Annotated in this window: 61 protein-coding genes, 1 pseudogene and 1 riboswitch (1 of these 63 running past the window's edge); of the genes and pseudogenes, 54 read left to right on the forward strand and 8 right to left on the reverse strand. The window is 31.7% G+C overall.

Annotation, left to right across the window (positions count from 1 at the left end; translation table 11 throughout):
* Positions 1-183: 183 nt before the first annotated feature.
* The 6 genes and pseudogenes from cdaA (at position 184) to HMPREF3046_RS01210 (ending at position 7450) form a co-directional block, all read left to right on the forward strand.
* Positions 184-990 (forward strand): diadenylate cyclase CdaA, encoded by an 807-nt coding sequence (cdaA, locus tag HMPREF3046_RS01185; protein WP_002455035.1) that lies wholly within the window; start codon positions 184-186, stop codon positions 988-990.
* 1 nt (position 991) lies between these two features.
* Positions 992-1924: a CdaR family protein gene (locus tag HMPREF3046_RS01190; RefSeq protein ID WP_070715763.1), complete on the forward strand. Its 933-nt coding sequence runs from the start codon at positions 992-994 to the stop codon at positions 1922-1924.
* Positions 1925-1952: 28 nt separating this feature from the next.
* Positions 1953-3305 carry a phosphoglucosamine mutase gene (glmM, locus tag HMPREF3046_RS01195; protein WP_070715764.1) on the forward strand — a complete coding sequence of 451 codons (1353 nt, stop codon included), beginning with the start codon at positions 1953-1955 and terminating at the stop codon, positions 3303-3305.
* 539 nt (positions 3306-3844) lie between these two features.
* On the forward strand, positions 3845-5650 hold the full coding sequence (gene glmS, locus HMPREF3046_RS01200) for a glutamine--fructose-6-phosphate transaminase (isomerizing) (RefSeq protein ID WP_070715766.1): 1806 nt from the start codon (positions 3845-3847) through the stop codon (positions 5648-5650).
* A gap of 20 nt (positions 5651-5670) precedes the next feature.
* A pseudogene (locus HMPREF3046_RS01205) lies at positions 5671-6516 on the forward strand (ABC transporter ATP-binding protein).
* 73 nt (positions 6517-6589) lie between these two features.
* Entirely contained in the window at positions 6590-7450 is an 861-nt protein-coding gene (locus tag HMPREF3046_RS01210; protein WP_070715768.1) for an HAD family hydrolase, read from the forward strand.
* Between the two features lie 57 nt (positions 7451-7507).
* Here HMPREF3046_RS01210 and HMPREF3046_RS01215 read toward each other — a convergent pair whose 3' ends face one another.
* Complete coding sequence (locus tag HMPREF3046_RS01215) at positions 7508-8569, reverse strand: lytic transglycosylase (RefSeq protein ID WP_070715770.1); 1062 nt, start codon at positions 8567-8569, stop codon at positions 7508-7510.
* A gap of 128 nt (positions 8570-8697) precedes the next feature.
* On the opposite strand from HMPREF3046_RS01215, the gene HMPREF3046_RS01220 reads away from it, so the two are divergent.
* Positions 8698-9432: a metallophosphoesterase family protein gene (locus HMPREF3046_RS01220; protein ID WP_083316352.1), complete on the forward strand. Its 735-nt coding sequence runs from the start codon at positions 8698-8700 to the stop codon at positions 9430-9432.
* An 85-nt stretch (positions 9433-9517) separates the two neighbouring features.
* Here HMPREF3046_RS01220 and czrB read toward each other — a convergent pair whose 3' ends face one another.
* On the reverse strand, positions 9518-10471 hold the full coding sequence (gene czrB / locus HMPREF3046_RS01225) for a CDF family zinc efflux transporter CzrB (protein ID WP_070715771.1): 954 nt from the start codon (positions 10469-10471) through the stop codon (positions 9518-9520).
* Between the two features lie 3 nt (positions 10472-10474).
* Positions 10475-10801 (reverse strand): ArsR/SmtB family transcription factor, encoded by a 327-nt coding sequence (locus HMPREF3046_RS01230; RefSeq protein ID WP_070715773.1) that lies wholly within the window; start codon positions 10799-10801, stop codon positions 10475-10477.
* Between the two features lie 155 nt (positions 10802-10956).
* Between HMPREF3046_RS01230 and HMPREF3046_RS01235 the strand changes: the two genes are divergently transcribed.
* From HMPREF3046_RS01235 to HMPREF3046_RS01255, 5 genes are all read left to right on the forward strand, one after another.
* Positions 10957-11613: an SDR family oxidoreductase gene (locus tag HMPREF3046_RS01235; protein ID WP_070715776.1), complete on the forward strand. Its 657-nt coding sequence runs from the start codon at positions 10957-10959 to the stop codon at positions 11611-11613.
* A gap of 342 nt (positions 11614-11955) precedes the next feature.
* A complete protein-coding gene (locus tag HMPREF3046_RS01240) occupies positions 11956-12888 on the forward strand; it encodes a type I phosphomannose isomerase catalytic subunit (protein WP_070715778.1) in 933 nt (310 codons plus the stop codon).
* 376 nt (positions 12889-13264) lie between these two features.
* Positions 13265-14638: an EVE domain-containing protein gene (locus tag HMPREF3046_RS01245; protein WP_070715779.1), complete on the forward strand. Its 1374-nt coding sequence runs from the start codon at positions 13265-13267 to the stop codon at positions 14636-14638.
* Between the two features lie 150 nt (positions 14639-14788).
* On the forward strand, positions 14789-15184 hold the full coding sequence (locus tag HMPREF3046_RS01250) for a thiol-disulfide oxidoreductase DCC family protein (RefSeq protein ID WP_070715783.1): 396 nt from the start codon (positions 14789-14791) through the stop codon (positions 15182-15184).
* Between the two features lie 202 nt (positions 15185-15386).
* A complete protein-coding gene (locus HMPREF3046_RS01255) occupies positions 15387-15827 on the forward strand; it encodes a Dps family protein (protein ID WP_070715785.1) in 441 nt (146 codons plus the stop codon).
* Between the two features lie 85 nt (positions 15828-15912).
* Here HMPREF3046_RS01255 and deoD read toward each other — a convergent pair whose 3' ends face one another.
* Complete coding sequence (gene deoD / locus HMPREF3046_RS01260) at positions 15913-16623, reverse strand: purine-nucleoside phosphorylase (protein ID WP_070715787.1); 711 nt, start codon at positions 16621-16623, stop codon at positions 15913-15915.
* A 146-nt stretch (positions 16624-16769) separates the two neighbouring features.
* Here deoD and deoC point away from each other — a divergent pair, with 146 nt between their 5' ends.
* From deoC to HMPREF3046_RS01280, 4 genes are read left to right on the forward strand one after another with little or no spacing between them, the layout of a single operon-like run.
* Positions 16770-17432 carry a deoxyribose-phosphate aldolase gene (gene deoC / locus HMPREF3046_RS01265; RefSeq protein WP_070715789.1) on the forward strand — a complete coding sequence of 221 codons (663 nt, stop codon included), beginning with the start codon at positions 16770-16772 and terminating at the stop codon, positions 17430-17432.
* Positions 17433-17488: 56 nt separating this feature from the next.
* Positions 17489-18790 carry a pyrimidine-nucleoside phosphorylase gene (locus HMPREF3046_RS01270; RefSeq protein ID WP_070715790.1) on the forward strand — a complete coding sequence of 434 codons (1302 nt, stop codon included), beginning with the start codon at positions 17489-17491 and terminating at the stop codon, positions 18788-18790.
* 11 nt (positions 18791-18801) lie between these two features.
* Positions 18802-19986, forward strand: a complete 1185-nt coding sequence (gene deoB, locus HMPREF3046_RS01275) for a phosphopentomutase (protein WP_070715792.1) — start codon at positions 18802-18804, stop codon at positions 19984-19986.
* A gap of 2 nt (positions 19987-19988) precedes the next feature.
* Entirely contained in the window at positions 19989-20339 is a 351-nt protein-coding gene (locus HMPREF3046_RS01280) for a DoxX family protein (protein ID WP_070715794.1), read from the forward strand.
* A 66-nt stretch (positions 20340-20405) separates the two neighbouring features.
* Here HMPREF3046_RS01280 and HMPREF3046_RS01285 read toward each other — a convergent pair whose 3' ends face one another.
* Positions 20406-20876, reverse strand: a complete 471-nt coding sequence (locus HMPREF3046_RS01285) for an S-ribosylhomocysteine lyase (RefSeq protein ID WP_070715796.1) — start codon at positions 20874-20876, stop codon at positions 20406-20408.
* Positions 20877-21135: 259 nt separating this feature from the next.
* Here HMPREF3046_RS01285 and HMPREF3046_RS01290 point away from each other — a divergent pair, with 259 nt between their 5' ends.
* The 3 genes from HMPREF3046_RS01290 (at position 21136) to HMPREF3046_RS01300 (ending at position 24281) form a co-directional block, all read left to right on the forward strand.
* The gene (locus HMPREF3046_RS01290; RefSeq protein ID WP_070715799.1) at positions 21136-22311 is read left to right on the forward strand and encodes a M20 family metallopeptidase; all 1176 of its coding nucleotides are present in this window, start codon (positions 21136-21138) and stop codon (positions 22309-22311) included.
* 3 nt (positions 22312-22314) lie between these two features.
* Positions 22315-23511, forward strand: a complete 1197-nt coding sequence (locus HMPREF3046_RS01295) for an L-aspartate--L-methionine ligase LdmS (protein WP_070715801.1) — start codon at positions 22315-22317, stop codon at positions 23509-23511.
* 104 nt (positions 23512-23615) lie between these two features.
* A complete protein-coding gene (locus HMPREF3046_RS01300; RefSeq protein ID WP_070715803.1) occupies positions 23616-24281 on the forward strand; it encodes a DUF2750 domain-containing protein in 666 nt (221 codons plus the stop codon).
* A 68-nt stretch (positions 24282-24349) separates the two neighbouring features.
* On the opposite strand, the gene coaW is transcribed toward HMPREF3046_RS01300, so the two are convergent.
* The gene (coaW, locus tag HMPREF3046_RS01305) at positions 24350-25150 is read right to left on the reverse strand and encodes a type II pantothenate kinase (protein WP_070715805.1); all 801 of its coding nucleotides are present in this window, start codon (positions 25148-25150) and stop codon (positions 24350-24352) included.
* 180 nt (positions 25151-25330) lie between these two features.
* Between coaW and HMPREF3046_RS01310 the strand changes: the two genes are divergently transcribed.
* From HMPREF3046_RS01310 to HMPREF3046_RS01320, 3 genes are all read left to right on the forward strand, one after another.
* A complete protein-coding gene (locus HMPREF3046_RS01310; RefSeq protein ID WP_070715807.1) occupies positions 25331-26191 on the forward strand; it encodes a GNAT family N-acetyltransferase in 861 nt (286 codons plus the stop codon).
* 109 nt (positions 26192-26300) lie between these two features.
* Positions 26301-26831, forward strand: coding sequence for a DNA-directed RNA polymerase subunit delta (gene rpoE / locus HMPREF3046_RS01315; protein WP_070715810.1), 531 nt, complete (start codon positions 26301-26303; stop codon positions 26829-26831).
* A 197-nt stretch (positions 26832-27028) separates the two neighbouring features.
* Positions 27029-28636, forward strand: a complete 1608-nt coding sequence (locus tag HMPREF3046_RS01320) for a CTP synthase (RefSeq protein ID WP_070715812.1) — start codon at positions 27029-27031, stop codon at positions 28634-28636.
* A 117-nt stretch (positions 28637-28753) separates the two neighbouring features.
* On the opposite strand, the gene HMPREF3046_RS01325 is transcribed toward HMPREF3046_RS01320, so the two are convergent.
* Positions 28754-29275, reverse strand: a complete 522-nt coding sequence (locus HMPREF3046_RS01325) for a DUF2529 domain-containing protein (protein ID WP_070715814.1) — start codon at positions 29273-29275, stop codon at positions 28754-28756.
* Between the two features lie 161 nt (positions 29276-29436).
* Between HMPREF3046_RS01325 and fdaB the strand changes: the two genes are divergently transcribed.
* The 27 genes from fdaB (at position 29437) to fabZ (ending at position 53114) form a co-directional block, all read left to right on the forward strand.
* Positions 29437-30294, forward strand: a complete 858-nt coding sequence (gene fdaB, locus HMPREF3046_RS01330; RefSeq protein WP_070715816.1) for a class IIb fructose-bisphosphate aldolase FdaB — start codon at positions 29437-29439, stop codon at positions 30292-30294.
* Between the two features lie 418 nt (positions 30295-30712).
* Complete coding sequence (locus tag HMPREF3046_RS01335; protein ID WP_070715818.1) at positions 30713-31984, forward strand: UDP-N-acetylglucosamine 1-carboxyvinyltransferase; 1272 nt, start codon at positions 30713-30715, stop codon at positions 31982-31984.
* 87 nt (positions 31985-32071) lie between these two features.
* Positions 32072-32407, forward strand: a complete 336-nt coding sequence (locus tag HMPREF3046_RS01340) for a winged helix-turn-helix transcriptional regulator (protein ID WP_070715820.1) — start codon at positions 32072-32074, stop codon at positions 32405-32407.
* A 109-nt stretch (positions 32408-32516) separates the two neighbouring features.
* Positions 32517-33944 carry an aldehyde dehydrogenase family protein gene (locus HMPREF3046_RS01345; protein ID WP_070715821.1) on the forward strand — a complete coding sequence of 476 codons (1428 nt, stop codon included), beginning with the start codon at positions 32517-32519 and terminating at the stop codon, positions 33942-33944.
* Between the two features lie 239 nt (positions 33945-34183).
* Positions 34184-35500: a transcription termination factor Rho gene (rho, locus tag HMPREF3046_RS01350; protein WP_070715823.1), complete on the forward strand. Its 1317-nt coding sequence runs from the start codon at positions 34184-34186 to the stop codon at positions 35498-35500.
* 115 nt (positions 35501-35615) lie between these two features.
* Complete coding sequence (locus HMPREF3046_RS01355; protein ID WP_002448672.1) at positions 35616-35873, forward strand: type B 50S ribosomal protein L31; 258 nt, start codon at positions 35616-35618, stop codon at positions 35871-35873.
* A gap of 174 nt (positions 35874-36047) precedes the next feature.
* The gene (locus tag HMPREF3046_RS01360; RefSeq protein WP_070715825.1) at positions 36048-36647 is read left to right on the forward strand and encodes a thymidine kinase; all 600 of its coding nucleotides are present in this window, start codon (positions 36048-36050) and stop codon (positions 36645-36647) included.
* Positions 36647-37723, forward strand: a complete 1077-nt coding sequence (gene prfA / locus HMPREF3046_RS01365; protein ID WP_070715826.1) for a peptide chain release factor 1 — start codon at positions 36647-36649, stop codon at positions 37721-37723. The genes HMPREF3046_RS01360 and prfA overlap by 1 nt, the downstream gene beginning before the upstream one ends.
* Positions 37710-38546 carry a peptide chain release factor N(5)-glutamine methyltransferase gene (gene prmC / locus HMPREF3046_RS01370; protein ID WP_070715828.1) on the forward strand — a complete coding sequence of 279 codons (837 nt, stop codon included), beginning with the start codon at positions 37710-37712 and terminating at the stop codon, positions 38544-38546. Before prfA ends, prmC begins: the two co-directional genes overlap by 14 nt.
* An 84-nt stretch (positions 38547-38630) precedes the next feature.
* The gene (locus HMPREF3046_RS01375; protein ID WP_070715829.1) at positions 38631-39671 is read left to right on the forward strand and encodes an L-threonylcarbamoyladenylate synthase; all 1041 of its coding nucleotides are present in this window, start codon (positions 38631-38633) and stop codon (positions 39669-39671) included.
* Positions 39668-40084: a low molecular weight protein arginine phosphatase gene (locus HMPREF3046_RS01380; RefSeq protein WP_070715832.1), complete on the forward strand. Its 417-nt coding sequence runs from the start codon at positions 39668-39670 to the stop codon at positions 40082-40084. The genes HMPREF3046_RS01375 and HMPREF3046_RS01380 overlap by 4 nt, the downstream gene beginning before the upstream one ends.
* 109 nt (positions 40085-40193) lie before the next feature.
* Positions 40194-40718 (forward strand): TIGR01440 family protein, encoded by a 525-nt coding sequence (locus HMPREF3046_RS01385; RefSeq protein ID WP_070715834.1) that lies wholly within the window; start codon positions 40194-40196, stop codon positions 40716-40718.
* A 24-nt stretch (positions 40719-40742) separates the two neighbouring features.
* Positions 40743-41981, forward strand: a complete 1239-nt coding sequence (glyA, locus tag HMPREF3046_RS01390) for a serine hydroxymethyltransferase (RefSeq protein WP_070715836.1) — start codon at positions 40743-40745, stop codon at positions 41979-41981.
* 24 nt (positions 41982-42005) lie between these two features.
* Positions 42006-42635, forward strand: a complete 630-nt coding sequence (gene upp / locus HMPREF3046_RS01395) for a uracil phosphoribosyltransferase (protein WP_054105567.1) — start codon at positions 42006-42008, stop codon at positions 42633-42635.
* Between the two features lie 19 nt (positions 42636-42654).
* Positions 42655-43800 carry a non-hydrolyzing UDP-N-acetylglucosamine 2-epimerase gene (gene wecB / locus HMPREF3046_RS01400; RefSeq protein ID WP_070715838.1) on the forward strand — a complete coding sequence of 382 codons (1146 nt, stop codon included), beginning with the start codon at positions 42655-42657 and terminating at the stop codon, positions 43798-43800.
* A gap of 147 nt (positions 43801-43947) precedes the next feature.
* Complete coding sequence (locus HMPREF3046_RS01405; protein ID WP_049335534.1) at positions 43948-44295, forward strand: ATP synthase subunit I; 348 nt, start codon at positions 43948-43950, stop codon at positions 44293-44295.
* Positions 44296-44323: 28 nt separating this feature from the next.
* Positions 44324-45049 carry a F0F1 ATP synthase subunit A gene (gene atpB / locus HMPREF3046_RS01410; protein ID WP_002448665.1) on the forward strand — a complete coding sequence of 242 codons (726 nt, stop codon included), beginning with the start codon at positions 44324-44326 and terminating at the stop codon, positions 45047-45049.
* A 32-nt stretch (positions 45050-45081) separates the two neighbouring features.
* Positions 45082-45294: a F0F1 ATP synthase subunit C gene (gene atpE / locus HMPREF3046_RS01415; RefSeq protein ID WP_002448651.1), complete on the forward strand. Its 213-nt coding sequence runs from the start codon at positions 45082-45084 to the stop codon at positions 45292-45294.
* 86 nt (positions 45295-45380) lie between these two features.
* A complete protein-coding gene (locus HMPREF3046_RS01420; protein ID WP_070715839.1) occupies positions 45381-45911 on the forward strand; it encodes a F0F1 ATP synthase subunit B in 531 nt (176 codons plus the stop codon).
* Entirely contained in the window at positions 45911-46450 is a 540-nt protein-coding gene (locus tag HMPREF3046_RS01425) for a F0F1 ATP synthase subunit delta (protein ID WP_070715840.1), read from the forward strand. Before HMPREF3046_RS01420 ends, HMPREF3046_RS01425 begins: the two co-directional genes overlap by 1 nt.
* A gap of 18 nt (positions 46451-46468) precedes the next feature.
* Positions 46469-47977, forward strand: coding sequence for a F0F1 ATP synthase subunit alpha (gene atpA / locus HMPREF3046_RS01430; RefSeq protein WP_070715843.1), 1509 nt, complete (start codon positions 46469-46471; stop codon positions 47975-47977).
* A 31-nt stretch (positions 47978-48008) separates the two neighbouring features.
* Positions 48009-48875 (forward strand): ATP synthase F1 subunit gamma, encoded by an 867-nt coding sequence (gene atpG, locus HMPREF3046_RS01435; RefSeq protein ID WP_070715844.1) that lies wholly within the window; start codon positions 48009-48011, stop codon positions 48873-48875.
* A 21-nt stretch (positions 48876-48896) separates the two neighbouring features.
* The gene (atpD, locus tag HMPREF3046_RS01440; protein WP_070715846.1) at positions 48897-50309 is read left to right on the forward strand and encodes a F0F1 ATP synthase subunit beta; all 1413 of its coding nucleotides are present in this window, start codon (positions 48897-48899) and stop codon (positions 50307-50309) included.
* A gap of 21 nt (positions 50310-50330) precedes the next feature.
* Positions 50331-50732, forward strand: a complete 402-nt coding sequence (locus HMPREF3046_RS01445) for a F0F1 ATP synthase subunit epsilon (protein ID WP_002448708.1) — start codon at positions 50331-50333, stop codon at positions 50730-50732.
* A 314-nt stretch (positions 50733-51046) separates the two neighbouring features.
* A complete protein-coding gene (locus HMPREF3046_RS01450) occupies positions 51047-51277 on the forward strand; it encodes a DUF1146 family protein (RefSeq protein WP_070715848.1) in 231 nt (76 codons plus the stop codon).
* Between the two features lie 106 nt (positions 51278-51383).
* Positions 51384-52649 (forward strand): UDP-N-acetylglucosamine 1-carboxyvinyltransferase, encoded by a 1266-nt coding sequence (murA, locus tag HMPREF3046_RS01455; RefSeq protein ID WP_070715850.1) that lies wholly within the window; start codon positions 51384-51386, stop codon positions 52647-52649.
* 27 nt (positions 52650-52676) lie between these two features.
* Positions 52677-53114: a 3-hydroxyacyl-ACP dehydratase FabZ gene (gene fabZ, locus HMPREF3046_RS01460; RefSeq protein WP_002448673.1), complete on the forward strand. Its 438-nt coding sequence runs from the start codon at positions 52677-52679 to the stop codon at positions 53112-53114.
* A gap of 49 nt (positions 53115-53163) precedes the next feature.
* On the opposite strand, the gene HMPREF3046_RS01465 is transcribed toward fabZ, so the two are convergent.
* Positions 53164-53604 carry a YwpF-like family protein gene (locus tag HMPREF3046_RS01465; protein ID WP_002448687.1) on the reverse strand — a complete coding sequence of 147 codons (441 nt, stop codon included), beginning with the start codon at positions 53602-53604 and terminating at the stop codon, positions 53164-53166.
* A gap of 193 nt (positions 53605-53797) precedes the next feature.
* Here HMPREF3046_RS01465 and HMPREF3046_RS01470 point away from each other — a divergent pair, with 193 nt between their 5' ends.
* The 5 genes from HMPREF3046_RS01470 to thiM form a co-directional block, all read left to right on the forward strand.
* Positions 53798-54193, forward strand: a complete 396-nt coding sequence (locus HMPREF3046_RS01470) for a single-stranded DNA-binding protein (RefSeq protein ID WP_070715851.1) — start codon at positions 53798-53800, stop codon at positions 54191-54193.
* A gap of 394 nt (positions 54194-54587) precedes the next feature.
* The gene (locus tag HMPREF3046_RS01475) at positions 54588-55334 is read left to right on the forward strand and encodes a transglycosylase family protein (protein WP_070715853.1); all 747 of its coding nucleotides are present in this window, start codon (positions 54588-54590) and stop codon (positions 55332-55334) included.
* Between the two features lie 210 nt (positions 55335-55544).
* Positions 55545-55647, forward strand: a riboswitch (TPP riboswitch).
* A 75-nt stretch (positions 55648-55722) separates the two neighbouring features.
* Positions 55723-56412, forward strand: a complete 690-nt coding sequence (gene tenA / locus HMPREF3046_RS01480) for a thiaminase II (RefSeq protein WP_070715854.1) — start codon at positions 55723-55725, stop codon at positions 56410-56412.
* Positions 56405-57226 (forward strand): bifunctional hydroxymethylpyrimidine kinase/phosphomethylpyrimidine kinase, encoded by an 822-nt coding sequence (thiD, locus tag HMPREF3046_RS01485; RefSeq protein ID WP_002455065.1) that lies wholly within the window; start codon positions 56405-56407, stop codon positions 57224-57226. Before tenA ends, thiD begins: the two co-directional genes overlap by 8 nt.
* A protein-coding gene (thiM, locus tag HMPREF3046_RS01490; protein ID WP_070715856.1) for a hydroxyethylthiazole kinase crosses the window boundary here: on the forward strand, positions 57219-57671 show its 5' portion. 336 nt of this gene lie beyond the right edge of the window; the window shows 453 of its 789 coding nt (coding positions 1-453); its start codon is at positions 57219-57221; the stop codon falls past the right edge of the window. The genes thiD and thiM overlap by 8 nt, the downstream gene beginning before the upstream one ends.

Consider the following 57671-nt stretch of genomic DNA (forward strand, 5'->3'; position numbering starts at 1 on the left):
AGGGTCAGAGGTTCGAATCCTCTATGGCTCACTTTAAGCACTCCTTAATGGAGTGCTTTTTTATTACCCATTTTTAGTAGTGATGTTCATGAAAAAATTTATAAGTATGACTTTCATAGTATGACAGTTACACCTTTCATTGGTATAATTATGAGTATGAAAGTTATAGACGGAGGAGAGATTATGGATTTTTCCAACTTTTTTAATAATCTTAGTACTTTGAAGATTATTACAAGTATATTAGATATACTTATTGTCTGGTATGTCCTTTATCTTCTCATTACTGTATTTAAAGGAACTAAAGCAATTCAATTGCTTAAAGGTATATTATTTATAGTTATTGGACAACAAGTAAGTAAACTTCTTAATTTAACTGCTACCTCAAAGTTATTTGATATTGTGATTCAATGGGGCGTTTTAGCTTTAATTGTGATATTTCAACCAGAAATTAGACGAGCACTTGAGCAATTAGGGCGAGGGAGCCTATTTAAACGTTATACCAATACTTACAGTCATGATGAAGAAAAATTAATCCAATCTGTATCAAAGGCTGTTCAGTATATGGCTAAAAGACGAATTGGAGCATTAATTGTTTTTGAAAAGGAAACTGGATTACAAGACTATATTGAAACTGGTATATCAATGAATTCTGCAATATCTCAAGAATTATTGATAAATGTTTTTATACCTAATACACCATTACATGATGGGGCTATGATTATTCAAAATACTAAAATTGCTAGTGCTGCGTGCTATTTACCACTTTCAGATAGTAATAAAATTTCTAAAAGTTTAGGTACAAGACATAGGGCAGCCGTAGGAATTTCTGAAGTTTCGGACTCATTTACTGTGGTAGTATCTGAAGAAACCGGTTCAATATCAGTTACTTTCGATGGTAAATTAAGACGTGATGTTTCTGACGAAGTATTCGAAGAGTTATTAGCTGAACATTGGTTTGGAGCTCGCGCTCAAAAGAAGGGTGTGAAATAACATGTTAGAAAGTAAATGGGGATTAAGATTTTTTGCCTTAATATTAGCGATCTTTTTTTATCTTTCTGTTAATAATGTGTTTGGCAATATTTTTAACAATGATAATCTATCTCAGAATTCTTCTAAAACAATTGAAGATGTACCTGTAGAAATTCTTTATAATACCAAAAATTTACATGTTACTAAATCACCAGAAACTGTTGATGTTACTATTTCAGGACCACAATCAAAGTTATTGAAAATAGAAAGTTCAGACGATATCAAGGTCACGGTTAATTTATCTAATGCTAACTCTGGAAATTATAAAAAAGATTATATTGTTAAGGGATTAAGTAACGATATTAGTTATAATGTTAAACCTAAACATGCGTATATCACTTTGGAAGATAAAGACACTAAAACAATGCATGTTCACCCTGATATTGCACAAAACAATATAGATTCAAATTATAAAGTAAGTGAAGCTTCTTTAAATGAAAATACTGTTCAAGTTACTGGTGGTAAAAAGCAATTAGACAAAATTGCATATTTAAAAGCTACATTTAAAAATGCGACTAATATCAGTGAGGATACTACTGATGTAGCTGAAATTACTGCATTTGACAAGCAATTAAATAAATTAAACGTTCAAATCAAGCCTAACAATGTTAAAATGTCAGTGAAACTTGAACCTTACAGTAAAAAAGTAAAAATTAAAACCGTTAAAAAAGGTTCATTACCTGACGATGAGAGTTTAGATAATATTAAACTAAATGAGAATAAAGTAGAAATTTATGGTAATAAAGATGATTTGAAGGATATTAATGATATAGAAGCTGATGTAAATTTAGATGATATCACTGAGTCGACTGATAAAACACTTCAACTCAAAATACCTAAACAGGTTAAGAAATCTGAATTCAATGAAGTCACAGCACATGTCAATTTAAAATAGTAAACTAGATAATAAAGGAGTAATTAAAATGGGAAAATATTTTGGAACTGATGGTGTAAGGGGAGTAGCTAATAAAGAATTAACACCTGAATTAGCGTTTAAGCTAGGTCGCTATGGTGGTTATGTATTAGCACATAATGAGGGAGAGAAACATCCTAGAGTTTTAGTTGGTAGAGATACTCGTGTGTCTGGTGAAATGTTAGAATCTGCTTTAATTGCTGGATTAGCATCAATAGGTGCAGAAGTAATGAGATTAGGTGTTATTTCTACTCCAGGTGTTGCATATTTAACGCGTGAAATAGGAGCACAATTAGGGATAATGATTTCTGCCTCTCATAATCCTGTAGCTGACAATGGTATTAAGTTCTTTGGTGCTGATGGTTTTAAACTTTCAGATAAACAGGAAGAAGAAATTGAACAATTATTAGACCAAGAACAACCTGACTTACCACGTCCAGCAGGTAAAGACATTATGCATTTTTCGGATTATTATGAAGGTGCACAAAAATATTTAAGTTATCTTAAATCTACCATTGATATAAATTTAGATGGACTTAAAATTACTTTAGATGGGGCGAATGGATCAACTTCTTCACTTGCGCCTTTCTTATTTGGTGATTTAGAGGCAACGACAGTTACAATTGGTTGTAATCCAGATGGATACAATATTAATGATGAATGTGGATCTACTCATCCTGAACATTTAGCTGAAAAAGTTGTAGAAACTGAAAGTGATTTTGGTTTAGCTTTTGATGGAGATGGAGATCGTTTAATTGCTGTTGATGAAAAGGGTAACATCATTGATGGTGACCAAATTATGTTTATTATTGGTCAAGAAATGCATAAAAATCATGAATTAAATAATAATATGATTGTATCTACTGTAATGAGTAATTTAGGATTTTATAAAGCTCTTGAAACAGAAGGCATTCAATCAAATAAAACAAAAGTTGGAGATAGATATGTCGTTGAAGAAATGAGACGAGGCCATTATAATTTAGGCGGAGAACAATCTGGACATATAGTAATGATGGACTATAACACGACTGGTGATGGACTACTAACTGGCGTACAACTTGCAGCTATTATTAAATCAAGTGGTAAAACTTTAAGTGAGTTAGCAGCCCAAATGAAAAAGTATCCACAATCATTAATCAATGTAAAAGTAACAGATAAACATCATGTGTCTGAAAATGAAGACGTTAAAGCTGTTATGGATGAAGTTGAGAATGAAATGAACGGTGAAGGAAGAATATTAGTTAGACCTTCAGGCACTGAACCATTAGTAAGAGTAATGGTTGAGGCAGCTACAAATGAAGATGCTGAACATTACGCTCAAACAATTGCTAATAAAGTAAAAGAAAAAATGGGATTAAATTAATAGTACCATTAAAAAATAAGAATACACTCTCTTTAAAGTTAAAGTTGTAGAACTGAAAATTTTAAAGAGAGTATTTTTTATCAAAAAATATAAATTAAATATCAAATTATGACTATAAGTTTATGAATTAAATATAATAATATTTGCAAAAGATTAATAAAAAAAGGTAGAATAAATAGTATTGGAAGAAAGGAGGATAGATGTAATAAAAATAAAACAAAGCGCCTGGACAAGTAATTAGAATGTTAATCATTTAGTATTAATTAGGAGAATACTCATAGACATACTAATTATATTGTAGACGAGGAGAATAGTTATCGATATAATCGGCGGATGCTATTCCGGATGTGGCACATTCGTTAGCTTATTATTTAAAACATGTAGGTGACTAGATGTACAAATATAATAAGAACGCCAAATAGAAAACATAGAAATATGATGTTTAGAATCCAATACAATAAATCGAACAATGTCTAATTAAAAAATTTTATATAGCAAATAAAATTATCATATGACTATGTAATGGAGGAAAAAGAAATATGTGCGGAATTGTTGGATATATTGGCTTTGATAATGCCAAAGAATTATTATTATCTGGTTTAGAAAAATTAGAGTATAGAGGATATGATTCAGCAGGAATTGCTGTTGTCAATGATGAGGGTACTACTGTATTTAAGGAAAAAGGACGTATTGCAGAATTAAGAAAAGTAGCAGATAGCAATGACATTGATGGTCACATTGGAATTGGTCATACTCGTTGGGCTACTCATGGGGTACCTAGTACTGTTAATTCACATCCTCATCAATCAAATAATGGACGTTTTACTTTAGTACATAATGGTGTCATTGAAAATTATGAAGAACTAAAAAGCGAATACTTATCAGATGTAACGTTTAAATCAGAAACTGATACAGAAGTTATCGTTCAATTAGTAGAATATTTTTCAAATAAAGGGTTAGAAACTGAAGATGCATTCACTAAAGCAGTATCTTTATTAGATGGATCATATGCTTTAGGTATGTTAGATTCTGAGGATGAAGACACTATTTATGTAGCTAAAAATAAATCACCTTTACTTGTTGGTATTGGTGACGACTTTAATGTTATTGCTTCAGATGCATTAGCAATGATTAAAGTTACAAATCAATATAAAGAAATTCATGATCATGAAATTGTTATTGTTAAAAAAGAAAGTGTAACAATTAAAGATAAAGATGGAAATATTCAAGATCGTCCAACGTATACTGCTCAAATAGATGCCTCAGATGCTGAAAAAGGTATTTATGATCACTATATGTTAAAAGAAATTAATGAACAACCAGCAGTAATGCGTCGTATTATTCAAGAATACGAAGATGAAAATGGAGATTTAAATATTGATTCTGAGATTATTAAAGATGTGTCGAATGCAGATCGTATTTATATCATTGCTGCAGGGACAAGTTATCATGCTGGTTTAGTTGGTAAAGAATATCTTGAAAAACTATCTGGAGTGCCAACTGAAGTTCATGTGGCATCAGAATTTGTTTATAACATGCCATTATTATCTGAAAAACCTTTATTTATTTATATCTCTCAATCAGGAGAAACAGCTGATAGCCGTGCAGTATTGGTTGAAACAAATAAATTAGGCCATAAGTCTTTAACAATTACAAATGTAGCAGGTTCAACGTTATCTCGTGAAGCTGATCATACGTTGTTATTACACGCAGGACCTGAAATTGCTGTTGCATCAACTAAAGCTTATACAGCTCAAATTGCTGTATTATCAATTCTTTCTCAAGTTGTAGCTAAAGCGTATGGACGCGATAACGGTATTGACTTATTAAGAGAATTAGCAAAAGTAACAACTGCAATTGAAACGATTGTAGATGATGCGCCAGTAATGGAAAAAATTACTAAAGAATTCTTAGAAACGACTAGAAATGCTTTCTTTATTGGTCGTGGAATGGATTACAATGTAAGTTTAGAAGGAGCATTAAAACTTAAAGAAATTTCATATATTCAAGCTGAAGGATTTGCTGGTGGAGAGTTAAAACACGGTACTATTGCATTAATCGAAGATGATACGCCAGTCATTGCGTTAGCTACTCAAGAAAATGTGAACTTATCCATTCGTGGTAATGTTAAAGAAGTAGTAGCACGTGGCGCTAAACCTTGTATTATTTCAATGGAAGGTTTAGAAAAAGATGGAGACACATATGTGATGCCTCATGTACACGAATTATTAACACCTTTAGTATCAGTAGTAGCGCTACAATTAATCGCATATTATGCAGCTTTACACAGAGGATTAGATGTTGATAAACCTCGTAACTTAGCTAAATCAGTTACAGTTGAATAATTCAAAAAGCTGGGACATGGATGACATGTCTCAGTTTTTTATTTAATTTGTTATATAATCAGAATCATCATACACTTATTTTAAGTAGAGGTGATTATTTGATAAATTTAAAGCATATCTATAAAAAGAAACACGGAAAAACAATTATTAATGGTTTAAATTAGCATATTGAAGCGGGAGATAATTGGATTCTTTATGGGTTGAATGATGCAGTAAAAACAAAACTATTAAATATCGTGAATTCTTATAAAAGTGTATCACAGGGTGAAATAGCATTGTTTGAAATGAAATCAGGTAAAAAAGGATATTCTGTAGAAAACGTTCGTCAACATATTGGATTTGCTTCGCATTGTTTATTAGAAAAATTTCAAGACGGTGAGAAAGTGATTGATGTCATATCAAGTGGCATATTTAAACCTATCGGTCTATATAAAGAGTATTCTGATGAACATACAAAAGAAGCAGAAAAATCATTAAATTTAGTAGGAATGTTATCATATAAAGATTAATATTTAGGAAATCTCTCAACTGGGCAAAAACAAAAAGTAATAATTGCTCGCGCGCTTATACACCAATCTGATGTGCTTATTCTTGATGAAGCAGCATCAGGATGCGACTTTTTGGCTAGAGAACAGTTATTATATTTATTAGAAAATTTAAATAGGACATACGCTTATTTGACGATGATTTACATTACTCATGTCATAGAGGAAATTATTTCTTTATTTAGTAAGATATTTTTATTAAAAGAGGGTAGTTGTTTTAATAAAGGAAAAACAAAAGATATTTTAACTGATTCAATTATGTCTAAATTTTTTAATAATCAAATTGAAGTTATTCGATATAGAAATCGATATTTTGTATAAAAGATAATTGAGTTTGCACTTTGGTTGAATAAATGTCACAATTTTAAGAAAGAATTAGATGGAGGGTATAACGATGGCATTTGAAAATATTAAAGCAATATTCTTAGATATGGATGGAACAATATTGCATGAAGATAATAAAGCGACTGTAAAAACAAAAGAAGTAATTGATCAATTAAGAGAAAAAAATTATAAGGTATTTCTAGCAACAGGACGTTCTTATTCTGAAATTCATAGTTTAGTACCAAAAGGTTTTAAAGTAGATGGTATTATTAGTTCTAATGGGACAAGAGGCGATATTGAAGATAAAATTTTATTTAAACATAGTTTGACCATAGATAATGTAAAAAAAATCGTACAACTGGCTCAACAACAACACATTTATTATGAAGTTTTTCCTTTTGAAGGAGATAGAATTTCATTAATTGAAGATCAATCATGGATGGAAGATATGATTGATAGTGAACATCCACAAAATGATGTGAGTGAAAGTGAATGGAAGTCACGTCGAGATGCTATGAATGGTAAAATTAATTGGAAAAAAGATATTCCAAATGACGCCTATTCTAAAATTTATTTATTTAACAAAAAATTAAATAAAATTAAAACATTTAGAGATGAGTTAATACAAAATAAAGTGTTATTAAATATTAGCGTATCTAATTCTTCAAGATTTAATGCTGAGACGATGGCTTATCAAGTGGATAAAGGCACTGGAATTAAAGAAATAATAGATCATTTCGGTATTAAACAAGAAGAAACACTTGTTATTGGTGATAGCGATAATGACAGAGCAATGTTTGAATTTGGAGGATACACTGTTTCAATGAAAAATGCACGTCCAGAAATTCAGTCTATCACTGATGATACTACACAATATACAAATGAAGAGGATGGCGCGGCTTTATATTTAGAACAACATCTTTTAAATTAAAATAAGGTAAGAAAGTAGGTGAAACCTGCTTTCTTACCTTTTGTGTTGAATAGTGGTTTATTTATCGTTATTCAAATTTTTTTGATGATTTAAGTCTTCTTTAACATGATTTTTTGTATCATTAAAAGATGAAGGGTCATTTGTTAACTCTTCTTTTTTATGGTTTATTTCTTTTTTTTCTTTTCGTTTACTTTTTTTCTTCTCTTTTACAGGTCTATTCACATTCTCACCGCGACGTAAGAAATATTGAACAATCCCCATTATAATTACAAAATATAGAATTAAACGTACAATAATAATAAGTGTTTGAGCAATAATTAAAATCACTTGTGCTACATTTTGGGACATGTTTCCGGTTAATACAGTTAATATTGTACCAAGTGGTTGTGTAATGATAATAATGAGTAGGTTAATTAATAAGATAGCTAAAAAGAATTTGAACCAAGTTTTACGTCCATTTTTAATTCCTTTAAAACCGTCTTTAAAATGACCTATAGCACTTACGTCATTGTTACGTGCAAATGATACAGTATAATTAATCATTAATATAAAGAAGAGCCAATATACGATTGAAATAATGAATCCCATAATGATAATTAAGATAATTTGTACAGTAAGTAAAATACCCATAGCGTGATCAGATGTACTTACTGACTGTTGAATAGATGTGAATAATGGTGTTAAAGCTTTATTAAATAAAAAGTTTAATCCTAATGTGATTAAATATAATACAACATAAACAATAATAGTAATTAAAGCTAAAAGAAGACTTTTAATATATTTTCCTTTTTTAAAAGCAAAAAACAAATCAGAAAATTGAATATTTTCTTTTTCAACGGCTTTAGCCATAATATTAAAAGCCCCTGCAAGTAATTGATAACCTGCAAGTATAAAGAATAGTAATCCTAAGACTAGGACGAGTATCATCATAAATAATGACGCGCTTGCTGACTGTTGAAATTGTGCTGCTAGTTGCATCTGCATAAAGTTTTGAACGAAGAAAGTTCTAGCAATCACAAATGCCACAAATACAATAATAAAACTTACTAAACTAAATAGTATTGTTTTTATGAGTTGTGACTTAGCATTTTTAAATGCTAAACTATGAAATTTAAACAAAATAAGCACTCCTTTACGTTAATATAATACACAATATCAGAATTTGTGCTTTTTTTAAATTAATATCTAACAATATTATGTTTTAAGTGTTAAAATATGCTAATGATTTAATAATGAAAGGAGACTTTATGGTGAAATTTGCAATTTTAACAGACGTTCATGGTAATTTTGATGCCTTACAAACTGTTTTAGATGATATTGATAATAGAGAAGATATCGATCAAATCTTTAACTTAGGTGATAATATTGGAATTGGCCATGAGACCAATAAAGTATTAGATACGATTTTTGATCGAGATGATATGGACATCATTGCTGGGAATCACGATGAAGCAATTATGTCAATTGTTAATGGTACACCGTATCCAGAAGATTTAAAAAACAAATTTTATGAACACCATCAATGGATTGAAAGTCGAATGGATGAAGATTACTATGATGTATTAAATACATTACCAAGATATTTAGAAAAAACAATTTGTGGGAAAAAATGTTTATTTATACATTATGAAATTGAAAATCAAAGATTAGAAGTGGACATTGATAAACAACCATTTGAACCTATTGTAAATAATAAAAAAGAAGAAATAGTTAAATTATTTGAAGATAAGGATGCGGATTTTATAGCTTTTGGACATAATCATCAATTACACTTGTATGATGATAATAACAAAACATATTTCAATCCTGGTTCAGTAGGACTTAATAATGGGAAATATGCTGTATATGGAATCGTCACAATTAACGAAAATGAGTTTAGCGTTGAAAGAGTAAAGTTACCGTATGATAATGAAGAATTTCTTCAAGGATTTGATGAAAAACATGTACCAGGCAAACAATTTATTTTCGATCATTTTATATAAGTAAAAAAAGTCGAACAGAAACTAATATGAATTCTGTTCGACTTTTTTACTTATATTGTAAACTGTGGGTATTGTTTGTGTAGTTTTAATGATGAGTATGCGCTTTATGTAATCCAGAGCATAGTACTGAAGTATCATGATCATGTTGTGGTGTTTCTAATTGAATCGTCATATGTTGTATATTTAATTGAAGTAATTCATGTTCTATTTTTTTAAGAAGTCCTTCACAGTCCTGAACAGACATAGTTTCAGAGACTACTGCATGACAACTTAACGCATTCATATCATTTGAAATAGTCCAAACATGATAATCATGGACATTATAAATTTCATTGTGATTTGTAATTGTACTAATGATTTTATCTAAATAGACGTCACTTGGTGTACCTTCCATTAAAATATTAAGTGACGAACGTGAAATACCGATTGCACTTTTTAATATAATAATGGAAACTAGAATGCTTGCGATAGGATCAGCAATTGTAAAGTTAAATACGTATATAAGAATAGATGCTATAATAGCACCTAATGAACCAAGTAAGTCTCCTAAAACATGAATAAAAGCACCGCGCATATTTAAGTTATGTGACGTATCACCACTTTTAAACATGATTATTGCAACGATAATATTCACTATAAGTCCAATCACACTAATAACAAACATTTCGATGGATTGTACTTTAATAGGATCGAAAAATCTTCTGATCGCTTCGATAATAATGATGCCACTAATAATTAATAAAGTTATACCATTAAATAAGGCAGCTAAGACTTCAAAACGCTTGTAACCGAATGTTTTAGTTGAAGTAGCGTTTTTCTCTGCATAAATAAATGCGATTAAAGCAACTCCTAGTGAAACAGTATCGCTAAACATATGAAGTCCATCTGATAATAGTGCAAGACTATTAGCAATAAATCCTCCTAAAATTTCAACAATCATAAATAAGCCTATAATAATAAAAGAAATTGCTAATATCTTTTTGTTATTGGTATGAACATGATTATGAGTATGGTTATGATGGTGTGTGTGATTAGACATTTATTATTCACCTCTTTGATGATTAGCATGTTGAATGGCTTGTTTTAATAAAATAGAAACATGTTGATCGTCTATAGAATAAATCATAGATTGACCGTGACGTGATGACTTAACGAGGCCTGCTTGTTTTAAATTCTTTAATTGATGCGATACATTTGATTGAGTTAATTTTAATGTATGCGTAATATGCCCAACACTAGCTTCACCTTTATATAACAATTCTAAAATACGTAAACGGTTATAATCGCTTAACGCTTTAAATGTATCAGTTAAACGGTTCAGCAAGTATTCATCTATAAATATATCTCTATCTTTATTTATATTAGACATCACATGAGACCTCCTCTTTAATACATGAATATATATTCATGTATTAATATATAGTGTCCTTGTCTAAGTGTCAATGGTGTATAGTAAACAAGTTTAAAAATGATACTAAGTGGTATGAATAGACTATGAAATGAATTGAAGGAGGAAATAAATTTATGAGTATATTAGTTATTGGCGCTAATGGCGGTGTAGGTTCTAAATTGGTTAACCAATTAAAAGAAGATCAAGTTGATTTTACAGCTAGTGTTCGTAAAGAAGAACAAGAAAGTGCGTTAAAAGAGCAAGGCATTAATGCCATTTTAATAGATGTAGAAAAAGATAGTATTGATGATTTAACTGAGAAATTTAAAGGTTTTGATAAAGTTATTTTCTCAGTTGGTTCAGGAGGTAGCACAGGTGCTGATAAAACAATTATTGTTGATTTAGATGGTGCAGTGAAAACAATTGAAGCAAGTAAAAAAGCAAACGTTAAACATTATGTGATGGTTTCTACTTACGATTCACGTCGTGAAGCATTTGATGCAAGTGGAGATTTAAAACCTTATACAATTGCAAAACACTATGCAGATAATCATTTAAGAAATTCTGGACTAACTTATACAATCGTTCATCCAGGTGGTTTAGAAGATAAATCCGGTACGGGTGAAATTAAAGCTGACTTGTATTTTGATGAAGGAAGTACAATTCCACGCGAAGATGTGGCTTCTGTATTAAAACACGTAGCGACTGCTGAAGATAAATTTGAAAATAAAGAATTTCAAATTCTTTCAGGCCATCAATCTATTCAAGAAGCATTATCTCGTTTTGAGTAGTTAAGTTAGATAATTAATTACAAAGGAAAAGTTCTGTGTTAGAGTAGGACAGTAAGTTTTAAAACTTGCTGTTCTATTCTTTTTTTATTAATATATATAATTTCTATTAAATTAATAATGAAATTGATATAATAAACATATGAGTGAAAATTTTTGTTTAACTATAGAAACGAAATAGCGTTCATATAGAATTAGTTGTCTGATATATTAAAAGCTTAAATAGATAGTAATTTAAAGATAAAGTGAGTCATTAATAGTTCTAATTATACATACTCATTTAAATACGATATGTCATTTTAAAATAAAGAGAGAAGCAATAACCCTGTTTTAGGAGGTGCAATCATGCCATTATTTTTAAAGCCTATTTTTTTTGAAAAAATATGGGGCGGTAATAAGTTAGATCAATTTAATTACGACATACCAAGTGAACAAACTGGGGAATGCTGGGGTATTTCTGCACATCCGAATGGAAAAAATATGATTGAAAATGGTCAGTATGCTGGTCAAACATTAGATCAAGTATGGAATGAGCATAGAGAATTATTTGGAGACTTTCCAAGTAAAGATTTCCCTTTATTATGTAAAATAGTGGATGCAAGAAACCCTCTATCTATTCACGTTCATCCTGATGACTCGTATGCATATGAATTTGAAAATGGTCAATATGGCAAGTCAGAATGTTGGTATATTATTGATGCAGAAGAGGATGCTGAAATTATACTCGGTACCTCTGCTGATTCAAAAGAAATATTTGAGAATAAGATAAAAGAAGAAGCAGTGTTGGACGCAGTAGAAAGAATCAAAGTTAAACCAGGTGAGTTTTATTTTATACCAGCTGGAATGCTCCATTCTATAGGTTCTGGCGTTTTAGTATATGAAACAATGCAATCATCTGATATTTCATATAGAGTATATGATTATGAACGTAATCGAACTGATGGATCATCATTAGAAGTTAGCAAAGCATTAGACGTGATTCAATTTACTGCAAATGCACCTGCTATAGTACCTGAAACTACAATTGTAGAAAATCATAAACGTAGCCAAATTGTATCTAATGACTTTTTTACAATGGTTAAATGGGAAATCAGTGGAACGCTTAATTATATGAAGCCTCGTGAATTTTGTCTTATTTCTGTATTAGAAGGTCATGGACAAGTGATTACAGATGGTGAAATCTTTAAGCTAGAAAAGGGGTCTAATTTTATTTTAACTTCTGAAGATTTAGATAGCGTATTTGAAGGAGAGTTCATTCTAATTATAAGTTATATTTAATTAATCAATTTAATTTACAAGCAGAAGTATATGGTTTTCTAGTATGATAGCTGAATCTAGAAGTTTTTTATCTTCCTTTTCTTGTTAATCGGAAAGCTAATAATGTTTAAATAATAAGGTAGTATATTTTAAAAGTGAAATGGAATTTTGTGATGATTCATATGATTCTATTTCACTTTTTTGAATTTAAAAAGTGATTTAATAATACGTCAACTCTATTAAAAAAATATGATAAAATAAAAAAAACGAAATCTTATAGACTATTCATATATTTAAATTAAGCTATCTAAAAATGACTAATAGGTGCTAAAATTAAATATTAATATATACATGAATAAAGATACTAAATTTAAAATAAGTAAGAAGGAGATTCTAGATGGCAGAAGAAGTAAATTACTTTTGGTTAAATTGTGGATATACAAGATGGAACCATAATGAACCATTAGTTGGACAAACAACTTTATTTGAGTCTGGAGCACAGTTCAATCCTACTCAGGGTTTTCGAGCGTTCAAAAAAGCTAAAATTGGCGATCAAGTGATTTTTTATCAAGTACAAACAGATACTGGATTATTAGGAATTGGGGAAATTATTAGTGTTCAAACTGGAGCACAAAATAAAATCAGAGTTGAATTTAAATTTAATGAAGAGTTAAAGCCTTTAACTACTGACTATTTAAAACGTAGTGAAGTGCTAGATTACCGAATGAATAATATGCGAGAAACGTTAATAAATCAGCTCACAAAAGAGGAGTTTCAATTAATCGTTGAGTTAGGAAAATGTAACATTCAATTACCTCGATATTTCTTCTTATCTGAAACTGAAAAATTTGAACCTGATACACATTATACGATTTTTACACATACTTATAATGGAATTAAGCGAAATGGTTATCATTTTTATAACCAATTAGAAGTAGGGGACAATTTAATAATTTATGATAAGAATAGCAATCAATCGGTCGTAGGAATTGGTGAAGTATCTCGTCATATTCATGAAAAACCTCCAATTCCTGGTCGTACTAATAGTACTGCGATAGAGATTTATTATGAAAAGAATATCACTCCTGTTACATTAGGAGCACTAAATAAACATCCTAAATTAAAAAACTTATACTTTTTACAAGAAAATGCTAAGCAAGCAATAGCAAGTATGAGTCAAGCACAATACGATGCTATTATAGAAATGAGTGAAAATGATGGGATTAGAACGCCGTTTGAGACTATTAAAAAACCAGAGTTCAATACGGATCATGATGAGACAATTAAACCTTTTATTTTACTCGTTGTAGATAAACGTGAAGAAGGTTTGAAAGCAGCCAATCATCTTTTACAAAAAACGAATTCTAATCCAGTTATTACTAGTGGTCATCCTGACTTTAGTGAAGATATGTTATATGGCAAATATTTACCTAATGAGACAGGTGCCTTATATTATAGAGAAGGTTTTATTACACAACTTATGCCTAAAAATGACAAAAGTTACTTAGTGATTGATAACTTTAATAGACTCGATCCAGATATATTTCAAACTTATATTAATGTTTTAGAAGGGTACGAAGTTACATTACCTAGATATAATAAAGACAGTAACATGATTACTTGGTCTCGTGAAAAAGATTCTTTTTATCATTTTAATCCTAATTGGCATATTATTGGCGTAACATACGAAAAGTTAGAAGATATAAAAAATAAATATTCACAACAATTTTTAAAATATACACGTATTGTAAAAGTGAACCATGATGCATAATCGCAAACAGGTTAGATAAAAAATATCATAACGTATAATGAGCTAAAGTGGATATAGAATTTGAAATAAATTCTATATCCACTTTTTTTTGTTTAATGAGTCCTTGTAAAAGGAATATATTAAATAAGTTAAAAAGGAAGGTGACAGAACATGCCAATCGTTTATTATGATGGAAAGTGTGTGTATTGTTATAATTATTGTATTTGGCTAATACAACATGGTTTACCTAAAAATTATGAGTTTGCGACTTTAAAAGGAGAAGCGGGACAACATTTATTTGAACAACATCCCGAAGCTAAAAATAAAAATAGTGTGATACTACAAGAAGGAGATCATTTATATTACGAGTCTACTGCAGTAGCAAAATTAATCACAACATTAAGTAGTGAAAAATGGTTAGGTATACTACTTAGAGTAACACCATTGCCAATAAGAAATTTAGGTTATCGACTATTTGCTAATAATAGAGATAAAATGTGGAAAACACATTGGCATAAACCAAATGCATATGAAAAATCATTCTTTATTGATGATGATAGACAATAAATGAGAAAATGATTTCTTAATTGATAATATCTATAATTTTTAATTATATATTATAAAGTTTTTGATAAAGATTCTATATATTTATTCATAAGTATTAGTGTTTTTAAGTTGCGTGTGTAAAATAACTTTACAGATTATAATTATTATAATATAATTATGATTGTAAAAGAGAGACATGACTGTATAAAAAAGGAGAGATTCGATGACTCAACAAGATGTAGTAAAAGAATTAAATCAACAAGTAGCAAATTGGACAGTAGCATATACAAAATTACACAACTTCCATTGGTATGTTAAAGGCCCTAATTTCTTCTCATTACATGAAAAATTTGAAGAATTATACAATGAAGCTAGTCAATATGTAGACGATTTAGCAGAACGTATTCTAGCAATTGGAGGTAATCCAGTAGCAACATTAAAAGAAAGTTTAGAACTTTCAATTGTAAAAGAAGCAGATACAAATTACACTGCTGAAGAAATGGTTAAAGCTTTCTCTGAAGATTTAACTCAAATTTCTAAACAACTTGAAAAAGCAATTGAAGTTGCAGGAAAAGCAGGAGACGATGTTTCAGAAGATATGTTTATTGGTATGCAAACATCAGTAGATAAACATAATTGGATGTTTAAATCTTATTTAGTTTAAAAATTCTATTTTAAAAAGAGCCATTGTGGACGATAAAACGTCTACAATGGCTCTTTCAACTTTTAATATTAACAATGATAAGTGATTATTCAGCGATTTCTAAAGCAATTTCCATCATTTGAGTAAATGATGTTTGACGTTCTTTAGCTGATGTAGCTTCATCTCTTAAGATATGATCACTTACAGTAAAAATACCCAATGCTTTTTTACCAGCATGAATTGCATTTAAATATAAGCCAGCTGATTCCATTTCAATACCTAAGATACCCATGTTCTTCCAACTATCGTTGAAATGTTTGTCGGCATTATAAAACGTATCTGATGATAAAATATTTCCAACATGTGTAACTGCCCCGATATCATCAGCAACTTGTTTAGCTTTAGTAATTAACTCAAAATCCGCAATTGGAGCAAAGTGACCAGGAATATTAAATTGATCTACATAATTTGAATTAGTTGAAGCAGCTTGAGCAATAATGACATCATATAAATTCACATTCTCTTGTAATGCACCACATGAACCAACTCGAATAATGGTATCAACATCAAAGAAATTATAAAGTTCATACGAATAAATTCCAATACTTGGAATACCCATACCTGAACCCATTACTGAGATTTCTTTACCTTTATATGTGCCAGTGTATCCAAACATATTACGTACTTCATTAAATTGTTCAACATTTTCTAAAAAGTTATCAGCAATATATTTTGCACGTAATGGATCCCCAGGCATTAATACTGTTTTAGCAATTTTAGTTCCATTAGGTTGAATATGAGGTGTACCGTTTGTCATGAATATCTTCTCCTTAACATTTTTATTCAAAATAAAGATAACATTTGTTTAAAATTTTTGCGAATTTTTGTACTATATAAATGAGAGAAACATATAAATTATGTTAATATAGTTGGCTTTCGAGCAATACATTGGAGGAAATTGTTATGGAATATTCAAAATATATTGATCATACACTTTTAAAACCGGAATCAACACGTCAACAGATTGATAAAATTATTTCTGAAGCTAAGGCGTATCATTTTAAATCAATTTGCGTCAATCCGACCCACGTTAAGTATGCTTCTGAACAACTTGGGAATTCTGATGTACTCGTATGTACAGTGATTGGGTTTCCACTTGGAGCTACAACAACCGCTACAAAGATTTTTGAAACAGAAGATGCGATTAAAAATGGAGCGTCAGAAATTGATATGGTCATTAATATTGGAGCGCTTAAAGATGGTAGATATGATGAAGTGAAAAAAGATATCGAAGGCGTTGTAGGTGCAGCAAATGGACATACTGTGAAAGTGATTATTGAAACTGTGCTTCTTACAGAAGATGAAAAAGTGAAAGCTTGTGAAATTTCGAGGGAAGCAGGCGCTAATTTTGTTAAAACATCAACTGGTTTCGCTGGCGGAGGCGCAACTCCAGAAGATGTGAAATTAATGAAAGACATTGTGGGAGACGAATTAGAGGTTAAAGCTTCAGGTGGCGTGCGTAATCTTGAAGATTTCCACAAAATGCTTAATGCAGGTGCTACACGTATTGGAGCAAGTGCTGGTGTTCAAATTATCAAAGGTTTAGAATCAAATTCTGATTATTAATAATATGTTTTATAACATCATTTAGAAATGCAACAACCAAGAAAGGGGATAGCACAATGAGAATGGTAGACATCATTGAAAAAAAGCGTGATGGACAGACATTAACTAAAGAAGAAATCGAATTTTTCATAGAAGGATATACCAATGGAGATATCCCAGATTATCAAGCTTCTAGTTTAGCGATGGCAATCTTTTTCCAAGATATGAATGAAGAAGAACGTGCAGCTTTAACTATGGCAATGGTTAATTCAGGGGATGTTATTGATTTATCAAAAATCAATGGTATTAAAGTAGATAAACACTCAACTGGTGGCGTTGGAGATACGACGACATTAGTGTTGGCACCATTAGTAGCTGCAGTGGGAGTGCCAGTTGCCAAAATGAGTGGCCGTGGTTTAGGACATACGGGTGGTACGATTGATAAATTAGAATCTATTGATGGGTTCCATGTTGAAATCTCTGAAGCGGACTTCATTAAACTTGTTAATGAAGATCAAGTTGCAGTGATTGGACAAACGGGCAATTTAACACCTGCAGATAAGAAACTATACGCATTAAGAGATGTTACAGGAACAGTTAACTCTATTCCTCTAATCGCATCATCTATCATGAGTAAGAAAATTGCCGCGGGTGCTGATGCAATCGTCTTAGATGTTAAAACTGGAAATGGTGCATTCATGAAAACATTAGAAGACGCCGAGGCTTTAGCACATGCTATGGTTAGCATAGGAAATAATGTTGGTAGAAATACAATGGCTATTATTTCAGATATGAGTCAACCACTTGGTCGTGCGATTGGGAATGCTTTAGAATTAAAAGAAGCGATTGATACATTAAATGGTCAGGGACCTAAAGATTTAACTGAACTAGTATTAACGCTTGGTTCACAAATGGTCGTACTTGCTGAAAGAGCAAATACACTTGAAGAGGCGCGTCAATTGCTCAATGAAGCCATTGAAAATGGTTCAGCATTAGATAAATTCAAAACATTTTTAGAAAATCAAGGTGGAGATGCTTCAGTTGTCGATTCACCGGAGTTATTACCGACTGCCGAATATCAAATTGATTATAAAGCAAAATCAAGTGGCGTAGTTTCAGAGCTTATTGCTAATGAAATTGGAGTTGCTTCAATGATGTTAGGTGCGGGAAGACAAGCAAAAGAAGATGACATAGATTTAAGTGTTGGCATTGTGTTGAATAAGAAAGTAGGAGACAAAGTCAATGCAGGAGAGTCTTTATTAACGATTCACAGTAATCGTGAAAATGTTGATGATGTAATTAAGAAACTTGACGAAAGTATCGAAATTAAAACGCAAGCAAAAACACCAACATTAATTCATAAAATAATTACAGAGTAGGAGTGTTAAATATGACGACACCATTTAAAAGAGTGCATTTAATTGTCATGGATTCAGTAGGTATTGGTGAAGCACCTGACGCTGCAGCTTTTAAAGATGAAGGTTCACATACATTAAAACACACGTTAGAAGGTTTTAACCAATCATTACCTAATTTAGAAAAATTAGGATTAGGTAATATTGAAGATTTGCCAGTGGTCAATAAAGTCGAACAACCAGGTGCGTTTTATACTAAATTAAGTGAAGCATCTGTAGGAAAAGATACGATGACAGGCCACTGGGAAATTATGGGGCTCAATATTATGCAACCGTTTAAAGTATATCCAAATGGTTTTCCAGATGAACTGATTCATCAAATTGAAGAAATAACTGGACGAAGAGTTGTTGCAAATAAACCAGCATCTGGAACAGCAATTATAGATGAATTGGGCGAACATCAAATGAAAACAGGTGATTTAATTGTATATACAAGTGCAGATCCTGTATTACAAATTGCTGCACATGAAGATATTATCCCACTTGAAGAATTGTATGATATTTGCGAAAAGGTTCGTGAATTAACTAAAGATCCTAAGTACTTAATTGGCCGTGTTATTGCACGTCCATATGTTGGTGAACCAGGACACTTTACGCGTACATCTAATCGTCATGATTATGCTTTAAAACCATTTGGTAAAACTGTTATGAATACATTAAAAGATAATGATTATGATGTTATTGCTATTGGTAAAATCAATGACATCTATGATGGCGAAGGTGTAACTGAAGCCATTCGTACAAAAAATAATATGGATGGAATGGATAAGTTAATAGAAGTTGTCAAAAAAGACTTTAATGGATTAAGTTTTTTAAATCTTGTTGATTTTGATGCTTTATATGGTCATCGTCGTGATAAAGAAGGTTATGCACAAGCCATTAAAGATTTTGATTCACGTTTGCCTGAGTTAATCGACAACCTTCAAGAAGACGATTTAGTAATTATTACTGCTGATCATGGTAATGATCCAATTGCAGAGGGAACAGATCATACTAGAGAATATATTCCTGTATTGATGTTTAGTCCTAAAATTAATAATTATCATAGATTATCAGGTGATACAACATTTAGTTCTATTGGTGCAACAATAGCAGATAATTTCAATGTTGAATTACCAAAATACGGAAAAAGTTATTTAAAAGAAATGGGAGTTGAATAATTATGAAAATAATGAGATATTTGCTAGGTTTGGCATTTGGATCAGCAGGAATACTACATTTTACAAATGAACGTCAATTTAGATCGATTGTACCGGAGTATTTACCATTACGAAAAACAGCGGTTTTAGTGACAGGCGTATTTGAAATGTTCTTTGGAGTCATGCTATTAGCTAAAAGACCTGCAGATTGGTTGAAAAAAGGTATTAATGCATTTTTACTTGCAGTTTTTCCAGCAAACATTTACATGGCAAGAAAGCAATTACCAGTAGGAGATAAACCTGTTCCTAAATGGGCATTATACTTAAGATTACCTCTTCAATTCATTTTAATAGCTATCGTAAAAAAATTATAATAAAACATAAATAAACAATACCCTACCTAAAGCATTTAGATAGGGTATTGTTTATTTAAGTATAAATTATTTGCCTTCACCGAAAATGTCGTCCCATTGATTACGTTTATCTAAGAATTCTTTTGCGAGTGCTTTAGCACCTTCAAGAGAATGACTAGCAGCCCAACCACATTGAACTTCATTGCAAGCAGGAACTTCTGTAGCTTCTAACACATCATTTAAAGTTTTTTCAACAATATTTAATACATCTTCATAATTATCATGATCAATAAATGAAACATAAAAACCAGTTTGACAACCCATAGGACTTAAATCGACAACTTTATCGGAATGGTTTCTGATATTTTCAGCCATTAAATGTTCTAATGAATGTAGCGCTGGCATATCCATATGCGCTTTATTAGGTTGTTTAAAACGTAAATCATATTTTTTGATAACGTCTCCATTAATCCCTTCCATTGTGCCTGCTAAACGAATATATGGTGCAACTACTTTTGTATGGTCAAGATTAAAACTTTCAACGTTCATTTTAGTCATTTTTATTTCCTCCTATAAATACATTGCTTGAATAATATGATTGTAACAAGAGTACCAATCATTTACAATTTTCTTAATTAAGTGATTTAAATAATTATTGTAAGAAAATTTTGTAAATTCAAACGAATTTAATGACAATCTATAGTAAATCCGATAAAATAAGTAATAATTAAATTTAAAGATACATCAAGAAATTGATTGACTTGATGTCTAAATAAATATAGATATTAATATTCGTGTATAAAAGGAGTATAGATTGATGAGTAGTAAACAAGAGATATTAGACTATATAGAGAATAAAAAGTACGATTATGTCGAAATAAGCCATCGTATACACGAGCGTCCTGAGTTAGGCAATGAAGAGATATTTGCTTCAAGAACATTAATTGATCAATTAAGAGCAAATGAGTTTGAGATAGAAACAGATATTGCCGGACATGCTACTGGGTTTATTGCAACTTACCAGTCTGAAAAAGAAGGACCAACTATAGGATATTTAGCTGAATATGATGCTTTACCTGGTTTAGGTCACGCATGTGGTCACAATATCATTGGGACAGCAAGTGTATTGGCAGGAGCAGCACTTAAACAAGTCATCGACCATGTTGGTGGGAAAGTAGTTGTATTAGGATGTCCTGCCGAAGAAGGTGGAGAAAATGGAAGTGCGAAAGCTTCATATGTAAAAGCCGGTGTGATTGATGATATTGACATTGCACTTATGATTCATCCTGGAAATGAAACATATCCAACGATAAATACATTAGCCGTTGATGTGCTTGATATTAAATTTTATGGTAAAAGCGCCCACGCCTCAGAAAATGCGGATGAGGCTTTAAATGCATTAGATGCGATGATTTCTTATTTCAATGGTGTAGCTCAATTACGTCAACAGATTAAGAAAAGTCATCGTGTACATGGTGTGATTTTAGATGGAGGTAAAGCTGCTAATATTATACCTGATTATACGCATGCAAGATTTTATACACGTGCCACTACTAGAAAAGAACTAGATATTTTAACAGAACGCGTTAATCAAATTGCAAGAGGTGCAGCCATCCAAACAGGTTGTGACTATGAATTTGGTCCTATTCAAAATGGTGTAAATGAATTTATAAAAACACCTAAACTAGATGAATTATTTGAAAAATATGCCATAGAAGTTGGCGAAGAAGTAAGTTATGATGATTTTGGTTTTGGTTCGACAGATACGGGAAATGTTAGTCATATAGTTCCTACGATTCATCCACATGTTAAAATTGGCTCAAGAAATTTAGTAGGTCATACACACCGTTTTAGAGAAGCAGCTGCAAGTGTTCATGGTGATCAAGCTTTGATTCGAGGCGCAAAAATTATTGCCCTTATGGGACTAGAATTAATTGAAAATAAAAAACTATTTGATGAGGTTGTAGAGCAACATTCTCAAATAAAGGGGTAAAAAATGAAAAATGAATATAATGTTCCAAAGTTAACGTTAAGTGATTTGTATGATGAAAATATTGTCTATAATTCAAGACCTTCTTATGCATTGAATCCCTGGCTCACAACTGAAGAACATCAGTCTAATTTTTTGACTGGTCGTGAAATGATTATCGCTAAGGATATGCCGATTGTTGTACACGAAGCGAGTATTACAGATAAATTACAACAACTATTTGGTCTTATTGGTAAAAAAATACCAGAGCATCTTTATACATTTAGAAATCGTGAAACGTATGAACACTTGTTACAAGAGATTATCAACAAAGAAGGAAAGAAAGTATATTTTCAATATATCGAAAACAATGACATAGTAGATGACGAAGCGTATGCCATTGATAAAGACGTTTTTGTAGCTTTAAATAATAAATCACGTATTCCTGAATGGACAAATCATAAATATTTACCAGATCGTGAAATTGTGTCAATTAGAGACTTCAAAGGTCGTATCAAAGATTGGAATTATCCTTTTGTAATTAAGCCAGGAGATGAACTACCAACTGCAGGTGGCTATGGCGTAATGATTTGCTATAACGACGAAGACTTAGAAAAAGCAACTAAACGAATATTTGAAGCGGAACATGCTACTGATAACTTAATCATTGAACAAAAAATAAAAGCAGTTAAAAATTATTGTGTTCAATTTGCATATTCTAAAGAAATAGGTATCACCTATCTAGGTACTGCCCATCAAATTACCGATAAATATGGTCTATACGCAGGAAATGAAAATGTGCATGATGTTCCAGAAAAAGTGATTCAAGCTGGTCGTGAAATTATGCAAAATGGAGTGAACTTAGGGTTTATTGGTGTGGCAGGATTTGATTTATTATTAGATGAAAATGATGATGTATTTGCTATAGATTTGAATTTTAGACAAAATGGTTCAACAAGCATGCTACTATTACAAGATGAATTAAATCCTAACTATCAAAAATTTTATAGTTATTTTTCAAGAGGAGATAATACCCGTTTCTTCAATGTTATTTTAAAATATGTTAAACAAGGCGTGCTTTATCCTCTTTCGTATTATGACGGTGACTGGTTTGGTAAAGATGAAGTGAAATCTCGCTTTGGATGTATATGGAATGCTGATTCTAAAGAAGAAGTTGAACAATTAGAACAAGCATTTATTAGTGAACTTGATCATACTAATTAAGTTAGAGTATAAGCTAAATTAATGATAAAAAAGAATATGTATATTTGACGTTAATTTTAATATAATTTAACATTTAATTAGTATATTAAGAGAGAGGGTTTGCAATGGAATATAAGCATCATGACTATTTCAAAGAGATATTAATCAATGAAGTCATTATTTTGGCTAGTAAAAATAAAAAATTAATTCGTATTCATCATGAAAATGGCGATTATACAGGAATGTGGACGAATGAAGACATCGCAAAAGAGTATTTAAATCACTCAGACATTCAATTTGATCGACTATTAAATATTGATGTTGATACATTCGTTACGTATGATATGGATGAATTGTTTGATGAAAGTGATAAAATTTTAATCAATACTTCAAGTAAAGAAGAGGGACATATTGTCAAAGTTGTAGACATGATGGATGAACTCATGTCTGAATTAGACAAAATTCGTCTTAAAGAATTTGCAAAAGATATTTCAAAAGAAAATCATGTTTTTGGCTTAACACGTAAAGGGGAAAAAAGATTTATTCTTATTAGTGATAAAGAAAATCAAAAACCTAATATTATGCCTGTATGGAGTATTAAAAATCGGGCACGAAAAGTTCGTGATAAAGATTTTGAAGAATGTGATTTAATCGAAATTGAAGGTAGTGTATTTAGTGAATGGCTTGATAAATTAAGAGATAATGATCAAGCTGTCGCAATAGATTTAAAACCTGGAGTCGTAGGTACAATTGTTTCTCCACAAAAAGTATCTAATGAATTATCATTTTAAATCAAATCCCAATAGATTTCTAAAAAAGAAACCTATTGGGATTTTTATGTTAACATTTTTAGTTTGAATTAGCTTAAATGAAGGACACCGATTGCACCTGAAAATGCACCATTTTCAATGTAAAAAGGATGACATCCTCGTAAAACAGTATAATCCTCAATAACTTTTCGTAGTAGGTGATTATTATTAAAAGAAGACCCAATATAAACAACATTTTTTGTTTGATATTCACGAGCTACTGTAATTGCCATCGTTGTAATCACTTCTCCAACGACACCTACTACAGATGCTAATTTATCTGAGTTAGTAAAATGTTCATTTATATTATTTAGTACATTGCCAAAGTTTGCAGCTGTGAGTTCACCAGGAATAGGTGGTTCAGAATCTTTATAGATATGTTTAACTTTTAAATCGATAATATCTCTATTTCCAGATTGAGCGAGATTTGTAAGTGTTTCATAATCAGATATTTCAGTCAATAAATAACCTAAACCTCGAATCATTCCGCCACCAGTACCAATTCCACCTACACGTTCTTGATGGTGACCGTTATAATAATGTAAAGATGTACCAGTACCTATATTTGCAAATATGTATTGATTAATATGATGGCCTTGCTCCTTAAGTAAAATACCTAACCCCCTTGAAGCAGCATCAAACTCAACAAATATTTGGGATGATTGTTTGATGTTTTCAGCAATAACGCCTGCGTTACCACCTGTTAAATTGATTTTTTTAAATTCATTTTGGTTTAACCATTGAATGACTTTATTTATATCTGTTGTTAATTCAGTTGACAATGTACGGTGTGTATCATCTTCCATTGCTATTTTAATTAATGTACCGCCGGCATCGATACCTACTCTCATTTTTTTCACCTCTAAAATTAATATATGACAAGTTAATACTATAATAATTTTGACGAATTGCAATTATTTTACAATATTATAAAATAAATAGTAAATATTAGAGTAAATAGATCATTTTATAAGATTTAATGGTTATATATGGTATGATTAAAACAACTTTGAGATACAGGGGTTAATTTTATGAGTATAGTAAAGCAATTTGAAAACATTACAATTCAGGAATTTGAAGAACAATATCGCGATGATGTCCTAAACTTTGAATTAAGCGAACGACAACAAATTTATTCATCATTACCTAAATCTGTGTTAGAAGATGCTTTAAATGATGAAAATCGATTAGCTAATATTGCCATTAATGAAAATGGAGATGTAGTAGGATTTTTCGTACTTCATCAATATTATCAACATGAAGGATATGATACACCTGAGCATGTCGTTTATGTTCGATCATTGTCTATCAATGAAAAGTTTCAAGGACAAGGTTATGGTACAACTATGATGATGTATTTACCTCAATATGTTCAAGTATTATTTCCGGATTTCAATCATTTATATTTAGTTGTTGACACTGAAAATGAAGGGGCATGGAATGTATATGAACGTGCTGGATTCATGCATACAGCTACTAAAGAAGAAGGACCCATCGGTAAAGAACGTTTATACTATTTAGATTTGGATTCTAAACATGTATCGTCATTGAAATTAGTTGAGAATAAAGATTCAAATATTGCAATGTATCAAATTATTGATTTATTAAAAGATGAGCAAAAAGTTGGATTTATTGCACTCGAACATCTAGATACTCATCTAAACATCGCCGCAATAGAAGTATATAAAGATCAAAGAAAAGAGGGGATTGCTGGGAGTGCTTTAAGACAACTCCCTACATATGTACGTAAACATTTTAAAGAAATAAGAAGTATAGGAATTACCTTATTTGGAGAAAATAATGAACTTAAGCCATTATGTATCAGTAGCGGCTTTGTTGAGACAGATCAATCAGATGACTTAGTTATTTTCAAAAAATATATTAATTACTAATTGAATAGCAATTGCGAAATCATAAAATGTCATTTATAATTTATCTTTGTTACTATTAATAAAAGCAATGTAAAGATAATAAAATCCTTTGAAAGGAAGTTTAGTTATAATGAAAATTCAAGATTATACTAAAGAAATGGTTGATGAAAAATCATTTATCGATATGGCTTATACTTTATTACACGATAAAGGGACAACAATGAATCTCTATGATATTATTGACGAATTTAAAAGTCTCGGTAATTATGAATATGATGAAATTGAAAATCGTATTGTACAATTTTATACTGATTTAAATACAGATGGACGTTTTTTAAATGTTGGTGAAAATCAATGGGGATTACGTGATTGGTATTCAGTAGATGATATTGAAGAAAAAATTGCACCAACAATTCAAAAATTTGATATTCTTGATGACGATGATGAAGAAGATGAAAATCTTAAGTTACTTGGCGACGATGAAATGGATGATGACGATGATATTCCAACTCAAACTGATGACCAAGAAACATTAGATGATTCTGATGATAATGAAGAAGATATTGACGGTTCAGATATCGTTATTGAAGAAGATGAAGATGACGACATCGCCGAAGGTGAAGAAGAAGCATTTGAAGACGCAGAAGATTTTAATGACTAAATATTAGTTTTAATTGACTTTTGAATGAAAAATGTTAAAATTTTATTCGGGCTCCTTTAATTAGGACACGTGTATAAATATTATACGCTCCCCTTACAAATATGTGAGAGGGAGCGATTTTTTTATTTTTAGGAAATGTTTAAATTTTGTAGAGACAGAGTAAGGAAGCAACCCTTAATAAATTAGGAGGTCAGACAATGACAAAATTTATCTTTGTAACCGGTGGAGTAGTTTCATCTTTAGGTAAAGGTATCACAGCCGCTTCTCTAGGGAGATTGTTAAAAGACAGAGGACTTAAAGTAACGATTCAAAAATTTGATCCATATTTAAATGTTGATCCTGGTACAATGAGTCCTTATCAACATGGAGAGGTATTTGTTACAGATGATGGCGCTGAAACTGACTTGGACTTAGGACATTATGAACGTTTTATAGATATCAATTTAAATAAATATTCTAATGTCACTGCGGGAAAAGTATATTCACACGTACTAAAAAAAGAACGTCGTGGAGATTATTTAGGTGGAACAGTTCAAGTGATTCCACACATTACAAACGAAATTAAAGAACGCCTATTATTAGCTGGAGAAAGTACAAATGCGGATGTAGTCATTACCGAAATAGGCGGCACAACAGGTGATATTGAATCTCTTCCATTTATTGAAGCTATTCGCCAAATTAGAAGTGATCTTGGCCGCGAGAATGTTATGTATGTTCATTGTACGTTACTTCCATACATTAAAGCAGCTGGAGAAATGAAAACTAAACCAACACAACATAGTGTAAAAGAATTACGTGGTTTAGGTATTCAACCTGACTTAATTGTTGTTCGAACAGAATATGAAATGACTCAAGATTTAAAAGATAAAATTGCTTTATTCTGTGATATAGATAAAGAGAGTGTTATTGAATGTAGAGATGCATCGTCATTATATGAAATCCCATTACAATTAAGTGCTCAAAATATGGACGATATTGTAATTAAACGATTAGATTTAGATGCTAAATACGATACACAATTAGATGAATGGCAATATTTATTAGATACCGTTAATTCATTAGATGGTACAATTACTATTGGCTTAGTTGGTAAATATGTAAGTTTACAAGATGCATACTTGTCAGTGGTTGAATCACTAAAACATGCAGGTTATCCATTGAAAAAAGATGTTGTAGTAAAATGGATTGATTCAAGTGAAGTGACAGACGAAAATGTAGAGAGTTACTTAAGTGAAGTTGATGGAATTTTAGTTCCTGGTGGCTTTGGTTTTAGAGCAAGTGAAGGTAAAATTTCAGCTATCAAATATGCAAGAGAAAATAATATACCTTATTTTGGTATTTGCTTAGGAATGCAATTAGCAACTGTCGAATTTGCAAGAAATGTTATAGGCCTTAAAGATGCCCATTCAGCAGAACTTGATCCAAATACACCATATCCAATTATTGATTTGTTACCTGAACAAAAAGATATCGAAGAATTAGGTGGCACATTACGTTTAGGTCTTTATCCATGTGCTATTAAAAAGCATACTTTGGCTCATGACATTTATAATGAAACAAATATTGAAGAGCGTCATCGTCATCGTTATGAATTTAATAATGATTATAGAGAACAATTAGAAGATAAAGGGATGGTTTTTTCTGGTACTAGTCCAGATGGTCGTTTAGTGGAAATGGTAGAAATTCCAGAAAATGATTTCTTTATTGCTTGTCAATTCCATCCGGAATTCTTATCTAGACCTAATAGACCACAACCAATTTTCAAAGCTTTTGTGGAAGCTGCTTATAAATACCAACAAAATTAAAAAATCAAAATAGAAGCGGAACAGACTACTTTTTAAAGTCTATTCCGCTTCATTTATATCAATTTATATAGAAGTTAAAGGTTGTACATGTTAGTCATTAATGATTATAAAGTTATTTTATAATTCCAAGTCTCTAGTCATTTCAATCATTTGTGTATATATATCATAATAAATGTAATTAAACGCCATTGTATGAGGTTGTACAATTTTATCATAATCTTCAGTATAGACGATCGGACGCGGGGTTGATAAGTTTACAAAATGCATCAGGTGTTCAGGGAAATCTACTTGTTTAGGACGATTGCATACTAATACAAAATCAATATCTTTGTCTATTAATTGTTGAACATCTTGAGCAACCTCCTTGGTGTAAAAAGGAGAGAATAAAAATACACGATCAGTGATGTCTAAATCATTTAAACTGTTTAATTCACTCAATTTTTTACTAGAATTTAATTTTTCATCACTTTCTAATATAAAGGTTTCAAAAAATTTTAAATCTCCATAACCATTAATATATACATATCCTTCTCCACCAATAGCTTGGATTAAACATTGAGCAGCCATTTGTATGTCTAACGCTTGGTCTTCTAAACGATTGAATATACCTGTTAATTGTGTTTGTAGTATCTTTGACATGATTATCCTCCATTTCATTAGTATTGTAATGAAATATAATATTTTATGCAATGAAACTTTAAAAGTGATCAATTATTTTTAAGTTAAGCATGCAATAAAAAATATTATCTGCTATAATAATTTTTGAAAATTTATGTAATTGGATACAAGGAGGAACTTTCATGCCATTAGTTTCAATGAAAGAAATGTTAATCGATGCGAAAGAAAATGGTTATGCGGTTGGTCAATACAACTTAAATAACTTAGAATTTACACAAGCTATTTTAGAAGCTTCTCAAGAAGAGAACGCGCCAGTTATCTTAGGTGTTTCCGAAGGTGCTGCACGTTACATGAGTGGTTTTTATACAGTAGTTAAAATGGTAGAAGGTTTAATGCATGATTTAAATATTACTATACCAGTAGCTATTCACCTAGATCATGGTTCAAGTTTTGAAAAATGTAAAGAAGCTATTGATGCTGGATTTACTTCAGTAATGATTGATGCTTCACATAGCCCATTTGAAGAAAATATTGAAATTACTTCTAAAGTAGTAGAATATGCACATCAACATGGCGTGTCAGTTGAAGCTGAATTAGGAACAGTGGGTGGACAAGAAGATGATGTTGTGGGCGGTATCATCTATGCTGATCCTAAAGAATGTCAAGAATTAGTTGAAAGAACTGGTATTGATACTTTAGCACCAGCATTAGGTTCAGTACATGGTCCTTATAAAGGCGAACCTAAATTAGGCTTCAAAGAAATGGAAGAAATTGGTGCATCAACTGGATTACCACTTGTTTTACATGGTGGTACAGGTATTCCAACTAAAGATATTCAAAAAGCAATTCCTTATGGTACTGCAAAAATTAATGTAAATACTGAAAATCAAATTGCTTCAGCTAAAGCTGTTAGAGATGTATTGAACAATGATAAAGAAGTTTACGATCCTCGCAAATACTTAGGTCCAGCACGTGAAGCTATTAAAGAAACGGTAAAATGCAAGATTAGAGAGTTTGGTACGTCTAATCGCGCTAAATAAATATTATTAAAGGTTAAGGCAACCTGAACTGTCAGCAAAGTGTTCGCTTTGTTGACAGTTTTTTTATTTTATACAAAAATTTTTACGATACAGTATTAAAGCATCTTCGAAGAACTTTAATAAAGCATCTATATAAAGTTAGTCATGCTGAGTATTAATCAATTACTGGCTCACGGTTTATAAAAAATAAATTATCTTTTTTTTAAAATTTATGAAAAAATAGAATTAATTAATTGTATAACTTGATTTATAATAGTGTTATCAATCCGTTATATGAATTATTAGATTTTTAGATATTAATATTAATATTATAATTGCTAAGTTTTTTTAAAGTTAGTGTTTTACAAATAAATAATATATAATTTATAATGCGAATTATGTATAATTTTACAAAAGGCGAATAAAGGAGAAAAAATAAATGAGTCAAGAAGTAATTAAAATCCGAGGTGGTCAATCACTAAAGGGTGAAGTTACAATTAGTGGTGCAAAAAATAGTGCCGTAGCTATTATTCCAGCTACTTTATTAGCGCAAGGACAAGTGAAAATTGATGGTTTACCGCAAATTTCAGATGTTGAAACACTTGTGAGTTTATTAGAAGATTTAAATATTAAAACAAATCTTAATGGTAAAACATTAGAAGTTGATACAACAGATATTAAAAATGCACCGTTGCCAAATAATAAGGTTGAATCTTTACGTGCCTCTTATTATATGATGGGAGCCATGTTAGGTCGATTTAAAAAATGTGTTATTGGTTTACCAGGTGGTTGTCCATTGGGCCCACGTCCAATTGATCAACACATTAAAGGATTTAAAGCTTTAGGTGCTGAAATTGATGAATCAAGTGATACATCAATGAAAATAGAAGCAAAAGAATTGCACGGAGCCAACATCTTTTTAGATATGGTAAGTGTTGGTGCAACCATTAACATTATGCTTGCAGCTGTTCATGCAAAAGGGCAAACAACGATTGAAAATGCTGCTAAAGAACCAGAAGTAGTAGATGTAGCAAACTTTTTAAATAGCTTAGGCGCAAATATCAAAGGTGCCGGTACTAGTACTCTAAAAATCAGTGGTGTTGAAGAGTTACATGGAGCTGAATATCAAGTGATTCCTGATAGAATTGAAGCGGGAACGTATATGTGTATTGCCGCTGCTTGTGGTGAGGAAGTAACAATTAAAAATATAGTACCTAAACATTTAGAAGCTCTCACAGTTAAACTAAATGAATTAGGCGTTGATATTGATATTGATGATGATAAAGAACAAACAGTAATTAAAGGTAAATCATCATATAAAAATGTAGATATCAAAACATTAGTATATCCTGGATTTGCTACTGACTTACAACAACCTATTACGCCTTTATTATTTATGACAAATGGTCCTTCTTTCGTTACAGAAACGATATATCCAGCTCGTTTCCGCCATGTAGAAGAGCTCAAAAAAATGGGAGCTAGTATTGAAGCAGATACGTCTACTGGTACTGCAACAATTAAACCTTCTAAACTTCAAGGTGCCGAAGTATATGCGAGTGATCTACGTGCAGGAGCTTGCTTGATTATTGCTGGATTACTAGCAGAAGGTGTTACAACCATTTATAATGTTAAACATATTTATAGAGGATATACAGATATCGTGAAACATCTTAAAGAATTAGGTGCGGACATTTGGACTGAACAAGTTTAATTATTTTTGATATACTTAAATATATTAATTGCTGAAGTATATTAAATACCTGCAATGTTTAAGAAGTTTTGAATAGAGGTGAAGACAATGGAAATCTGTCCATATCTCGAAGAAACCTTTAAAATTGTTGGTAGAAGTTGGAACGGTTTAATCATTAATTACCTATCTCGATGCGCTGATTATACTGCACACTTTTCGGATATGAAAAGGGATTTAAAAAAAATTACTCCACGTGCATTAAGTATTAAGCTTACAGAATTAGGTGAGTGGGGATTAGTAGACAAAAAAGTCATTTCTACACGTCCTGTTTCTATCGTTTATGAGTTAACCGATAAAGGAAAAGCACTTGCTGAGGCTTTAAGACCAATTGAAGCATGGGCTAGAGATTACGTCACATTAGAACATAACGATTCAGTTAAATAGTATAGTTAAAAGGTTAGAGTTTATATAAACTTTAACCTTTTAATTATGTTTAAATAAAATCAAATCGGATATATATTAGACATACACATTCTTAAGGAGTGAATCATTGATGAGAAATTATACTCAACAATATATTAATGGTGAATGGATTGATAGTGAAAGTAACGAAACAATTGATGTAATTAATCCAGCAACAGAAGAAGTTATTGGAAAAGTTGCAAAAGGTAATGAAAAAGACGTAGAAAAAGCGGTTCAAGCTGCTCATGACGTATATTTAGAATTTCGCCATAGTTCAGTTGAGGAAAGAAAACAACTACTAGATAGAATAGTAGAAGAATATAAAAATAGAAAACAAGATATTATTGAAACAATTACAGCAGAGTTAGGTGCTCCACTAACTGTTTCAGAAAATGTTCATTATCAAATGGGTTTACAACACTTTTCAGAAGCACGTAGAGCTTTAGATTCATTTGAATTTGAAGAACGTCGTGGAGATGATTTGGTAACTAAAGAAGCGATTGGCGTTTCTGGATTAGTTACACCATGGAATTTCCCAACTAATCAAACGTCTCTTAAATTAGCAGCAGCATTTGCTGCAGGTAGTCCAGTTGTGTTAAAACCTTCTGAAGAAACACCATTTGCTGCAATCATTTTAGCTGAAATCTTTGAAAAAGCAGGCGTTCCTAAAGGTGTATTTAACTTAGTTAATGGTGATGGTGAAGGTGTAGGTAATCCATTAAGCGAACATCCTAAAGTAAGAATGATGTCATTCACTGGTTCTGGAGCTACAGGTTCTAAAATTATGGAAAAAGCAGCTAAAGATATCAAAAAAGTATCTCTTGAATTAGGTGGCAAATCACCATATATCGTACTTGACGATGTAGATATTAAAGAAGCTGCAAAAGCTACAACTGGAAAGGTTGTTAATAATACTGGTCAAGTATGTACTGCAGGAACAAGAATCTTAGTTCCAGAAAGTATTAAACAAGAATTCTTAACTGCCTTAAAAGAAGAGTTTAGTAATGTTAAAGTTGGCGATCCACTTGATAAAAATACTCAAGTAGGGCCAATCATTAGTAAAAAACAATTCGACACAGTACAGTCTTATATTGATAAAGGTATTGAAGAAGGCGCTGAATTATTATATGGTGGTCCAGGTAAACCAGAAGAATTAGATACTGGTTATTTTGCTAGACCAACTATTTTTATAAATGTTAAAAATGATATGACCATTGCACAAGAAGAAATTTTTGGTCCAGTTGTTTCAGTAATCACATATAATGATTTAGATGAAGCAATCGAAATTGCTAATGATACTAAATATGGCTTAGCTGGATATGTAATTGGTAAAGATAAAGAAACGCTTCAAAAAGTAGCACGTTCAATTGAGGCAGGTAGAATTCAAATTAATGAATCTCCAAACGAACCCTATTTACCATTTGGTGGTTATAAACAATCTGGTATCGGTCGTGAATGGGGCGACTACGGAATTGAAGAGTTCTTAGAAGTAAAATCAATTGCTGGTTATTTTAAATAATTAAGTATAATGAAATATTTTAATATAAATACAGTTCATGGAATCGTTTTAGTTCCATGAACTGTTTTATTTTTTGAAATTTAATAAAATCATTTTGTAATTAAATTAAAAATTTGCTATATTAATTCTAGTATTTAAGATGCTAACGTTTAAAACATTTAAGTTATAATCATTTAGATGATTTGACAATGCTAGTAACTAGATGATTTTTATAAAAATATAAGAAATGGGTGCAATTTATGCCTGAGAGAGAACGAACATCACCACAATATGAATCTTTTCATGAATTGTATAAAAATTATACGACAAAAGAACTTACGCAAAAAGCAAAATCATTAAAACTAACTAATTATAGTAAATTGAATAAAAGTGAGCTTGTCTTGGCAATTATGGAAGCTCAAATGGAAAAAGATGGAAATTACTATATGGAGGGGGTTTTAGATGATATACAACCTGATGGATATGGTTTCTTAAGAACTGTTAATTATTCTAAAGGTGAAAAAGATATATATATATCAGCTAGTCAAATTAGACGTTTTGAAATTAAGCGAGGCGATAAAGTAACTGGAAAAGTACGAAAGCCTAAAGACAATGAAAAATACTATGGACTTCTACAAGTTGACTTTGTTAATGATGAAAATGCAGAAGTTGTAAAAAAACGTCCTCATTTCCAAGCGCTTACTCCGTTATACCCAGAGGAAAGAATTATTCTTGAAACGGAGCCTCAAAATTATTCTACTCGAATTATGGATTTAGTTACTCCAATTGGTTTAGGCCAACGTGGTCTGATTGTCGCTCCTCCTAAAGCTGGTAAAACTTCATTACTTAAAGAAATTGCAAATGCAATTAGTACGAATAAACCAGACGCTAAATTATTTATACTATTAGTAGGTGAACGACCTGAAGAGGTAACTGATATAGAACGTTCAGTAGAGTCCGCAGAAGTAGTACATTCTACTTTTGATGAACCTCCTCAACACCATGTTAAGGTAGCAGAGTTATTGTTAGAAAGAGCAAAACGTCTTGTAGAGATAGGACAAGATGTCATTATCTTGATGGACTCTATTACGCGTTTAGCAAGAGCATATAACCTTGTTATCCCGCCTAGTGGTAGAACATTGTCGGGTGGTTTAGATCCAGCATCCTTACATAAGCCTAAAGCATTTTTCGGTGCTGCCCGTAATATTGAAGCAGGTGGTAGTCTAACTATTTTAGCAACAGCTCTAGTAGATACTGGTTCACGTATGGATGATATGATTTATGAAGAGTTCAAAGGTACAGGTAATATGGAACTTCATCTTGATCGTAAATTATCCGAACGTCGAATATTCCCAGCTATTGATATTGGACGTAGTTCTACACGTAAAGAAGAATTATTGATTAGCAAGTCTGAATTAGACTCATTATGGCAACTTAGAAATATTCTTACTGATTCTACCGATTTTACAGAGCGTTTTATAAGAAAATTAAAGCGTTCAAAAAATAACAAAGAATTTTTTGAACAATTACAAAAGGCAGCCGCTGAAAGTACAAAAACAGGAAAACCAATTATCTAAAATATATGATTGAGGGTTGCGTTTTCCTTCAATAACTATTATAATTACACAGTATTGGGTAAAAACTCACAAATAACTCTGTTCCAGATGGTTCAGGGCAAAGGAGCTGAAAAAAATGAAACAAGGAATTCATCCTGATTACCACAAAGTCATCTTTTTAGATACAACAACTAACTTTAAATTTTTAAGTGGTTCTACTAAAACTTCTTCAGAAACAATGGAATGGGAAGATGGTAACGAATACCCAGTTATTCGCTTAGATGTATCATCTGATTCACATCCATTCTACACAGGACGTCAAAAATTCGCTGCTGCGGATGGTCGTGTGGAACGTTTCAACAAAAAGTTTGGTCTCAAATCAAACAACAATTAATTTTGAACTTAAAATGCCTGCCTAATCTATTATGTATAGAATTAAGCAGGTATTTTTTTATTTCTAAGCTATTTTATTAATTTCTTCAATGATAACCCAGTAATAAACTCATTTATAATATTCGAAAATATGATATAATTAAGCGATTATGTTTTGAAAAAGGTGGAACTTATAATGTATGAAACTTACCATTCTGGTTGGATTGAATGCATTACTGGAAGTATGTTTAGTGGTAAATCGGAAGAATTAATTCGTCGATTAAGAAGAGGAATTTATGCTAAACAAAAAGTAATCGTATTTAAACCGGCTATTGATGACCGGTATCATAAAGAGAAAGTTGTATCACATGATGGTAATGAGCTAGAAGCTATTAATATTTCAACAGCTAGAGAAATACTATTACAAAATTTATCTCAATTTGATGTCATAGGTATAGATGAAATTCAATTTTTTGATAATGAAATTGTACATATAGTAGAAAAGCTAGCTGAAGATGGTCATAGAGTTGTAGTAGCAGGACTAGACATGGACTTTAGAGGTGAACCTTTTGATCCCATGCCTCAGATTATGGCTGTAAGTGAACAAGTGACCAAATTACAAGCCGTTTGTGCAATATGTAGTTCGTCATCAAGTCGGACGCAACGTTTAATCAATGGACAACCAGCAAGAATTGATGATCCAATTATATTAGTAGGAGCAAATGAAAGTTATGAGCCAAGATGCAGAGCACATCATATTGTAGCACCTAGCATCAATGACAAGGAGGAAATATAGTGTTTGATCAATTAGATATTGTTGAAGAAAGATATGAACAGTTAAATGAAATGTTAAGTGATCCAGAAATTGTTAACGATCCAGATAAATTGCGAAAATATTCTAAAGAGCAAGCTGATTTACAGAAAACAGTAGATGTTTATAGAGATTACAAAAATAAAAAAGAAGAAGTAGCAGAAATAGATGAAATGCTAACTGAAACAGATGATAAAGAAGAAATTGAAATGTTAAAAGAAGAAGCATCAGGATTAAAAAGTGAACTTCCAGAATTAGAAGAACAACTTAAATTCTTGTTAATTCCTAAAGATCCAAACGATGAAAAAGATGTTATTGTTGAAATTAGAGCAGCAGCTGGTGGGGATGAAGCAGCTATTTTCGCAGGCGATTTATTAAGAATGTATACAAAATATGCGGAATCTCAAAATTTTAAAACTGAAATTGTTGAAGCAGCAGAAAGTGATCATGGTGGATATAAAGAAATCAGTTTTTCAGTTTCAGGTAATGGTGCCTATAGTAAGTTGAAATTTGAAAATGGTGCCCATCGTGTACAACGTGTACCTGAAACGGAATCTGGAGGACGCATTCATACTTCTACAGCGACTGTAGCTGTATTACCTGAAGTTGAAGATGTAGAAATTGAAGTACGCAATGAAGATTTAAAAATTGATACGTATCGTTCAAGTGGTGCTGGTGGTCAACACGTTAATACTACAGACTCTGCTGTGCGTATTACGCATATTCCAACCGGTATTATTGCAACTTCTTCAGAAAAATCACAAATTCAAAACCGTGAAAAAGCATTAAAAGTATTAAAAGCACGTTTATATGATATGAAATTACAAGAAGAACAACAAAAGTATGCAGCTCAACGTAAATCTGCTGTAGGAACAGGAGATCGTTCTGAACGTGTACGAACTTATAATTATCCTCAAAGTCGTGTGACAGATCATCGAATTGGTTTAACTTTACAAAAGCTCGACCAAATTATGGAAGGTAAATTGGATGAAATTATTGATGCATTAACACTTTCTGAGCAAACTGAGAAACTGAAAGAATTAAATAATGGCGAGCTTTAAAGATACCTTACAAGAAGCGATTGAATTAACAAAAGAAAAAGGATTTGAACAATCTAGAGCGGAATGGCTTATGTTAGACTTATTTAATTGGTCTAGAACAGATTATTTAGTACATATGTATGATGAGATGTCTCAAGCTGAAGAAGCAAAATTTTCACTTGCATTAGACCGTATGTTATTAGGAGAGCCCATTCAATATATTGTTGGTTTTCAATCATTTTATGGATATCAATTACAAGTAAATTCTCATTGTCTTATTCCACGTCCAGAAACAGAAGAAGTCATGCTTCATTTTTTAGAGCATTGTAAAGATGGAAGTACAATTGCCGATATAGGAACAGGCAGTGGAGCGATTGCAATTGTGCTTAAAAAACTAAATCCAACCTTAAATGTAATAGCTACAGATCTTATTAAAGATACTCTAGAGGTAGCATCTGATAATGCACATCAATTAAAAGCGGATATCAAGTTTCTAAAAGGTAACGCCCTTAAACCACTTATTAAAGAAAATATTAAATTAGATGGCTTAATATCAAATCCTCCTTATATTGATCAAACTGAGATGAAAGATATGGAAGATACAGTAGTAAAGTATGAACCTCATATCGCGTTATTTGCTGAGGACGAAGGATATGAGATTTATGAGATGATTCTAGATGATTTACCAAAAGTACTTAATAAAGGGGCTTATGTAACTTTTGAAATTGGATATAATCAAGGAGAAATATTAAAAACACGTATTATAAATAAATATCCGCATATTAATGTAAATCTCTTGAAAGATATTAACGGATTAAATAGAATGATTTCATTTAAGTGGTAATAGTGGAGTGGGAAAGAAAGGTATTATTTTCTAACCCACTTCTTTTTCTTTAATAACTCCACATATGTGAAAGGTGTGATAAAAGTGAAAACAAAAATATGGAATATGAAAGATTATAGTCAAGATCTCCAAACGTTTTCTCAATTAGCAGAAATAAAAACTATTTATGAGAAAGGAGGTCTAATTGCGATGCCTACTGAAACAGTATACGGTTTAGGTGCAAATGCTAAAAATGAACAGGCAGTAGAAAACATTTATAAAGCTAAAGGACGTCCGTCTGATAATCCACTTATTGTTCATATTTATAAGCAATCACAAATGGATGCATTTGTATCAATTATCCCTAAGGAAGCCAAGAAATTAATGAATGCATTTTGGCCTGGCCCAATCTCTTTTATTCTTCCTTTAAAAAAAGGTTACTTATGTGAAAAAGTGACAGGTGGTCTTAATTCTATTGCTGTAAGAATGCCAAGTCATCCAATTGGAAGAGCAATATTAGAATATGTTGATTTGCCAATCGCAGCACCTAGTGCAAATATAAGTGGACGACCTTCTCCAACGACATTTCAACATGTTTATAATGATTTAAACGGAAAAATAGATGGTATTGTGAATGGCGATCAAAGTGAAGAAGGCTTGGAGAGTACAGTTTTAGATTGCACGCAATTTCCTTTTAGAATAGCAAGACCAGGATCAATTACTCAAACAATGCTTAATCACGTGGTACCTCACAGCGTCATTCAATATGATTATAATCAATTAGAACATCCCATAGCACCAGGTATGAAATATAAACACTATGCACCTAACACACCTGTATATATGTTAACTGAATTTACGCAACCTATTTCTCAGTTAAATGAATCAGATTTAGCATTTGTTTTACCTTCTAGTATGAAAGAGTATGTACCTAAAAATTGCATATTTATTCCTCTTTGTGAAAATCAAAGAGATATTAAGGGAGCAAATCATAACTTATATAAAATTTTACATGATATCGATGATGATGAACGAATAAAAAAAGCATTCATATATGCTTTTGATAACATCGAAGGTTCTGAAGCAGTAATGAACCGAATGATAAAGGCAACAGGAAATCAAATAGTTAAAGGAAGAGAATTATGAAAATAACATTTGTATGTACTGGAAATACTTGTAGAAGTCCAATTGCAGAAAGTATAGCTACAGCACTTTTACCTAATGACTCTATCCAATCACGTGGGTTATTTGCAATGAATGGACAATCCATTACTCCTGAAGCATTAGAAGTTATTTTAGAAAATAATTTACCAGACCCCTCTGTATCTCAAATATTCAGTCAAGATGACTTAAAAAGTGATTTAATTTTAACAATGACTAATAATCATAAAAGACAGTTAATCAGTCAATATGGAACAGGATATCCTATCTATACATTATGTGAGTATGTATCAGAAACAGGTGAAATAGATGATCCATTTGGCGGTAGCATAGATACCTATCGTCACACATTTAATCAATTATACTCTCTTATTAGCAAATTGAAACACGAAGAATAAAGAGAAATATTACGCTAATAGTATAAGTAGAGTAATAAATAAGTTATAATAAAGAAGTATAGCTTGTCAGCTATGCTTCTTTCTATCTTTGCAAGTGAGGTGAAATAATATGCAAGAACTTACAACTTTACTGGATGAATTGAAAACCCAATCTTTTTTCAAAAAAGATGAGATTTGTGTGATAGGATGTTCAACTTCTGAAGTAATTGGGGAAAAAATTGGGTCAGTTGGTTCAATGGAAGTCGCTGAAACTATTTTTAATGAATTAGAACGTATAAAACGTGAAACAGGCGTTTCATTTGCGTTTCAAGGTTGTGAACATATCAATAGGGCGATTACAATTGAGCGTGAAGATTATAATCCATTTACTATGGAAGAAGTAACTGTTGTACCAGATGTTCATGCAGGAGGAAGTCTTGCTACATATGCCTATCAACATATGAAAGATCCAATAGTCATTGAATATATAAAGGTGCCTAAAGGTATTGATATTGGTCAGACGCTTATTGGAATGCACATTAATCATGTTTGTGTTCCATTGAGAACAAGTGTTAAAAAAGTTGGTGAAGCTATAGTTACAATTGCTACTTCAAGACCAAAAAAAATTGGTGGAGAAAGAGCTAAATATGAATAAGTTCTAAAGGAAGAAGGGGAATATATGTCTTATATTAAAGAACAAGATCACATTATTTATGAAGCGATTCAAAATGAATATAACCGTCAAAACAATAATATTGAACTCATTGCTTCAGAGAATTTCGTTTCAGAAGCGGTAATGGAAGCGCAAGGATCTGTAATGACAAACAAATATGCAGAAGGCTATCCAGGTCGTCGTTACTATGGTGGTTGTGAATATGTTGATGTTACAGAAAGAATTGCTATTGAACGCATCAAAGCTTTATTCGGAGCTGAACATGCAAATGTACAACCACATTCAGGTTCTCAAGCTAATATGGCTGTGTATTTAGTTGCTTTAGAGATGGGAGATACTGTGCTTGGAATGAATTTAAGTCATGGTGGTCATTTAACTCACGGTGCTTCAGTTAATTTTAGTGGTAAGTTTTATAACTTTATCGATTATGGTGTGGATAAAGAAACTGAAAGAATTAATTATGATGAAATTCGTGAATTAGCACAGAAACATAAGCCTAAATTAATTGTAGCTGGTACGTCAGCGTATTCTAGACAATTAGATTTTAAGAAATTTAAAGAAATTGCTGATGAAGTCGGTGCTAAATTAATGGTTGATATGGCACACATTGCAGGTTTAGTAGCAACTGGATTACATCCAAATCCTGTAGAATATGCTGACTTTGTTACTAGTACAACTCATAAAACGTTGAGAGGTCCACGTGGAGGCCTGATTCTTTGCAAAGAAAAGTATAAAAAAGAGATAGATAAGACAATATTTCCTGGAATTCAAGGTGGACCACTAGAACATGTGATCGCTGCAAAAGCTGTTGCTTTTGGAGAAGCGTTAGAACCAGATTTCAAAGTGTATCAAGAACAAGTCATTAAAAATGCTAAAATTTTAGCTGAAACACTTCAAAATGAAGGATTTAGAATTGTTTCAGGAGGTACAGATAATCATCTAGTTTCAGTAGATGTGAAACAATCAGTTAATTTAACGGGTAAACAGGCTGAAGAAACATTAGATTCAATTGGTATTACATGTAATAAAAATACAATACCTTTTGATCAGGAGAAGCCATTTGTTACAAGTGGAATTAGACTAGGCACTCCTGCAGCAACGACGCGTGGTTTTGATGAAGTAGCATTTAAAGAAGTAGCTTTAATTATCAGTACAGCATTAAAAAATTCAAATGATCAAGCAAAATTGAAAGAAGCTAGTGATAGAGTGAAACAATTAACTCAGCAATATCCGCTATATGAATAACAATATAAATGGAGGAAATGAATTATGAGTAAAGTACATGTATTTGATCACCCACTCATTCAACATAAATTGAGTTACATTCGTGATAAAAATACCGGAACAAAAGAATTTAGAGAGCTTGTTGATGAAGTAGGTATGTTAATGGCATATGAAGTTACAAGAGATTTACAATTGCAAGACGTAGAAATTGAAACCCCTGTAACAACTATGACAGCAAAACGATTAGCTGGAAAAAAATTAGCAATTGTACCTATTTTAAGAGCAGGCTTAGGGATGACAGATGGTGTATTAAACTTAGTTCCAGCTGCTCGTGTAGGACATATTGGTTTATATCGTGATCCTAAAACATTAAAAGCAGTAGAATATTTTGCTAAATTACCTCAAGATATCGATGAGCGTGAAATTATAGTAGTTGACCCAATGTTAGCTACAGGAGCTTCAGCCATCGAAGCAATCAATTCACTGAAAAATCGAGGTGCAAAGAATATTCGTTTTATGTGTTTAATTGCCGCACCTGAGGGTGTTGAAAAAATGCAAGAAGCGCATGAAGATGTTGATATCTATATTGCAGCTTTAGATGAAAAACTTAATGAAAAAGCATATATTACACCTGGTTTAGGAGATGCTGGGGATAGATTATTTGGTACTAAATAGTACTATAGGAGTAAATATTATGAGAAAGATTATGACAGTCTTTGGTACAAGACCAGAAGCAATTAAAATGGCCCCTTTAGTTAAAGCACTTGAAAAAGATTCAATGCTAGAACCAATTATTGTTGTAACTGCTCAACATAGAGAAATGCTTGATTCAGTTTTAAAAACATTCAACATAAAACCACATTATGATTTGAATATTATGAAAAAAGGGCAAACTCTTTCAGAAATAACAGCTAAATCTATTATTCAACTTGAGCAAATTATGAAAAAAGAATGTCCAGATATGGTACTTGTTCATGGTGATACAACAACTACTTTTTCTGGCGCATTAGCAGCATTTTATAATCATACATCTGTAGGCCACGTAGAAGCTGGTCTTAGAAGTGGGAATAAATATGCGCCTTTTCCAGAAGAAATAAATCGGCAAATGGTTAGTAACATTGCCGATTTACACTTTGCTCCTACTATTGGTGCAAAACGCAATCTAATTCAAGAAAATAAAGATAAGACATCTATAGTGATTACTGGTAATACTGCCATTGACACATTAAATTTTACAATTAATAAAAATTATACCTCTGAGTTGATAGAAAAGCACAAAAATAAAAAAATTGTATTGTTGACCGTTCATCGTAGAGAGAACATTGGAAAACCTATGGAACATATTTTCAAAGCAGTTAGAGATATTGTTGAATATGTTGAAGACGTGGTAGTAGTTTTTCCTTTACATATGAATCCCGAAGTTAGAAAACTGTCATACACTTATTTAGAAAATCATCCAATGATAGAGCTTATTGAACCATTAGATGTTGTCGATTTTCATAATTTTGCTAATCATGCTTATTTAATTTTGACTGATTCTGGAGGCATTCAAGAAGAAGCACCATCATTAAATAAACCAGTTTTAGTTCTTAGAGATGTAACTGAAAGACCTGAAGGTGTAGAAGCTGGAACATTAAAAGTAATTGGAACTGAGTATAGACATGTGTATCAAGAAATAAGAAAATTATTAATGAACAAACAAGTTTATAATAATATGGCATATGCTCAAAATCCTTATGGAGATGGAAAGGCATCTGAACGTATATGTGAAAGTATTAAATACTATTTAGGATTAACCGAAGAAATACCTAAAGAATTTGAAAAGTTAAAAAATTGTTGATTTGTTTGTGAACATTTTGTGACAATATTGTTGTTAAATTAAACAACAATTTGAATAGAATTGACACATAAATTACCCTATATTATTATTAAAATTGTATGAGTGGAACGGTTTCCATGATTGTCATAAGTTTTGGAGGCACAAAGAATGAAACGGTTCAGCATCATATTTAGACAATTCATTCAATATTACATTTATTTTTTAATAATGTTAAGTATTTTGTATTTTATTAAATCTAATTCTTTTTTATTAGGCTTAATAATTGGGACACTTGGGTCTCTAATCAACACATACATTTTTGAGATATATCTTTCTAGGGCAAAACAACCAGATAATATACATATTTCTACAGGCAATGTATGGAGGTACTTAGTCGCAATTATTGCATGTATAGTATGGGTTGTCTTTAAAGAGAATGTAAATATCATTGGTATAATGATAGGCCTTATGATTTCTTATGTATTAATCATTTTACGCCCTCTCTTGCTAAAATAGTAAACTATATACAGAAAGAGGTGAGTACATGGATCACAAATCCCCACTCGTAAGTTGGAATGTGTTTGGATTTGATATTGTTTTCAACTTAGCAAGTATTATGATGCTTATTATTACTGCTATTATTGTTTTTATAATAGCTATTGTTTGTACGCGTAATCTCAAGAAAAGACCTAGTGGCAAACAAAACTTTATCGAATGGATTTTCGATTTTGTAAGAGGCATTATTGAGAGTAACATGGCTTGGAAAAAAGGTGGTCAATTTCACTTCTTGGCGGTAACATTAATTTTATTTATTTTTGTTGCCAATATGCTAGGTTTACCATTTGCAATTGTTACACATGATCATTATTTATGGTGGAAATCTCCAACTGCTGACGCGACTGTAACGTTGACGTTATCTACGATGATGATTTTATTAACACATTATTATGGTGTTAAAATGCGTGGAACAAAAGCATATGTTGGTAATTACTTTAAACCTTTCTGGCCATTAGCAATTATTAATGTCTTTGAAGAATTCTCTTCAACATTAACACTAGGTTTACGTCTTTACGGTAATATTTTTGCTGGTGAGTTACTATTATCACTATTAGCTGGCCTGTTTTTCCAAAACGGCTGGGGCTGGATAATTAGTATTCCTGGCTTAATTATATGGCAAGGATTCTCAATCTTTGTCGGTACAATCCAAGCATATATCTTTATTATGCTATCTATGGTTTACATGTCCCATAAAGTTGCGGACGCACATTAACATAAACAAACATTTTAGGAGGAATTATTAATATGGGTTTAATCGCAGCAGCAATTGCAATCGGTTTATCAGCATTAGGTGCTGGTATCGGTAACGGTCTTATTGTTTCAAGAACAGTTGAAGGTGTAGCACGTCAACCAGAAGCACGTGGTCAATTAATGAGTATTATGTTCATTGGTATTGGTTTAGTTGAAGCATTACCAATCATCGGCGTTGTTATCTCATTCATGACATTATTCAGATAAGAAATGTTCGAGGCGAAGTCTCTTTGATCTTCGCCATTCGTTTTATTTAGTGGCAAAGTGATGATTAATAATGAAAGGAGTGTCAAATGCCAGTGAATGCATTAACCAATTCATTTGTTTTAGGTGCAACTGTAGGTGGCGTTGAATGGGGAACAACAATTGTTACAATTATTACATTTATTATCCTATTGGCGTTATTGAAAAAATTTGCTTGGGGTCCATTAAAAGAAGTAATGGATAAACGTGAACGCGATATTAATAAAGATATTGACGAAGCTGAAGAAGCAAAATTGAATGCACAAAAACTTGAAGAAGAAAATAAAAAGACACTTAAAGAAACACAAGATGAAGTTCATCATATTCTTGAAGATGCAAGAATTCAAGCACGTAAACAACATGAAGACATTATTAAAGATGCACATGAACGTGCAAACGGTATGCTTGAAACAGCACAAAGTGAAATCAAAAGTGAAAAAGAACGCGCTCTTGCAGATATTAATAATCAAGTTTCTGAGTTATCTGTTTTAATTGCTTCTAAAGTTTTACAAAAAGAGATTTCAGAACAAGATCAAAAAGATCTCGTTGATAAGTATCTTAAAGAGGCAGGCGATAAATAATGGCAGATGTAGCAAAAAAATATGCTAAAGCTTTATTTGATGTCTCTATAGATAAAGATCGATTAGATTTAATGTATGAAGAATTACAAGAAGTTAGTAATGCAACTTTAAATTACATTGATGATTTAAAAGCAATTGATTCAAATCCTAACCAACCTGCTTCTGAACGACGTAAATTTGCAGGTATTGTATTTGGGGATGCGAACTATTACTTAAAAAATATGCTAATGATTTTAGCAAATAATCGTCATTTAGCGCTTATACATTCTATCTTTAAAGAATTTAAACATCTGTATGACCATCATTATAATCAAGGTAATGCTTTGGTTGAATCTGTATATCAATTGAATGAAGAAGAATTATCTCGTATTGAAAGAGTAATTCTTAATAAAACTAAATTGTCTAAAGTACATATTACAACTAAAATAAATCCTAACTTAATTGGCGGTTTTAGAGCAAAAGTTGGGACTACTGTATTAGATGGCAGTATAAAAAATGATTTAGAACAAATAGAGCGTAAATTTAAAAGAGTTAATTAAAAAAGAGGAGTGACATAGATGGCCATCAAAGCTGAAGAAATCAGTGCATTACTTCGCTCACAAATTGAAAACTATGAGTCAGAAATGTCTGTTGATGATGTAGGTACCGTCCTTCAAATTGGTGATGGTATTGCATTAATCCACGGATTAAATGATTGTATGGCTGGTGAGCTTGTAGAGTTTTCAAATGGTGTGCTTGGTTTAGCACAAAACCTTGAGGAATCAAATGTGGGTGTCGTAATCTTAGGACCTTATAGTGAAATTAGAGAAGGCGACGAAGTTAAACGTACTGGCCGTATCATGGAAGTGCCAGTAGGTGATGAACTTATCGGACGTGTTGTAAACCCACTTGGTCAACCAATTGATGGACAAGGTCCTATCAATTCAACTAAGACACGCCCTGTTGAGCAAAAAGCAACAGGTGTTATGGATCGTAAATCAGTTGATGAACCATTACAAACTGGTATTAAAGCGATTGACGCATTAGTACCAATTGGTCGTGGACAACGTGAGTTAATCATTGGTGATAGACAAACAGGTAAAACAACGATTGGTATTGATACAATTTTAAACCAAAAAGGTTTAGATACAATTTGTATTTATGTAGCTATTGGTCAAAAAGATTCAACAGTACGTGCAAACGTTGAAAAATTACGTCAAGCTGGTGCTTTAGACTACACAATTGTTGTATCTGCATCAGCAGCGGAACCAGCACCATTATTATACATCGCCCCTTATTCAGGAGTGACAATGGGTGAAGAGTTCATGTTTAATGGAAAAAATGTACTTGTTGTATATGATGATTTAACTAAACAAGCAGCTGCTTATCGTGAATTATCATTATTATTACGTAGACCTCCAGGCCGTGAAGCGTATCCAGGTGACGTCTTCTACTTACACAGTAGATTATTAGAAAGAGCAGCTAAATTAAGCGATGCACTAGGTGGCGGTTCAATTACAGCTTTACCTATCATTGAAACACAAGCTGGGGATATCTCTGCATATGTTCCAACTAACGTGATTTCAATTACTGACGGACAAATTTTCTTACAATCTGATTTATTCTTCTCAGGTGTACGACCTGCGATTAATGCTGGTCAGTCTGTATCACGTGTTGGTGGTTCAGCACAAATTAAAGCAATGAAAAAAGTTGCTGGTACATTACGTTTAGATTTAGCATCTTATCGTGAGTTAGAATCATTTGCACAATTTGGTTCTGATTTAGACGAATATACTGCTAGAAAATTAGAACGTGGTAAACGTACAGTTGAAGTTTTAAAACAAGATCAAAACAAGCCACTTCCTGTTGAAAATCAAGTGTTAATTATTTATGCCTTAACAAAAGGTTATTTAGATGATATTCCGGTAGAAGACATTACACGTTTTGAAGATGAATTAAATAGTTGGTCTAAATCAAATGCTTCAGAATTATTAGGAGAAATCAGAGAAACTGGTAACCTTCCAGATGATGCTAAATTTGAATCAGCTATTAATGAATTTAAGAAAAGTTTTAGCAAATCTGAATAACTAAACTTTAAATCAAAAAGGTGGTGAGATAATGGCTTCTCTTAAAGAGATAGATAGTCGTATTAAATCGACGAAAAAAATGAAACAGATTACCAAAGCGATGAACATGGTTTCAAGTTCTAAATTACGTCGAGCTGAAAAAAATACTAAGCAATTCGAACCCTATATGGAAAAAATGCAAGATGCGATAACTGCTATTGCAGGCGCAAGTAAAAATTCAAATCATCCAATGTTAAGATCAAGACATATTCAACGTAGTGGTTACTTGGTTATTACAAGTGACAAAGGATTAGCGGGTGCTTATAGTTCGAATGTGCTTAAGCGACTAGTCAATGACATTAAAGAAAAACATACAAATAGTGATGAATATAGCATTATTGTTTTAGGTCAATCCGGTGTTGATTTCCTTAAAAATAGAGGTTATGAAGTTGAAAGTTCACTTGTTGATGTACCTGATCAACCTTCATTTAAATCAATACAAGCTATCGCTAAGCATGCGATTGACTTATTCAGTGAAGAACATATTGATGAACTTAAGATTTATTATAGCCACTATGTTAGTGTTCTTGAAAATAAACCTTCTGTTAAACAAGTTCTACCATTATCTCAAGAAGATTCTAGTCAAGGCCAAGGTCAAATGTCTTCATATGAATTTGAACCAGATAAAGACTCAATCTTAAGAGTTATTCTTCCACAATACGTTGAAAGTTTAATTTATGGAACGATTCTTGATGCTAAGGCTAGTGAACATGCAGCACGTATGACTGCAATGAAAAATGCATCTGATAATGCAACTGAACTTATTGATGACTTATCATTACAATATAATAGAGCGAGACAAGCTGAAATCACTCAACAAATTACAGAAATTGTTGGTGGTTCTGCCGCACTTGAATAATATTTTAAAGGAGGAAACAACATGGGTAATGGCCGTGTAACTCAGGTTATGGGTCCTGTAATTGATGTTCGATTCGAACATAATGAAGTCCCTGAAATTAATAATGCCCTAATTATTGAAGTACCCAAAAATGATGGCACATTCAAATTAACATTAGAAGTTGCATTGCAACTAGGTGATGATGTTGTTCGTACTATTGCAATGGATTCAACTGATGGTGTTCAACGTGGTATGCAAGTTGTGAATACTGGTAAAGATATTAGTGTTCCTGTAGGTGAAGAAACACTTGGACGTGTGTTTAACGTTTTAGGAGAAACAATAGATTTAAACGAAAAAATAGATAGTTCTGTTAGACGTGATCCAATTCATCGTCGTCAACCTAATTTTGATGAATTATCTACTGAAGTAGAAATTCTTGAAACAGGTATTAAAGTTGTAGACTTATTAGCACCTTATATTAAGGGTGGTAAGATTGGTTTATTCGGTGGTGCCGGTGTAGGTAAAACTGTATTAATTCAAGAATTAATCAATAATATCGCTCAAGAACATGGTGGTATTTCTGTATTCGCTGGTGTAGGTGAACGTACTCGTGAAGGTAACGATTTATACTATGAAATGAGCGATAGTGGTGTTATCAATAAAACTGCCATGGTATTTGGACAAATGAATGAGCCACCAGGTGCGCGTATGCGTGTTGCTTTATCAGCATTGACAATGGCTGAATATTTCCGTGATGAACAAGGTCAAGATGTACTTTTATTCATTGACAATATTTTCCGCTTTACTCAAGCAGGCTCTGAAGTTTCAGCATTATTAGGACGTATGCCTTCAGCTGTAGGTTATCAACCAACATTAGCAACTGAAATGGGTCAATTACAAGAACGTATTACATCTACTAATAAAGGTTCAGTAACTTCAATTCAAGCAGTATTCGTTCCTGCCGATGACTATACTGACCCAGCACCAGCAACTGCGTTCGCACATTTAGATGCAACAACAAACTTAGAACGTAAATTAACTGAAATGGGTATTTATCCTGCGGTAGACCCATTAGCTTCAACTTCTAGAGCTTTAGAACCATCTATTGTTGGGCAAGAACATTATGAAGTTGCACGTGATGTTCAATCTACATTACAAAAATACAGAGAATTACAAGATATCATTGCAATTTTAGGTATGGATGAATTATCTGAAGAAGATAAATTAACAGTAGAACGTGCACGTAGAATTCAATTCTTCTTATCACAAAACTTCCATGTAGCTGAACAATTTACTGGTCAAAAAGGTTCTTATGTTCCAGTTAAAACAACTGTAGCGGACTTTAAAGATATCTTAAATGGTAAATATGATCATATTCCTGAGGATGCGTTCCGTTTAGTTGGAAGTATGGATGATGTTATTGCTAAAGCTAAAGATATGGGTGTTGAAGTTTAAACTAATTAGGAGGTAAAGATAATGAACACAGTAAATCTTGATATTGTCACTCCTAATGGTTCAGTCTACGAAAAAGATGATGTTGAACTCGTTGTATTTCAAACTACTGCGGGCGAAATAGGTATCATGAGTGGACATATTCCGACAGTTGCCGCATTAAAGATAGGCCATATTAAAGTTAAGTTTAAGAATGGTACTGAATATATAGCTGTTAGTGGTGGCTTTGTTGAAATTAGACAACATAAAGTATCTGTCATTGTTCAAACAGCTGAAACAGCTAGTGAGATTGATGTAGAAAGAGCTAAGTTGGCTCGTCAAAGAGCTCAGTCTCATTTAGATGAAGAGGATAACAGTGACATTAACCGAGCTAAACGCGCATTAGCTAGAGCGGAAAACCGTCTGCGTGTAGCTGAATTAAAATAATAATTAAATTAATTGACGTGGGATAATATTTATGAGGATTATATTGTCTCACTTTAGTGAGAATGGTTAATGAAAAAGTAACAGGTATTAAAATATTTTTGATTTAGTTAAGTATTCTTAATATATTAAAAGAGTTTGAGACATTTAATGGTGTTTCAAGCTCTTTTTTATATTGTGCATAAAAGAACTTAGAATGATAATCACTTTAAATCTTTATTTTAGCTACTTTTATTAAATATCGTAACGTTCTTATGTATCATTATTAACTTTTTTAATGTACAATATATTACAGAAATCTTTAAGGAGAGAAAAGAATGGAATATGTTGGGCAATTTGCAATAATACATCTATTTTTACATGTAATATGTATATGTATTGCGTACTGGGCATTACATTCTCTCAGATTAGATCATTTTTTTAAAAAAGGATATTCAATACAACTGCAAGTGTGTATGATTTTCTTAGCAATTTTAATGGGTACTGCAGTAAGTAACTTTATCGTTGACTTATTACAGTATTCTACACAAATTAAATATTTATTTTAAAAAATGAATTTTTACCAATTAACTAAAAATGTAGATAAATTAATTAATTAAGTAATTTAAAATGGGAAATGTTATAAGAAATAGGAGTTTAATGTGGAGGATTAATATGGATAAGATAATTATAAATGGAGGCAATCGCCTTACTGGTGAAGTTCAAGTAGAAGGAGCTAAAAATGCTGTATTACCTATCCTTACAGCATCGTTATTAGCGTCTGAAGGACAAAGCAAATTAACAAATGTGCCTGATTTAAGTGATGTTGTTACTATCAATAATGTTTTATCTACTTTAAATGCTAAAGTGGATTACGATAAAGAAAACGGATCAGTTACAGTTGATGCTTCTGCTACACTAAATGAAGAAGCACCTTATGAATATGTGAGTAAAATGAGAGCAAGTGTGTTAGTAATGGGACCTTTATTAGCACGTCTAGGTCATGCAATTGTTGCATTACCAGGTGGCTGTGCAATTGGTGCTCGTCCAATTGAACAACATATCAAAGGTTTTGAAGCACTAGGTGCAGAAATTCATTTAGAAAACGGAAATATATATGCAAGCACTAAAGAGGGATTAAAAGGCGCAACTATTCATCTAGATTTTCCAAGTGTAGGGGCAACTCAAAACATTATAATGGGTGCTTCTTTGGCACAAGGAAAAACTGTTATAGAAAATGTAGCTAAAGAACCTGAAATTGTAGATTTAGCTAATTATATCAATGAAATGGGTGGTAACGTTATTGGTGCTGGTACAGATACAATTACTATCCATGGTGTTAAAAAATTAACGGGAGTTGAACATTCAATTATACCTGATCGCATTGAAGCAGGTACACTTATTATCGCAGCAGCAATTACAAGAGGAGATGTTTTTGTAAAAGGTGCTGTTAAAGAACATATGACAAGTTTAATTTATAAGTTAGAAGAAATGGGAGTTAATCTCGATTTTAATGAGGAGGGTGTACATGTCACTACAAATGGTGAACTTCAACCTGTAGATATTAAAACACTGCCTCATCCAGGTTTCCCTACAGACATGCAATCACAAATGATGGCATTATTATTAACAGCTGAAGGTCATAAAGTGGTTACTGAAACAGTATTTGAAAATAGATTTATGCATGTTGCAGAATTTAGAAGAATGAATGCTAATATTAATGTAGAAGGTAGAAGTGCTAAAATAGAAGGTAAAAGTCAACTACAAGGTGCTCAAGTAAAAGCTACCGATTTAAGAGCTGCCGCAGCTCTTATTTTGGCTGGTTTAGTAGCAGAAGGTACAACTCAAGTGACAGAGCTTAAACACTTAGATCGTGGTTATGTTAATTTCCATGAGAAGTTAAAATCACTTGGTGCAGATATCAAAAGAGTCAATGACTAATTTTTAAATAGATTTGAGGTAATAGTTATGGAAACCATTTTTGATTATAATGAAATAAAAAAAATCATCCCTCATAGACAACCTTTTTTACTTATTGATCGTATTGTTGAATATGAAGAAGGAAAGCGTTGTGTAGGTTTAAAACAAGTTTCAGGAAACGAACCATTTTTCCAAGGACATTTTCCTGATTATGCAGTTATGCCTGGTGTTCTCATTACGGAAGCTTTGGCACAAACTGGAGCAGTAGCTATGTTAAATAGTGAAGAAAATAAAGGTAAAATTGCTTTATTTGCTGGTATTGATAAATGTAGATTTAAAAAACAAGTGACACCTGGTGATACTTTAATGTTAGAAGTTGAAATTACAAAAATTAAAGGTCCTATTGGAAAAGGTACAGCAAAAGCTACTGTTGATGGACAGCTTGCTTGTAGTTGTGAACTTACTTTTGCTATTCAAGATGCATAATTTAAAATAGAGTAGTAACGAAATAAATCATTTCGTTACTACTCTATTTCTATTTTTTAAATTTTTCTTCTTTTAATTTCGGCTTAGATTGCATCATTCTGTTGAATGTGATTTTCAATTCTTCTCCTGATAATCCTTCATCAATAAGTTGTTCTAATAGAGTTTCTGCGTATACTTGTCGATGTGTATAAATATGACACTCGAAAATAATTGACATTTTTCCTGCAAATAGAGAAATGTTTTTTATTGTTGCATCAAACAATGCTGGATCGTTAGAAGGTCTAGTAATCACTACTCTGATATCTAATATTGTTTGTGATTCATAATATTTTTGCATTATATCATAATGTGTATCTGAAATCACAATTTCCAGAAGCCAACCTGTACCACTACTTTCTTTATTTATAATCACACCATCATAAAGTTCAAATTCTGAAATCCTGTTACCATCGCTTACTATTTGGAATCGAACTGCTTTAAACGTCTTCATAACATTACTCCCATACTCTTAAAAATTTTTAAATTATATGATTATTGGTTTTTTGTTAAATAAGAAGTGTCATATCTTAATATTTTTCTTAAATATATCAGATATTAATACTAAAAAGAGAAGAAATTTAAAAAAATAGCTTTTTGACGTTATATTCAATTCTATTTAATATAACGATATAAGGAGGTGACACATGTTAAATAAGATAGTAATCGTTGGTCGTATGACTAAAGATGCAAAAATTTATAATAATGAGGAGGTGAAAATCGCAACGTTTAGTGTGGCTACTGAACGTAATTATAAAGATGAAAATGATGAAATAGCGTGTGACTATATATTGTGTAAAGCATTTGGTAAGATGGCCAGTAACATTGAAAAATATACTTCTCAAGGATCATTAGTAGGTATTACTGGCCAAATGCGTTCTCGTAAATATGAAAAGGAAAAACAAACTCACTTTGTAACAGAATTATATGTTGAAACAATTAAATTTATGTCCCCTAAATTAAATAATGAAAAACTCTCAGATAACTCACTAAATACAGACACTTATCCATTTGATTATCTCGAATTAATGAATATAAAATAAAACTCTCTATTTTTAATACTCCAAACCTTTCCAATTAATATAAAATAAGTCTTTCAATTATACTCAAGAGGTCGGTATAAATATTCCGACCTCTTTAACTATGCATGAGACATTAGATACAACTAATTCATTGAATGATAAAAAATACAGTTCATTTTTCTGAAATATTACAAGATGATTACAGTTAATTCTTTTATTATATATCTAATAAATACTGCCATTAAAGTTTTTATAGTATATATATAAGAAGAATTATCTATAAACCTATGTAATTTTAATGTAAAATAAATACATTCTTTTTTATTTCACTGTAACCTGCTAAGCTTTTTAAGATGTTAGAGTAGTATCTGTAAAATATTTAAGAAAATAAATGACTTAGGAGGATTATACTATTATGAAAAAGACAATTATTGCATCTTCATTAGCAGTAGGTTTAGGATTAGTAGCAGGAAACGTAAGTCATGCTGATGCAAGTGAAAGTCAAATTAATAAAGAAAAATTAGCTCAATTAGCGGAATCTAACGATCAATCATTAAATCAACATCCTATTCAAGAAGGCGCATATAATTACCAATTTAATTTAAATGGTAAAACTTATCATTTTTGGTCAGATGGAACATATTTTAAATGGGAATATTATCCATCAAACGGTTCAACTGTAAATAGTGCTAATCAAAATGTAGCTTCAACTCAAACAGCACAAAATGTATCTTACCAAAATAATAATTATAATAACATAAATCAATCAGCTTCAACTTCAAATGTAAGTCAACACTATGCAAATGAAGCTCAAACACAACAAGCACCAAAAACAACACAAACTAAACAAACAAAACAAACACAACAAGCACCTGCTAATGCAACTACAAATCAACCTAAACAATCAACAAGTGGTTCATCAGTAAATGTAAATAGTCATTTACAACAAATCGCTCAGCGCGAATCAGGTGGAGATATTCATGCAATCAATCCTTCTTCTGGTGCAGCAGGTAAATATCAATTCTTACAATCAACTTGGGATTCAGTAGCACCAGCGCAATATAAAGGTGTATCACCAGCACAAGCACCTGAAAGTGTTCAAGATGCTGCGGCAGTAAAACTTTATAATACTGCGGGTCCATCTCAATGGGTTACAGCGTAAAACTTAATAAATCATTTAATAGTGCCTGAGACAATATAAGTTGTCTTAGGCATTTTTATATATTGATAGTAATAACTGAATTTAAAAAGATTTCTGTACTATTCTTTATTTATTATAATTATAATAATAGTTGCATGAATTAAACTTAATTCAATTAATATCTTTTTTATTTGAATTATAACAATGGTTTTGTTATGGTTAATTTAAACTAAAAACTACTAGGGGAGCCGTGTAATACGGCTGAGATGAAGCATTCAGACCCTTATAACCTGATTTGGTTAATGCCAACGTAGGAAAGTAGTAATACATATTCATTTATTCTATTTTTTGAATATTGACTACATTTCTACGTTGAAATGTAGTTTTTTTATTCAAGGAGGAATAGTTAATGAGTTTTTCAGATGAATTAAAGCAAGCGTCAAAACTAATTATTGAAGAGATTTATAACGATGGTTTTATTCAAGATTTATTAAAAGGAAAATTATCAAGACAAGCAGTACGCCAATACTTACGTGCTGATGCTTCTTATTTAAAAGAATTTACTAATCTATATGCTTTACTTATTCCTAAAGCACCTACTATGAAAGAAGTAAAATTCTTAGTAGAGCAAATTGAATTTATGTTAGAAGGCGAAGTAGAAGCTCATGAAATTTTAGCGGACTATATTAACGAACCTTATGAAGAAATTGTAAAAGAAAAAGTGTGGCCACCTAGTGGAGATCATTACATTAAACATATGTATTATCATGCTTATACTCATGAAAATGCTGCATACACTATAGCTGCAATGGCACCATGTCCTTACGTATATGAAGTGATTGCTAAATGGGGATTAGAAGATTCAAATCTTAATAGAGATGCACTTACTGCTAAGTGGTTTGATTTTTATAGCACTGAAATGGCACCTTTAATTGAAGTATTTGATCGTTTGTTAAATGAACTTACAGAACATTGTACCGAACAGGAAAAAAGAGAAATTAAAGAAGCATTTTTACAAAGTACTGTACATGAACGTCATTTCTTCAATATGGCATATATTGATGAAAAATGGGATTTTGGAGGAGCAAATCATGAATAAACCTAAGATTGCGTTAACAATTGCTGGTACTGACCCTTCTGGTGGCGCAGGGGTTATGGCAGATTTAAAATCTTTCCATGCTTGTGGCGTATATGGAATGGCTGCTATTACAAGCATTGTGGCTCAAAATACTAAAGGAGTTCAACATATTCATAATCTAGAAACTAGTTGGGTTAAAGAACAATTAGATAGTGTATTTGATGATGAATTACCTCATGCAATTAAGACTGGAATGATTGCTACACATGAAACGATGGAACTGATTCAAACGTATTTAAAAAATCATAGTGATATTCCCTATGTTATCGATCCAGTTATGCTAGCTAAAAGTGGCGATTCCTTAATGGATGATGAAACAAAAAAACATCTTCAGAAAACGCTCTTACCATTAGCGGATGTCGTGACTCCTAACATTCCAGAAGCTGAAGAAATTACTGGCTTGAAAATTGATACTGAAGATAATATTCGTAAAGCAGGTCATATATTTATAAATGAAATAGGAAGTAAAGGTGTAGTAATTAAAGGCGGTCATTCTGCTGATTTAAATAATGCTAAAGACTTTTTATTTACTAAAGATGATGTCTATACTTTTGAAGAGAAGCGATTTAATACGCCACATACTCATGGTACAGGTTGTACATTTTCAGCTGTTATCACAGCGGAACTAGCTAAAGGTAAAACAATTTATGAAGCTGTAAAAAAAGCTAAAAAATTTATTTCATTAAGTATTGAACATACACCTGAAATCGGCCAAGGACGTGGCCCGGTAAACCATTTCGCTTATATGAAGAAAGTAGGTTTAGACGATGAATAGTTTAGAAAAGATAAGACAAGAGAATCCACTAGTAGTCTGTTATACCAATGATGTGGTTAAAAATTTCACTGCGAATGGACTCTTGAGTATTGGTGCAAGTCCAGCAATGAGTGAAGCTCCAGAAGAAGCAGAAGAGTTCTATAAAGTAGCAGGGGCACTACTTATAAATATTGGGACATTAACTAAAGCAAATGAAAAAGATATTTTAGAAATCGGAAAAATTGCTAATAAACAAGGGACACCCATTGTATTTGATCCAGTTGCTGTAGGTGCATCAACATATCGTAAACAATTTTGTGAAACTTTTCTTTCTGAAATAAATGTTTCTGTAATTAAAGGAAATGCATCTGAAATTCTTACTTTAGTAGATTCAAATACTACAATGAAAGGTACTGATGGAGAAACAGACTTAGATGTAGTGACAATTGCTAAAAAAGCTTATGAA

Source organism: Staphylococcus sp. HMSC070D05 (genome assembly GCF_001815595.1).
Lineage (GTDB): Bacteria > Bacillota > Bacilli > Staphylococcales > Staphylococcaceae > Staphylococcus > Staphylococcus hominis.

Coding starts and splice junctions, on each gene's coding strand:
- cdaA (WP_002455035.1), top strand. CDS start 184: ATGGATTTTTCCAACTTTTTTAATAATCTTAGTACTTTGAAGATTATT.
- HMPREF3046_RS01190 (WP_070715763.1), top strand. CDS start 992: ATGTTAGAAAGTAAATGGGGATTAAGATTTTTTGCCTTAATATTAGCG.
- glmM (WP_070715764.1), top strand. CDS start 1,953: ATGGGAAAATATTTTGGAACTGATGGTGTAAGGGGAGTAGCTAATAAA.
- glmS (WP_070715766.1), top strand. CDS start 3,845: ATGTGCGGAATTGTTGGATATATTGGCTTTGATAATGCCAAAGAATTA.
- HMPREF3046_RS01210 (WP_070715768.1), top strand. CDS start 6,590: ATGGCATTTGAAAATATTAAAGCAATATTCTTAGATATGGATGGAACA.
- HMPREF3046_RS01220 (WP_083316352.1), top strand. CDS start 8,698: ATGGTGAAATTTGCAATTTTAACAGACGTTCATGGTAATTTTGATGCC.
- czrB (WP_070715771.1), bottom strand. CDS start 10,471: ATGTCTAATCACACACACCATCATAACCATACTCATAATCATGTTCAT.
- HMPREF3046_RS01230 (WP_070715773.1), bottom strand. CDS start 10,801: ATGTCTAATATAAATAAAGATAGAGATATATTTATAGATGAATACTTG.
- HMPREF3046_RS01235 (WP_070715776.1), top strand. CDS start 10,957: ATGAGTATATTAGTTATTGGCGCTAATGGCGGTGTAGGTTCTAAATTG.
- HMPREF3046_RS01240 (WP_070715778.1), top strand. CDS start 11,956: ATGCCATTATTTTTAAAGCCTATTTTTTTTGAAAAAATATGGGGCGGT.
- HMPREF3046_RS01245 (WP_070715779.1), top strand. CDS start 13,265: ATGGCAGAAGAAGTAAATTACTTTTGGTTAAATTGTGGATATACAAGA.
- HMPREF3046_RS01250 (WP_070715783.1), top strand. CDS start 14,789: ATGCCAATCGTTTATTATGATGGAAAGTGTGTGTATTGTTATAATTAT.
- HMPREF3046_RS01255 (WP_070715785.1), top strand. CDS start 15,387: ATGACTCAACAAGATGTAGTAAAAGAATTAAATCAACAAGTAGCAAAT.
- deoD (WP_070715787.1), bottom strand. CDS start 16,623: ATGACAAACGGTACACCTCATATTCAACCTAATGGAACTAAAATTGCT.
- deoC (WP_070715789.1), top strand. CDS start 16,770: ATGGAATATTCAAAATATATTGATCATACACTTTTAAAACCGGAATCA.
- HMPREF3046_RS01270 (WP_070715790.1), top strand. CDS start 17,489: ATGAGAATGGTAGACATCATTGAAAAAAAGCGTGATGGACAGACATTA.
- deoB (WP_070715792.1), top strand. CDS start 18,802: ATGACGACACCATTTAAAAGAGTGCATTTAATTGTCATGGATTCAGTA.
- HMPREF3046_RS01280 (WP_070715794.1), top strand. CDS start 19,989: ATGAAAATAATGAGATATTTGCTAGGTTTGGCATTTGGATCAGCAGGA.
- HMPREF3046_RS01285 (WP_070715796.1), bottom strand. CDS start 20,876: ATGACTAAAATGAACGTTGAAAGTTTTAATCTTGACCATACAAAAGTA.
- HMPREF3046_RS01290 (WP_070715799.1), top strand. CDS start 21,136: ATGAGTAGTAAACAAGAGATATTAGACTATATAGAGAATAAAAAGTAC.
- HMPREF3046_RS01295 (WP_070715801.1), top strand. CDS start 22,315: ATGAAAAATGAATATAATGTTCCAAAGTTAACGTTAAGTGATTTGTAT.
- HMPREF3046_RS01300 (WP_070715803.1), top strand. CDS start 23,616: ATGGAATATAAGCATCATGACTATTTCAAAGAGATATTAATCAATGAA.
- coaW (WP_070715805.1), bottom strand. CDS start 25,150: ATGAGAGTAGGTATCGATGCCGGCGGTACATTAATTAAAATAGCAATG.
- HMPREF3046_RS01310 (WP_070715807.1), top strand. CDS start 25,331: ATGAGTATAGTAAAGCAATTTGAAAACATTACAATTCAGGAATTTGAA.
- rpoE (WP_070715810.1), top strand. CDS start 26,301: ATGAAAATTCAAGATTATACTAAAGAAATGGTTGATGAAAAATCATTT.
- HMPREF3046_RS01320 (WP_070715812.1), top strand. CDS start 27,029: ATGACAAAATTTATCTTTGTAACCGGTGGAGTAGTTTCATCTTTAGGT.
- HMPREF3046_RS01325 (WP_070715814.1), bottom strand. CDS start 29,275: ATGTCAAAGATACTACAAACACAATTAACAGGTATATTCAATCGTTTA.
- fdaB (WP_070715816.1), top strand. CDS start 29,437: ATGCCATTAGTTTCAATGAAAGAAATGTTAATCGATGCGAAAGAAAAT.
- HMPREF3046_RS01335 (WP_070715818.1), top strand. CDS start 30,713: ATGAGTCAAGAAGTAATTAAAATCCGAGGTGGTCAATCACTAAAGGGT.
- HMPREF3046_RS01340 (WP_070715820.1), top strand. CDS start 32,072: ATGGAAATCTGTCCATATCTCGAAGAAACCTTTAAAATTGTTGGTAGA.
- HMPREF3046_RS01345 (WP_070715821.1), top strand. CDS start 32,517: ATGAGAAATTATACTCAACAATATATTAATGGTGAATGGATTGATAGT.
- rho (WP_070715823.1), top strand. CDS start 34,184: ATGCCTGAGAGAGAACGAACATCACCACAATATGAATCTTTTCATGAA.
- HMPREF3046_RS01355 (WP_002448672.1), top strand. CDS start 35,616: ATGAAACAAGGAATTCATCCTGATTACCACAAAGTCATCTTTTTAGAT.
- HMPREF3046_RS01360 (WP_070715825.1), top strand. CDS start 36,048: ATGTATGAAACTTACCATTCTGGTTGGATTGAATGCATTACTGGAAGT.
- prmC (WP_070715828.1), top strand. CDS start 37,710: ATGGCGAGCTTTAAAGATACCTTACAAGAAGCGATTGAATTAACAAAA.
- HMPREF3046_RS01380 (WP_070715832.1), top strand. CDS start 39,668: ATGAAAATAACATTTGTATGTACTGGAAATACTTGTAGAAGTCCAATT.
- HMPREF3046_RS01385 (WP_070715834.1), top strand. CDS start 40,194: ATGCAAGAACTTACAACTTTACTGGATGAATTGAAAACCCAATCTTTT.
- glyA (WP_070715836.1), top strand. CDS start 40,743: ATGTCTTATATTAAAGAACAAGATCACATTATTTATGAAGCGATTCAA.
- upp (WP_054105567.1), top strand. CDS start 42,006: ATGAGTAAAGTACATGTATTTGATCACCCACTCATTCAACATAAATTG.
- wecB (WP_070715838.1), top strand. CDS start 42,655: ATGAGAAAGATTATGACAGTCTTTGGTACAAGACCAGAAGCAATTAAA.
- HMPREF3046_RS01405 (WP_049335534.1), top strand. CDS start 43,948: ATGAAACGGTTCAGCATCATATTTAGACAATTCATTCAATATTACATT.
- atpB (WP_002448665.1), top strand. CDS start 44,324: ATGGATCACAAATCCCCACTCGTAAGTTGGAATGTGTTTGGATTTGAT.
- atpE (WP_002448651.1), top strand. CDS start 45,082: ATGGGTTTAATCGCAGCAGCAATTGCAATCGGTTTATCAGCATTAGGT.
- HMPREF3046_RS01420 (WP_070715839.1), top strand. CDS start 45,381: ATGCCAGTGAATGCATTAACCAATTCATTTGTTTTAGGTGCAACTGTA.
- HMPREF3046_RS01425 (WP_070715840.1), top strand. CDS start 45,911: ATGGCAGATGTAGCAAAAAAATATGCTAAAGCTTTATTTGATGTCTCT.
- atpA (WP_070715843.1), top strand. CDS start 46,469: ATGGCCATCAAAGCTGAAGAAATCAGTGCATTACTTCGCTCACAAATT.
- atpG (WP_070715844.1), top strand. CDS start 48,009: ATGGCTTCTCTTAAAGAGATAGATAGTCGTATTAAATCGACGAAAAAA.
- atpD (WP_070715846.1), top strand. CDS start 48,897: ATGGGTAATGGCCGTGTAACTCAGGTTATGGGTCCTGTAATTGATGTT.
- HMPREF3046_RS01445 (WP_002448708.1), top strand. CDS start 50,331: ATGAACACAGTAAATCTTGATATTGTCACTCCTAATGGTTCAGTCTAC.
- HMPREF3046_RS01450 (WP_070715848.1), top strand. CDS start 51,047: ATGGAATATGTTGGGCAATTTGCAATAATACATCTATTTTTACATGTA.
- murA (WP_070715850.1), top strand. CDS start 51,384: ATGGATAAGATAATTATAAATGGAGGCAATCGCCTTACTGGTGAAGTT.
- fabZ (WP_002448673.1), top strand. CDS start 52,677: ATGGAAACCATTTTTGATTATAATGAAATAAAAAAAATCATCCCTCAT.
- HMPREF3046_RS01465 (WP_002448687.1), bottom strand. CDS start 53,604: ATGAAGACGTTTAAAGCAGTTCGATTCCAAATAGTAAGCGATGGTAAC.
- HMPREF3046_RS01470 (WP_070715851.1), top strand. CDS start 53,798: ATGTTAAATAAGATAGTAATCGTTGGTCGTATGACTAAAGATGCAAAA.
- HMPREF3046_RS01475 (WP_070715853.1), top strand. CDS start 54,588: ATGAAAAAGACAATTATTGCATCTTCATTAGCAGTAGGTTTAGGATTA.
- tenA (WP_070715854.1), top strand. CDS start 55,723: ATGAGTTTTTCAGATGAATTAAAGCAAGCGTCAAAACTAATTATTGAA.
- thiD (WP_002455065.1), top strand. CDS start 56,405: ATGAATAAACCTAAGATTGCGTTAACAATTGCTGGTACTGACCCTTCT.